Below are 54,161 nucleotides of genomic sequence, written 5' to 3'. Positions count from 1 at the left end.
CTCCAGATCATGATCGTGCGGGTGGAAAAACGCACGCGCAGACGGCCGATGACGAGAATATAGCCCGCATAGAAAATGGCCGCGACAGCCGCCGTTGCATCGCCTGCAAGCTTGCCATCGCCCAGCGCTGCCGGACCACCTTTTAGCACGACAACGCCGATGAGCGCGGTCGCAAGGCCGATGAGAAAAATCCTGCTGACATGGGCGCGGAAAATTGCCCAACTGCCGAGCGTAACAAAGATCGGCGCGAGATTGGCCAGAAGTGTTGCATTGGCAACGGAGGTCATATGCAACGCGAGGTGCCAGGCAGCAAGATCAGCGGCCAGAAAGATGCCGGGCATGGAGAGCCAGAAATAATCGGCAAGGCTTTCGGGGCGGGCATTGCGTTTGACATCCGGCATGGCTTTTGACCAGACCAGAAGCGGAATGAAAGCCAGCGCAACGCGCCAGAAAGCGGTTGTCATCGGCCCGACCTCGGACAGGCGCACGAAAATCGGTGAGCCGCCGATAGCAATACCTCCGAGCAGCAACGCAGCAAGAGCTAATCGATTGGCGTTGACGGTCTGTATGCTCTGGGCGGTCATGAAAGGATTTCCGGTGTTTGCGATGTGTCTATACGAAATCGCCCATAGAGCAAATTCGAATGATTGACGTTTACAGTGAAGGGAACTTCATGTTCACGGAACCAAAGCGCCAGCCGATGGTTTGAAGTGAAGTATGGGAATAAACAGCTATCTCGTTCTGATCGCTTTGTTCGGGCTGGTCGTCTTGATGACCTCCTGGTTGCCCATGTTATTGAAGGGATTTCCGCTTTCCCTGCCCATTGTCTGCATTGCTTTCGGCACCCTGTTTGTCTGGACGCCGCTGTCGGCAATGATCGGCGACAATCCCCTCGACAGCCGCTTTCTCACGGAAAAAATAACCGAGTTTGTCGTCATCATTGCCCTCATGGGTGCCGGTCTGAAGATCGACCGGATATTGGGCTGGCGTAGCTGGATGACAACGTGGCGGCTGCTGGCCATATCGATGCCCCTGACTATCGGTGCCATCGCATTGCTCGGCTGGAGTTTTCTCGGGCTTGGAGTTGCTTCGGCCTTGCTGCTCGGGTCAGCGCTGGCGCCCACAGATCCCGTGCTTGCCAGCGATGTTCAGGTGGGGCCGCCGCAATCGGGGGAGAAGAGCGAGGTACGTTTTGCCCTGACTTCCGAGGCGGGGCTGAATGACGGGCTGAGTTTTCCATTCGTGCATCTGGCAATCGCGCTCGCGGCTTCAAATACAACGGGTGCTCCGTGGTTTTTCGACTGGCTAACGACCGATGTCATATGGCGGCTTGCTGCGGGCACGGGGCTTGGCTGGGCTACCGGCAAGCTGCTTGGCTATCTGACCTTCCGGCTCCCGAACAGGGCGGGGCTTGCCCATACGGGCGACGGTTTCGTGGTGCTGGGGATCACATGCCTGAGCTATGGGCTTATAGAGATGGCGCATGGCTATGGGTTTGTCGGCGTGTTTGTCACTGCGCTGACGCTTCGCCATGCGGAGCGCAACAGTGGCTATCACGAAAATCTGCATAGTTTTGCCGAACAGATCGAACGTCTGATGATGATGGTCGTGCTTGTCTGCTTTGGCGCCGCCATTGCGGAAGGCAGCGTATTTCATCCGCTGGACTGGCGGATCGTGGTGGCATCGCTGATCATCCTTCTTCTTATCCGCCCGATTGCCGGTTGGGTGGGGCTGCTGGGAAGCCCCATCGAAAAAAGGGAAAAGGCCGTTATCGCTGTTTTCGGTATTCGCGGCCTCGGCTCATTCTATTATTTGGCCTATGCGCTTGGTCACGCGCCGTTTTCAAATGCCAATATTCTATGGGTAACAGTGTCACTCGTCGTGCTTATATCTGTCGTGTTGCATGGCATCACGGTTACGCCAGTCATGCGTTGGCTGGAGCGGAAGAATGATGAGATGGAAGCGGGTAAAATGCCGGACTAAGTCCCCAGGTCATGTCCTGTCAGGAAAAACAGCGCATAGGCAAGACATGGGACAAACCAGAGCAAAGCCCATGTGCCGAAACGGCGGCGCGTATTCCAGGCGAGAATCGGGCCCAGAACTGCACTGACCGGCCAGACGCTGAGAATGTAAAAATACTTCTTTGGAAAGGCACCAGTGAAGGCCAATGACATCATGGCCGGCGGAAAAGAGAGAACGCAGAGAATTGTGCAAATGATAAAAATTGCGAAAACTGGCTTACGCATGAGTCACTGATCCGGATTGCTGGCATGGAAAAACGCGTCATCCACAAAGTGCTACTGTGCACCATATGCGTTGTTTTGTTTTTTAGTTTCGGCTGGTCCGTATTGTATGTCCGTCACTTCGTAAACAATGCAATGGAAGGTAAAGGCCATGTGACAAATCTGGTCAAGAGCCACTCAACTAAGTCCAATGTCTATAAGCCGGTTGTTGAGTTTCAAACAGTTGAGGGTGCCACTGTCGAGTTTACTTCGTGGCTGGGCACATCGCCGCCGCGCTTTAGCGTGGGGGAAAGCGTGAGCGTGTATTACGATCCGCGAAATCCGCAATCAGCCATTATCAATGACTGGCTTTCGCTCTGGGGCGGGTCTGCCATCCTTGGCGGTCTGACAATGATTTTCGCTGTGATAGCCTATATGATGTACTTCCGTGTCAGCTTTGCAAAACCACGCAAACAGCACAACTCTGCGAAAGTTTAGTGGCTGCTGCGATTGCGGTTGATCCATTCAAAATCAGACTCAAGGGCCGTATCGACTTTTGCTTGCATGTTTCGATAGCGGCGCAAAAGTTCTTCGCCGAATTCCGTGACGACAGCGCCGCCGCCCTGCGCGCCGCCGCGCTGCGAATCGACCACTGGCGCTGCGAACATTGTGTTCATGGCGCTGACCAGCAACCATGCGCGGCGATAGGACATATCCATGGCGCGGCCTGCCGCAGAAATGGAGCCGGTTTCGCGAATATGTTCAAGCAGCTGCATTTTCCCCGGCCCCAACCGTTCCTTGTCAGGAAAGTCGATGCGCACATAAGTTTGCAGGTCGCCTTTGGCGTTTGAACTCATTGTAATTGCACCTGTGGAAATCGGTTCCTATCTATAGCAGGGCCCGAGGGAGTGTACATTGCCGGATCGGGTTTCGTTTGCTTGACAAGGCAGGTGCATCGGCAGAAATGTGGCCACGTGTTACGCAGGCTATAAGGGAAGGATTTTTCATGTTTGCTGCAAAAGCGATCACAGAAGGCGACAAGCCACAGTTCTACAGGGAACTGGGCGATCAACTGGAAGCGCTGCTTGCGGACGAGAATGATCCAACTGCCAACGCGGCCAATAGTTCGGCGCTGATCTTCCAGATGCTGCCGGACATCAACTGGGCCGGGTTCTATTTCCTGCGCTCACAAAGTGAGCTTGTGGTCGGGCCATTTCAAGGCAAACCGGCATGCGTGCGCATTCCCGTGGGGCGCGGCGTGTGTGGAAGCGCAGTTCTGCAAGCATCCTCTATCCTCGTTGACGATGTGCACGATTTTCCGGGCCATATTGCCTGTGATGCGGCCTCCCGCTCCGAGCTGGTGGTGCCCTTGATCCATGATGGACGGGTTTTTGGCGTGCTTGATCTCGATAGTCCTATACCATCGCGTTTTGACAAGGATGATCAGGCAGGGGTGGAAAGATTGGCAGCAATCTACACGGCCGCATGCGTCTGGGAAGAACAGGCGGATTGATTTCCATGCTTGATCGATCAAGCCAGGCGATCGAAAAATTTGACGCAAAAATAATCTGCGGCGCATGGCAGGTAAAACGCAAGGTGATCGATCATCGCGCCGGAGCGATATATGGATTTACCGGGCGCGCCATCATAACCACCGAGCTTTTTGAAGAGCGCGGCGAAATGTCTGTCGGAGCAAATGTGCTGCAGGCAGTCCGGACCTATCGGCTTGCCTTTGAAGATGGGGCAGTGCGGGTGCTCTACCCGAGCGGCAATGAATTTGTCAGCCTGCGATATGGCCCATCACAACGTGTGTCGCATCTATGCGGCAGTGATCTCTATAATGGACGGTTTTTGTTTGAGAACAGCAATGCTTGGGTGGAGGCGTGGCGTGTTCATGGCCCGCAAAAGCGATATTCAAGCATGAGCTGGTATGTGCGTGCGGTTTGAGGTTGTTTTGCCATGCCGTCGAACCACGCACAACGACATAGCAATCAAAGAGAATGAGTTACCCACACAGCCCCTCCAATATTTCCGATGCTTTGCTGCTGTGCCGTTGTTTGTGCCGCAACATGCGAAAGCGGCGGACCGGCAGCTTGAAGGCGGCCTCGACGACAAGCCCTTCGCGTAGATAGGCGCGGGCAGCAGCGCTGGAAATGACGGCGGCACAATTTCCGGCGCAAACAGCGGAAAGAACCGCCTCGTTGGAGGGGAGAACCAGCGCGATCTTCAGATCGTCATGGGAGACTTTGAGATTATCGATGGCATGTTCAAACTCCGAACGCGTGCCCGAACCCTGTTCCCGCATGACCCATGAAGTGCCGCCGACGATATCCTCAGCCTTCAACGGACGTTTATCCGCCCAAGGATGGCATGGCGCGACAACGATAATCAGAGCATCTTCCGCCACGACTTTCGAGACGAGAAGCGGTGCATCAATCTCCCCCTCGACAAAGCCGAGCTCTGCCCCGCCTTCCGTGACCGCTTCGGCCACCGTCCTTGTATTGCCGATGGTCAGGTCAATCTCAATGCCGGGATAATCCTGTTTAAAGCGCATCAGGAAAGGCGGCAGCCAATAGCTGGCGATTGTCTGGCTGGCATAAAGGCTAAGCTTGCCGCGCCGCAGACCGCCAAGCTCTGATAGCATCAACTCAGATGAGCGTACCCGCGCCAAAGTTGCCTTGGCCTCACCAAGAAAAACGCGGCCAATCTGCGTCAGTTCGATACGTCGTCCAACACGGTGGAACAGCTCGACGCCGTAAAAAACCTCGAGGTTTTTAATGGCGCTGCTGACCGCCGACGGCGTGAGGTTAATTGCTGCCGCGGCTTGAGTGAGATGCTCGCGTTCTGCCACGGCAACGAAAATGGCGAGTTGTTCAAAGGTCATCAGAAAACCATTCGATTTTATCGAACAAAATATGACAGAATATTCGATAGAAGTCGATAATATTGCATGAGATAAGTCTGCCATGATTGAAATTTCTAAAATGGCAAGCTTATGACCATTCCTCATCGCCTCCTTCCTGTTCTCCCTGGGCTTGCCCTTTGCTGCGCCGTTGCTTTTGCAGCGGTGGCTGGCGAATATATCCAGAGCGCGGTTTTTGGCGTGAGATGGGTGGAAAGCCTGGTTTTGGCCATAGCAATTGGCATTGCCATCCGATCATTGCGTCAACCGGGCCAATCGCTGCTCGTTGGTATTGATTTCAGCGCGAAACTCCTGCTGGAATTGGCAATCGTTATGCTTGGCGCATCTATCAGCCTGACAGCGATGAAAGGGGCAGGCGCCACACTGATTGCCGGAATAGCGGGCGTTGTCATTTTGTCGATCAGCATCAGCTACGGCATTGGCAGGCTCTTCGGATTGCCACCAAAACTTGCGACCTTGATTGCCTGCGGCAATTCGATTTGCGGAAACTCCGCCATTGTTGCGGTCGCGCCAGTGATAGAGGCAGACCGCAAGGAAATTGCCGCCGCGCTGACCTTTACGGCGGTGCTGGGCATAGCAGCCGTGTTCTTCCTGCCGCTGCTCTATTTCCGCACCGGAATGAGCGTACCGCAATATGGGACGCTGCGGGCCTGACCGTCTATGCCGTGCCGCAGGTCATTGCTGCGACGGCTCCCGCAGGATTGCTGGGTGTACAAACCGGAACTTTGGTCAAGCTGGTGCGCGTGCTTATGCTTGGCCCTGTGCTTCTCGTACTTGGTGCGATCATGAAGGCCGATTTGCGCCATGAAACCATTGGAGGGCGCGAAGTCCCGCAAGATGATTTCCGCTTTTACGCCAATCCAAGCGGGAAGCGGATTGCCCTGGTGCCGTGGTTCATCAGCGGATTTGGCATAATGATGATGCTGCGCTCGACCGGACTGATACCTGAGGCGGCAATTGCGCCAATGGGGCAGCTTTCCAGCGTGCTGACGATTATTGCCATGGCCGCGCTTGGATTATCGGTTGATATTCGCTCTGTTGCTCATGCTGGCGGGCGAGTGATGGCGGTGGCAACCCTCTCCCTCGCATCGCTTGTTACAATCAGCTTCGGGCTAATAGCTTTGCTGCAGTTGTAACAATGGTTTTTACGTGCGTTACTTTTAAATGATGGCGCAGAAATTTAATATATCGAAACTACTTTAAGTAGTGTGAGGATGTAATAGGAAGCCTGAAATAACATTCCTTGTAATCCATTGGTATGGTTGTAACCTTCGAAGATTATACTATATTTACGCTTCCCCGGTTTCGGGTTGATAGACTTATTTTGTACGAAGCCAGATCATGCAGTCGAGCTGATCGAAAGTATTGTTCTGTAATAATAATAAGTATTTTATACGATTGTTTTGTTTTTCATCAGTATTTTAATTATATAGGTACATATCTTTTCAGAAAGCCATAAACGTGAACAAGCCAGATATTCTATACGCAGGCTTGCGGTCAAGAAAATCGACAAGAGGCCGCTTGAAAGTGCACCTTTGGTGCATGGCTCTGCTTGTTATGATATTCACTTTGATAATGGCAGGCATGTCTATTTATAATTCTATTCAGGCATTTAACAGAGCCGTGACTAATCTGGCGGATATACAGGGTTTTTCTTTTGTTTTCATGGCTGCAAGTTTTATTTCAGCGGAACGGGGCCCTGCCAATATTTTGATGAGCGTGGACGATGCTTCCCGCGACCAAGCCTATGAAAACTGGCAGATCGCCCTGCAAAAGACTGACGCTGCGCTCAGCAAACTGGACACAAGCAGTGTTCCCAGAAATCTCCTCAAGGATGTGCGCGAGCAGTTGCGGCTTGGACGCATGAAAGTCGAGGCGGCACAATTCACAAATCCAGGCACATTACGCTATGGCGAGATCCATGAGGCCATTGTTCACCTGTTCCAGGCCCGAGAGAGTTACGACAAAATTGTTCAACAGCAAGGAACCGAGCTGCTACGCCATGATGAGGATTTGGCCGCCGTTGTATTCAGGGTGACGATGCTCAGCAATTTGCGGGAATATGCTGGTAGGTTGGGATCATATTTGATTGCGCCAATGGCCGTAAGAAAACCAATTCCTGCCGAGAATGTGATCCATATGCGGATTATCGGGGGGCGGATCCGTGAAATCTGGCATTTGCTAGAACTCGGCAGAAAACCCGACGTTGAAGCCTCATCAGATGATCAAAAACACGAAGAAGCAAATTCACGCTACATGATTGGAGGGCTTGCGCTGATTGATCATCAGATTCGCACTGCTCAGCAGAATGGAGTTCCGGCTCTTGATGCGGTTACGTTTACTAAGCAATATTCCGCTGCAATGAAGCCATTGGCAGAATTGCGGGATATTTATTTTGCTGCATCCGTCGCCAAATTTGAAAAGCGCGAACGGATTGCGCGCCAAGCGCTCTATTATACAAGTGCGATGGCGTTTGTGATCCTCGGGCTGGTCGTCGGTCTGGTGGTGGTGGTGCAGAATTATATATTCAAGCCGCTTTTCCGCGGAGCCGAAGCAATCGTGTCGCTTGCCGATGACCTGCCGACGGATCTGCACCGGGAGACGAGGCATGTTGCCGAAATCCAGACGCTTTATTCTGCGCTTGAGGTCATTGCCATCAAGCTGAAAGAACGATCTTTTCTGGTCGCCCGGCTTGAACATCTGGCACATACGGATGGGCTCACGGGGCTTCTCAACCGGCGGGCGCTGGATATTTTGGGCAATTCAGCAACAGAAAACTACACCGATCTGGAGTCGATACCTTTCCTGATGCTTGTGGATATCGATAATTTCAAAACCATCAATGACAAATATGGGCACGTTGTGGGGGATGAGGTCTTGAGAGAAATCGCACAGCTGATGCAAAACAATATTTGCGACAGCGATTACGTGGCCCGTTTTGGCGGGGAGGAATTTGCAATATTGCTGAATGACAGTTCGTGCATGGATGCAGCCATCATTGCCCAGAAATTGCGACTGGCGGTCGAGCGCCTTGCCATGACGACTTCGGATGGGAGCGTTTTGAAAATCACGGCGAGCTTCGGCGTTGCGCAAGTCGGAGATCAGTCCTGGAGCGAAACAGTCAATCAGGCTGATCTGGCGCTTTATCAGGCTAAAAAGGCTGGGCGTAATCGCGTGCGTTTTGCCGATCAGGTTGCCGACGCCTTGGAGCAGTATAGTGGGGCCGAAATCGAGGCGGTGAGGCACTCCTAGCGTTGTTCCGCTATCTGTCTGCGCGAGCTTTAAATTTTTTGGTGATCCCGACTGGATTCGAACCAGTGGCCTACAGATTAGGAAACTTATATTCCAATAGTAATATCAATCACTTGTAGCTCCATGTCGCATTTGTGTCGCAATTATCCCAAAAGAGTGAGCTCTGAAGCGGCCAATTCTTCGGCATCGTCATTGCGTGGGGACAGATGGCCATAAGTATCCATTGTCAGGGTGAGAGTGTCCAAGGCGTTCCTGCACCATTTTAGGCGGCAAGCTAAGCCCGCCGTCTTCCCGTCTGTTGATGCACCATGATGCATAGAAAATGCCGCAGCGAATGGAAGCCGGTATATTTCGCCTTCGATATTGGATTGCCGTCTTTGTCTGTCTCTCCGGTCTGAACCGACACGCCAGCTCGTATCTGTGATGGTTGGAATCCGCGCTGCATTATTTTTGACAGAGATTCGACCTTCCCGAGACTGTTTGGAAATATCAATTGCTCCGGCCGGATTTCTTCCGTCAGATGTTTCCATCTACATCCTTCTGCCTGTCCGCGGGAGTGGGCATTCCAGGCCAAGAGCGGAATAGGCACCGTTCGCTCCCCGGCTTCGGATTTAGGTTTGCCAATTTGATTGAAGCGATCGGCCCTCTGGTGAACCCGGACTTCTCGCCCTTCGATATTGACATCTGACCATCGCAGCCCGCGTATCTCCGAAGCGCGTGGGCCTAGTGAATATCCAGTCAATAGCAATGGCCGCCATTTGCCCTCCAGGGCGTCCACAATAGCCTTGATCTTCGCGGGAGAATGTCCCGATCTCAGCTTGCCTTTCCGGCGCGTCTCTTGATGTCGGTCTTTGCCCTTCTGTCGGGCGTGGCTCTTCTCTCGTACGGGATCTCTTATGACCAGACCGCGCTCTTGTGCATCGGCGAGAAGCGAGAACCTTGCGCACCATCGAAGGCGAACGGTCGGCGTCGATCATTTCATCTTCGAAGTTGCGAACCACTGGCACAGCTAGGCGCGAGAGCAACGTTGATCCGAGGAATGGAATTATGTGAAAATCGAGGTGTTGGCGATACTGGACGATTATGCCTCGCTCAAGACCGTTCTGCGCGCTGCCAACAGGTAAACGGCTTTAACAAATTCCGTCGCCTGTCCCCATTCGCGCCTCATCTCAATAGACCAGCCGATTTGAGAGCGTTTTCGATCGTGTTCTTAATCGAATTGCCGCTCTGTTTGTCTGGAGATACTGAGTACAAGCCGGCCGTCGGATTTAAAGCCGGAGCGGTCTCTGTGGATTTGCCGATTAGTCCCCACGATTGAGCAATATGCCAGGTAGATGAAGTCCCTACGTCGAGCATGAAGGGCCGCGCTGACCCGACAGCGTTTTCACCTCTACTGTTTATGGGAGTGCCATGAGCCATACCGTTGATAGCATAAGCCTCCAAAACTGTTCGACCGTCCGCATTTTGCCATTTTCGAACCTGATGTCCGTCAAGAGTGCTTTTTGATGCAGGTCGGTCTAATTCGTGCAGAATTCCCCACTGGCCAATAACCGCTTCCATATTAATCGGGTCTACGGTGGTGTCTGCCGTTCCGTGCCAGACTGATACCTTTGGCCAAGGGCCTTTATGGCTTGAAGCCTGACGAACGTGTGCGGCAAGTGCGGCCCCATCTTCAAGTCCATGACCTCGCATTCGGTCAAATGCTTGGGGAATGGTGGATGCCGTGCCGTGTGCAAGCCCCGCTATGATCGCCCCTGAATTGAATAACTCAGGATAAGTTGCCAGCAACGACGCGGTCATGGCTCCCCCTGCAGAAAGCCCCGTCACATAGACGCGCGTTCGATCAATCCGGTGGTTTTTCAGCAGGGTCTCGATCATTTGGGAAATTGAACAAACTTCACCTTCGCCGCGCGTTGTGTCACTGGTCGAAAACCAGTTGAAGCAGAGATTGGGATTATTCGTTCTTTGCTGCTCTGGGAAAAGCACGCCGAATCCGTAGCGCTCAGCAAGAAGTGACCAGCCCGAACCAACATCATAATCGTCGGCCGACTGCGTGCATCCATGAAGAACCACAACGAGCGGAGCGTCGGGCGGCAGTTTGTCTGAGAGGTAAGTCCAACCTCGCAATTGTCCGGGATTGGAACCAAAATCAGCGAGAGGGGACAATCGCCCTCGGTTGTTTGCAATTCCGTTGGACAGGACGCTCTGCTGTTTATTCAACCGCCTGATTGTGTCGGAAATCGTTCTCATTGCGCGCACCTCGTTGTGAAGAATTTCACATCAACTTTACAGCAATGCTGCAAGTGCGAAATAGTTGCTGCGGTGCACAATAATTGTGAATCTTGCGATATTAATAAATTGATGGACAACCAGTCGCCCCGCAAGGAGCACGAGCGGCCTTGGCTTTCATATGATGCGCAACTTGCGGCAGACCGCGAAGCTCGGATTGCGGCCGACATGAACCTGCAGCGCCAGGTCGATGAGATCAAGCAGGCGCAATCCGGGTTCTTTGGCCAGCGTGATTTGAATATGCAAATGCTGGATCGACCGGAGCGTGTCGAGCGGGAGAGGCGAATAGCGCTGCCTTCCAATTAAGTGTACCAATTCTCAGACAGGGGGATGACGCAGCTAATGAATGACGTGTTTTTTACAGTACTCTATTTGTTTTCTGTCTTTAACGGATTTTATTATTTGTATGGCTTGGCCATCATTCTTGCGTTTGTTGCTGCGATGACGAGAAGTAATGGTTCAGCGAATAAATGGATGGTTGCCGCACTGGTCTGCTTTGCCGTCGGAGCAGTAACCCATTTTGCTGCCACTAATTTGCTTAGTGGCTTTTACGCACGGTGATAAGGTAACACCGCCGCTCTGTCCTTCCGGATGGAGCGGCGATTTTTTGCGTTTGGAAGTGATTCGTTTTCTCGGTATTGTGCTTCCTTTGTAGGAGTGAGTGCCATGAGTCTCGCATCCCCTCGATATAACTACGAAGATGAAAAGCAGCGCGAAGACGAATGCCGGGAAGCGATGAGAGATCGGTTCCTCGACAAGGTTTCTTCGAAGGATATGTACGCTATTCACCAAAAGGCCATCAAAGCGGGTTGGGGCTTGCCAGAAGTGCAGCGAGCTATTGATGCGCTTGTGCTGGAAAAGGCAAAGGAGTTGGGCGAAAACTTGCCCTGTTGAGCCCTACAACTTCTCTGGCTTTCCGGCTAGTAACGGGAGGGACCCTATTGGGCGTTGATTATCCGTCATTCTTTGCCCGAAAATGAGCTACTAATGCGTTGGCGTGGCCGTGCCCCATATTGTACTGCGTTTTAAGCAGTGCAACCATTTCCATATGCTTTTGATCTTTCAAACTTGCCAAAACAGACATCCAATAATCAATTGGCTGAGCATACTTTTTCTCGATGGATGGAAAGTACGAAGCAGGGCCCTTTACTGTTGCGTCTGTGGACATCTCACGTTCTCCCTAGTTGCTATAACCGTAGGACGAACGGCGTAATAGGATTCCTACGCGCTCTCAATCTTTTTTGTTTCAGCGGCGCTTTGTCCTTCGGGACGGGGCAGCGCTTCTTCCCTGCCTCGTGATGCCGGGGCGTTTCTGGCTTCGGTAGCTACACGAACTTCAAGGTATGGGTTTATTTTGAATGTCTTGAAGGTATTTTTCAAACTTCGACCAGAACTGGTGGTCGAATACAGATGCCTTATCCAGTTTTAACTGTAGGGCGAACGTCATACATTCATTGGTGTTTAGTTTTAAGGTCTTTCCCGAACTGATAAGCTCCAAAAACAGACCTTCGAAAGCCATTTCGTACTCTCGATTGTCGAGATAAAGCACAATTGCCTCAATGGATTCAGCATCGAGGTTCGCCTGCGACACGGTGCTTCTTACAAACCGATCGATCAACTGGAAGTTGGCGCTGCTTGATATCGCAATGTTATGCTCAACCCAGCGAGCATGTTTCGACAAACTCACGTCAGCAAACGCTGATGAGGCTGCAGCAAGCAAGACTGCGACAAGAATGCTCGTCCCATGCACTTTACTCCGTCTGATCCATTGCATTGGTGCAGGTCCATCTCACTCCCCTTTAGACAAGCGACTATTGCAACAAATCATGAAGCTGTCTCCCTCAATTTCGCTCGGGATCGCTGCTTTATGCCCTCTGCCGCATCTTTCCCTTGCGCCACTTTTCCAGTTTGTCGTTTGATGGCGGGCGACCAACTGCCTCGACGTAAATGTCGGCTTCCTTTGCTGCATCAATAAAAGCCATGCGACAATGCCGGGAGACAGCGTGCCATCGTAGCATTCCAGCAGCGCATGTTTGGCGATATCAAGCTTTTCGGTATCCGTGCCCGGCCACTCATTCACAATGAACTCCGCCGCCTGCATAATGGAGGTGATTACCTTCATCTTGCCGAGCTGGCGGGTCATTAAGGTTATTTCTTTGAATGGTTTATCTTCCATGAGTCGGTGAACGACTCTTGCAGGGAATCAGTCCCTAGCTAATCCGATCAATCTTCCCATCATGCATTGAAAATACGCCGTCTTGGCCACCCTGCTGATCGAAGTCGCGCTCAAGGTCTGCCCATCTTCCGATGAACTGATTGCAGGTACTGCAGAATATCGGAGTGTTACCCGTGACATTATCCGGAATGGTGAGGTAAATTGTACCGCAATCCTTGCAGTCTAATTTATGGTTGAGTCTTTCCATTCCCCTGTTGCCCCGTTGAAGTAAAACCCATCGTCTTCTGCTTTGATATCATAGTTGCCGGCGGGCGTCCCACGCGTACGCTCAATGTCTACCAAACTCATTTCACGGCTCATAGCCAGCGAACTCAACGTACTGGGACAATGCACGCCTCTGTCAAAGAACGTCATGACGCAACGCGCCAGCCGGTCTTTTTGCACCAGGGGATTGGTCCCAATTTGCTGGAAAGCTAATTCAAAGGCTATCGCCATGATATCCCAATCAAGGGATGAATACTTGTTGACGTAGATTTGACTACGAAAAGGCATAATCGTGCTCTCCCACTAGGCGAAGAGCACATCGTATCTCTCAAACATCGATCGCCGGTCCAATACATACTATCGATGTTGAATTCAGAATACGCCGATGTCGGCCAGAGTCCATAAAATATTTTATAGCAATAAATCTGTGTCGCGGAACTTATTCGGTGACTAATAGGTTGAAGGGTATCGTGCTTGAAAGGCTCCGTCGTGAGTGAAAACGATCCAACAACGAATCGAAGCGATGTGAACAAGTTTCGCGATCAAATGCGTACTCCTGGCTTTAGAGACGCCTTGCGTTCGGCAAAGGCTCCAATACCAACAAACAAGAGATTTGAAGTTCTTCTTGTCCGGTTGGAAGAAGCTGAAAAAAAGCAGAAATAACATTATTCAACTTGCGGTTGGCTTTGCTTCGGTAGGTATGCCTTCCTTCGTTCTTGCTGCTCGAGTCGCTTCGCCACCCGCATATCCTTCTGTTCCCGGATTTCCAATGCCTTCTCGCGATTGATAGCCAAGGTGCTGAGAACCCCTGGGTCCGATATTCCGCGGCGGTACAGATCGACGATTGAACGTGCGAGGCGCTGACTGTGTTCGTGGTCTTTTGGATGGCGCTGAAGGCACGCGGATGCAAGATTGTGCGCTTTTGAAATTACTTGCCAGTCTATATTGGTAGAGCTCCGTCCCGGAGACTTTGAAAAAGGCAATGCCGTTTCCTTGTGCAAGAAGGTTAAGGGCTTGGCATCCGTCATCTTCGCGCGAGGGTGAGGGTGCACCAAGCCAGTTGCCAAGAACTACTCGAACTACATAATCCGCCCGAGAGCATTAGGTTCCGGAATTATTTCTGCGTTCACCTTCACCCTTATGCTCGCCGCAGTACCAGACAATCCCGTATCGTCCCGAGAAACCAAAGCTGCACCACGCCTTGCAGTCTTCGGGCTTGGGCGGTGCTTCAGACATCGGCTAATCAGTCAGCCAATGTAATGATGAAACTGACATTATTCGTACCTCAGAGCTTCAACGGGATCGAGTTTGGCTGCGCGCCAAGCGGGGAAAAGCGTCGCCAGAAAAGACAGGACAAGCGCCATCGATATGACCAATAAGGTTTCGTTGAGCTCCATCCTGGCTGGCAGTGTGCTTAGGAAATATAGCTTCGGATCGAATAGAGTTGTGCCGGACAGCCACGAAAAGAATTGCCGGATGCGCTCGACATTCAGGCAAACAACGATACCTAAGACAACACCTGCAATGGTGCCAGCAACTCCGATAGCAGCCCCAGTCATCAGGAATATGCGCAGGATGGAATTTCGCGTTGCACCCATGGTTCGAAGGATGGCGATATCGCGGCCCTTGTCTTTCACGAGCATGATGAGTCCCGATATGATGTTCAGCGCCGCGACGAGCACGATAAGCGTCAGAATCATGAACATGACGTTACGCTGCACTTGCAGCGCGGAAAAGAATGTCTGGTTGCGTTGTCGCCAATCGGTCAACATGACAGAGCGCTGTGCCGCTTCTTCAATCGGCTTTTTCAGTGCGTCAACATCATCCGGTTTGTCGGCAAATATCTCGATCGATTGAACTTTGTTGTCCTGATTGAAATAGAGCTGCGATTCCTCGAGTGGCATGAGTACGATTGAGGCGTCATATTCTGACATGCCGATCTCAAAAATGGCAGTCACCGGGTAGGATTTGACCCGTGGCGCCATCCCAAGCGGCGTCACATCGCCATCAGGAGAAATCAGCGTCAGCCGGTCACCGAGACCCAAGCCCATATTCTCGGCCATGCGCGTACCTATTGCTACGCCGCCTGCGGTGTTAAAACCCTGAAATGTGCCCTGCCGCACGTTCTTTGCCACAAGTTGCAGCTTGGCGATATCGTCTTCGCGCAAACCGCGGACAAGCGCGCCTGATCCGGCCCCCACATTGCCTTTGGCCAGAACCTGGCCTTCGACGACGGGGATGGCAAAAGATACGCCTGGCACGGCATCGACACGCTTGATAACAGCATCAAAATCATCCAATGGCCGATCCATTGGCTGCATGATGACATGGCCGTTGATGCCGAGAATTCGGGTCAAAAGCTCGGCCCGGAAACCATTCATCACCGCCATGACGATGATAAGCGTCGCCACCCCAAGCATGATACCCGTAAACGAGAACCCGGCGATAACCGAAATAAACGTTTCCTTGCGCCGGGCACGCAGATAGCGCCAGGCAATCATACGCTCAAAGGCTGAAAATGGCTTTGAACCAGAGGGCGCGGTCGCTGCTTTTTCTGTCATAGAATTCAGTCTGATGCTCTTAGATGACGACTACATTGCGGCGATTAGTGAACCCAAATCCTAAAGCAAGAGCGGTTCTTTCTCTATCTTCTTTGTTGCGGTATAACGAACTAAATTGTTGTCGGGCAGCGGCCGTGGCAATTGAAGCGCTTCTTGGTCCGGCTCGTTTCGCGGATCGGTCTAAGCTGTCTTCTCGATATCATAGCCAACCAGCATACGCTTATATCGCGGCGTCCAATTGCCTCTTCTACTCTGTTCTGGCGTTATCCATTCCCCGTCAAGGGCTTTAAGAAGCACTCGGCGTTTCGCTGTTCTGCAAACATATAGACAATGTAGCGATCGGGATGAACATAAACATTCCGGTTCAATCGATAGCAGCCAAGCGTTTTCGACAAGAAACCGACCCTGTCAAAATGCAACCCCACATCCTCACAATGCAGCGCAACCCGAAAAGGATTCCTTCGATCAAAGTGGGTGGCGGCTCGCCTCTGCTTCGGGCCATCTCAATGCCGCGAAAGCTTTGGCTTCCAACCACGGGCATAACCAAAGCCCATGGCATTCATGTTGCATCCATGTTGCATGGATTCACCGTGCTTCAAAGAAAACCGTTGTAAATCAATGGTGGCTGACCTGATACACGCATAAGTCTTTGAAATTATTGGTGATCCCGACTGGATTCGAACCAGTGGCCTACAGATTAGGAATCTGTCGCTCTATCCTACTGAGCTACGGGACCATTCAAGCGGATCGCGAATAGGGGCGATCCGCAGAGACTTAACGTTTTTCAATGCCGCCGCCAAGTCTCAACTTTGGTAGAATGCGCGGCAAAGCCATCAGGTGGATGGCAGGAGCGCGCTTTCGGCAATATTTACCCAATAGCTGATGCCATGCGGGATTGCGTCATCGTTAAAATCATAGGCCGGGTTGTGCAGTGATGCGCTTGCTCCGTTGCCCATGAAAATGAATGCGCCGGGACGCGCTTCAAGCATATAGGAGAAGTCTTCGCCTGCCATCATAGGCGCAACCTCTTCATTTACCGCATTATTTCCGGCAACTTGACGTGCAACCTTGGCGGCGAAATCAGTCTCGCGATCATGATTGAATGTAACCGGGTAATTACGTGCGTAATCGATTGTGACTGTCGCGCCCAAGGCGCCCGTGATGCCCTCGACAATTTCAGTAAGCCGCTTTTGCGCGTAGTCTCGCATTTCCTTGCGAAGCGTGCGGACCGTTCCCGCCAGTTCCGCTTTTTGCGGAATGATATTGTAGGCATCGCCCGCATGAAATTTGGTGACTGAAATAACGACAGAATCAAGCGGATCGGTGCCGCGAGAAACAATTGTCTGCAGTCCATTCACCAGCTGTGCGCCAATAACAACAGGATCAATCGTTGTGTGAGGCTGTGCAGCGTGGCCGCCACGACCTTCAATTGTAATGGTGAATTCGTCGGTTGCGGCCATGATCGGGCCTTTGCGGATCGCAAATTCGCCAATCGGTATGCCCGGAATATTGTGCAGTCCGTAGACTTCGGAAATGGTGAAACGCTCCATCATGCCGTCCTTGACCATTTCGCGGCCGCCGCCGCCACCTTCTTCGGCAGGCTGGAAGATTACGGCTACCGAGCCTTTGAAATTGCGTGTTTCGGCCAGATATTGCGCTGCGCCAAGCAGCATGGAGATATGCCCGTCATGACCACAGGCATGCATTTTGCCGGCATTGGTCGAAGCCCAGGGCTTTCCGGTGATTTCTGTCAGGGGCAGGGCATCCATATCGGAACGTAGGCCGATTGTCGCGCCTTCGCCGTGACGACCGCGGATTATGCCGACAACGCCGGTTTGGCCAATGCCTGTAACCACTTCGTCGCAACCAAAACCGCGCAATTTTTCTTCAATAAATTTTGCAGTCTGGTGCACATCGAACATCAATTCGGGATTTTGGTGCAAATGGCGGCGCCATTGCGATACTTCATCCTGCATTTCGACAGCGCGATTGAGCACGGGCATTTTTACATCAACTCCAATTTACCTGTGACAAGAAAGGCACTTTGCCTTTTGGATGCCACATAAGATAGATAAGGCCATTGCCGCTCCACGTGAAGCGCGGCTTAATGCCTTTTGCCTTCCCAAGGTTTTTATACAGACAGGCTGGATTTCAGGAATGCGGAAAACTGTAGCACTTTTTCTAGTCGGTAGCGCGATGTCAACCGTTGCGATGCTCGGTCTTGGATCAACGGCCCTTGCCGAGGCGAATATCACACTTGATGCTAGCGGTGGCGAGATTCTTTCGCAAAAAAACGCCTTTCAGCGCTGGTATCCAGCGTCCTTGACCAAGCTCATGACCGTCTATGTAGCTTTCCGCATGCTCGAATCAAAGCAGGTAACGCTTGATACGCCCGTTCGAATCACCGCGCTTTCAGCCAAGCAACCACCGAGCAAAATGGGCTACAAGGTTGGCTCGGAATTGACGCTCAGTGACGCGCTGAAGATCATGATGGTCAAATCGGCCAATGATGTTGCCATGGCGGTTGGCGAGACGCTGGGCGGCTCTTCAGAAAAATTTGCGGTGCTTATGAACGAGGAAGCCCAACGTATTGGCATGAAAGGCTCGCATTTCGTTAATCCGAACGGGCTGCATTCAGACGATCATTATACGACAGCGCGGGACATGGCAGTTTTGACCCTGCAACTGCGCCGTGAGTTTCCGCAATTTGCGCATTTCTTCGACATTGAGGCCATCGATTACGGCGGCAAGAAAGTACAGCCGAATTTGAATGCCTTGATTGGACGCTTTCCCGGTGCGGATGGGATGAAGACCGGCTTTGTCTGCCCTTCTGGTTATAATCTGATCGGCTCAGCGACGCGCAATGGCCGGACGGTGATTACGGTCGTTCTTGGCGAACTCAAGCTTTCGACCCGTGCCACCAAAGCTGCTGAACTTCTTGCCAAGGGTTTTGAGACCCATGGCACTAGCATCACGATCGACAATCTGAAATCCAACGGTTCGCCGGAGCTTGATGTTGCTGTGAATATGCGTCCGGAGGTCTGCTCCAAGACGTCGGGTTCCGATACATGGGACGGCAAGGATCTTGAAGGTCATATCATTGCCGGATCGCCTTATATGAACCGCATGGACCGCGAGCCGGTGGCTGAAAAAGTCGCCTTGCTGCCGTCAAAGCTCAATGCGCTCGGCATGGAACTTAATCGCCTGCCAGTGCCAACGCCTCGCCCCGACCGTTCGTCGCTTAGCGATGCGGGCAGTGCTGCGAAGGTGATCAATTAATGGCTGGTCCCATTCCAGTTTCCGTTCTGACGGGCTTTCTCGGCTCCGGCAAGACGACTTTGCTCAATCGCCTGCTGAAAGATCCGGCGCTTACCGATACTGCCGTTATCATCAATGAGTTTGGTGATGTGGGCATCGACCATCTGCTGGTGGAAAAGGCGAGCGAAGGCATTATCGAACTTTCGGATGGCTGTTTATGCTGCACAGTGCGTGGCGAACTCGTTGATACGCTTGCTGATCTGATCGATCGTTTGCAGACCGGAAAATTGCAGCGGCTAAAGCGCGTCATCATCGAAACCACGGGTCTCGCCGATCCCGCGCCGGTGCTTCATGCGATTATGGGACACCCCGTTTTGCTGCAAGCATTTCGTGTGGACGGCGTGATCACGACCGTTGATGCGGTTCACGGCATGGCGACGCTGGATGCACATGAAGAGGCAGTAAAGCAAGCGGCTGTGGCTGATCGCATCGTCATCACCAAGACGGATCTGCGTCAGTCGGTGGGCTTGGTCGATCCACTGCGCGCGCGTTTGCAGGCGCTTAATCCTGGTGCCGATATTATTGATGTCAGCGATGAACGGACGGGCTTTGCGGCACTGTTTGAATGTGGTGTCTATAATCCGGAAACCAAGACGGTCGATGTGCAGCGCTGGCTGAAAAGCGAAGCCTGGCGAGACCGTGAGCACGAGCGCCACGAGCTTGAGCATCATGGACACCACCATCATCATGATCATCATGACCACGACAGTCATGACCATCACCATGATGTGAACCGCCATGATGCGGCCATCCGGTCATTCTCCCTGACCCATGACAAGCCTGTGCCGCTATCGAGCTTCGATATGTTTATCGATCTGCTACGCTCGGCCCATGGGGAAAAGCTGTTGCGTGTCAAAGGCATTGTTCTCTTGGAGGATGACCCCGAGCGGCCGCTGGTCATTCATGGCGTCCAGCAGATTTTTCACCCCCCCGTACGGCTCGCCGCATGGCCGGAAGGTGTGCGCGAAACGAGACTGGTCATGATCGTCAAGGATCTGCCGGAGAGCTATGTACAGCAGCTTTTCAACGCGTTTCTCAACAGGCCGCAGATCGATATGCCTGACCGCGCCGCATTGTTTGATAATCCACTGGCTATACCGGGTGTGAAGCTGGTTTAAGTTTTGCTGCAGGGCAGTTGTGCGTGGTTCGACAAGCTCATCATGAGGGAGAGAGTTGATTGCAGGGAGCCATGTTCTGGAGCGATGAAGATTATCTTTGCAGTTCGCCAACTTCCTCATGATGAGCTTGTCGAACCACGCAATCGGGTAATGCAGCCTATCTTTAGCCGCGCTCGATGTGAAAGCGGTGGCCGCCTTCGACGCTGATTGTTTCAATCAGACGGTGGCCCTCGGTCAGGCAGAAATTGGGCATGTCGATAACGGCCAGCGGGTCGGTGGTCTCTACCCATAAGCGCGTTCCAGCTGCGGCTTCAGCCAGTTTTTTACGGGTTTTAAGCACGGGAAGCGGGCAATTCAGGCCGCGAAGATCGTAGACTTCGGCTTCCATGATGCGTTTTGAATCCTGCTCATCCGCGAAGAAATTAAACGTGCTTAATTGCCGCCGATTTTCCACCACGCCTTTTTGGCGGGCGCGGGTGCTGCAACCGGTGCGGCGGCTTCAGGCGCTGCAATGGCGGCTGTTGTCATCGGAGCAGGTGCCGGCGTCTGTTGTGGAACAGGCGTAGCTGCAACGGCAGGCGTGTGCATGCGCGAGCGCTTGGAAGCTTCGCGCTCTTCCTTCGCCTTGTCGGCTGCCACAGCAGAGGCGAGCCGGACCATGATCTGTGGCTTGTTCGCCGCATCGGCATCTTGTGGTGACAAGGATGGCGGTTCTTGCGTTACGCGTTCGCCGCGCGCACGGCGCTGGCTCCATTCAGCAATGATCTTAGCCTCGGTCAGACCCTGGATCGAGCGGGCAGGGGCTTGAATCTTGCCCTTGCCAACCATGGATGAGAAAGCGCTCTCATAATTGGTCTGATAGGACTGATAGGCCATTTTCAGCGATTCTGGCTGATCGGAAGGCGGGCAAGTGCTGGTGGCAGCGATAGGCGCATTGGGGTCGGATGTGTGATTGAAGACGTATTTCTTCTCACAAACATCAACCTTCGGCGGCACTTTGGTGATTTCAAAATGGTCGTAGCCTTCCTTCAGATTTTTCCAGAAAGCGTAATTGGGATCATCCTTGTAGCGCGCCATATTGGCGGCAGTCATGCGGAACGGATAGGCTTGTAGCTGGATCGATTCCTGCCCGCCCTTGAAGGCATCGCGGGCGAAAGCATAAATCTGTGCAACCTGACCATCGGTCATCGAATAGCAGCCGGAAGACGAGCAGGCGCCGTGAACCATCAGATTTGCGCCCGTCCGGCCAAGCGCGCGGTCAAGCGCGTTGGGAAAGCCAGTATTGAATGACAGATAGTAACTGGATTTCGGATTCATGTGAGCGGGGCGGACGGCATAATAGCCTTCCGGCGCCTGACGATCACCTTCAATGAATTTTGGGCCAAGTTTCCCGGACCATTTGCAAATCTGGTAACTGGTGACGATATCGTAGCGGCCATTGTCCTTGCGCTTCCAGACTTCAAGAACGTTTTCTTCCTTGAAGATGCGGAACATGATCGGCGAGGTGGCAGTCATGCCTTTCGTCTTCATGCTCTGGACAAGTTTGGCGGGCAGTTGCGTGTTCGCGCCATTGGGAACGAGATCGTTCACCGTCCCGCCCTGACATCCGGCAAGGAAAAGCGTGAGCATCAAAGGAGCAAGAATGTGTGTCTTTATCTTCATTGCAGCAGCAGTTGCCAGTTCATCAATTGTTTGCCGAGGTCGGATTCGCCGCGAATATAACATTCGCACCATTATAGATGCACCCGTTATAGTTGATAAAGTCTTGACGCAACCGCATAAAATTGCCCCGATCACGCAGATGTCACCTTTCACGCACTGACGGCGGATTTATGGCAAACAATCATGAAGCACACATAATTGCTTCGAAGTGCCGCAAAACAAAAAAGGCGGCGCAAATTGCACCGCCTTTTTTAAGTCTAGTCCGAAAGATCAGCCGTTAAGGGCGTCCTTCAGAGCCTTTGCAGGCTGGAAAGCAACTTTCTTGGAAGCTGCGATCTTAATTGTTGCGCCGGTTGCAGGGTTGCGGCCTTCGCGAGCGGCGCGAGCCTGTACCTTGAACTTGCCGAAGCCTGGCAGCGAAACTTCATCGCCAGCTACGACTGAATCGGTGATGCCTTTAAGGATGCTATCAACAATCGCCTTGGACTGAACTTTTGTAAGACCCTGATCAGCGACGAGCTTATCAATGAGATCGGACGTATTCATTTGGCGGTTTCCTCAGTATATTCGTTGATCGGAGGGGTCTGTATGGCACGCGTTACGCACTCTGTCATCAGGAACTACAGGCAAAAAGCGGGTTTATACCCAGTGTTTACGGGGTTTTTTTCGAATTAAGCCCTGATTTGCCGGATGGGGATGCCGGTTGAGCCAAAAATCGCGCCAAGTGATTCGGCTTGTGCGGGCCCTTAATCAGCTATCGACAGGGCGATAAGCTTCGTTGATTTGCCAGATTGGCGGGCTGCCAATATGTCTTGCAATATGATCGACAAAGGCGCGCACCTTCGCAGAGACATGGCGCGTGGGAGGGTAGACGGCATATATATTGTAGGGTAGCGGCTTTGCTTGCGGCAAAACGGGGATGAGTCTTCCTGCCCGCAACGGTTCGGCGGCGATGAACATCGGCAGGAGTACAAGCCCAAGGCCGGCAATCGCCATATCGCGCATCGCCTCGCCATTATTGGCAACGATGCGGCCATGCATCGGCACTGCAATCGGTTCGCCATCCTTGTCCGGATTTTCAAATTGCCAGAGCTGGCTGGTATTGACGTTGGAATAGTCGATGCAGGAAAAGCGATCCAGCGCGCCCAGCGTTTCCGGCAGGCCATGCGTATTGGCGAAATCCGGGCTGCAACAGATGACACGGGGATCGGTGCATAATTTGCGCGCGATCAGGCTGGAATCGCGCAATATACCAATGCGTATGCCGACATCATAACCGCCGCGCACCAGATCGATCATGCGGTCTTCAAACTCCACGGCGATTTCCAGATCGGGATATTGCCGGGCAAAATCCGCAATCATCCGCCCCAGATACATTGTGCCGAAGGTCATGGGCGCAGCGATGCGCAATGTGCCGCGAATGGCGCTATTGCGTGTCGCGGCCGTATCAGCCGCCTCCATGATGTCGCGGACAAGCGGGCGGATGCGCTCGACGAAATCCAGCGCATTTGCCGATGCCACCAGCTTGCGCGGCGTTCGCTGAAACAATTCAATGCCAAGCCCACCCTCCAGATCGGAGATGCGCTTGCTGACAACGGATTTTGACAGGTTAAGCCGCGCGGCTGTGGCCGTGATGCTGCCGGTTTCAATCACGTCGAGAAACGTCAATAAATCTTCGAAACGCCACTTCATGGTTTGCTTATACGAGACATGATTGCCGTTGAACAGAAGTTTGATGGCGTTATAGTTCTGTTTTATCGAACATGAGTTGCATCTTTATGGTCTTTATTGCCGGAACAACTGCGCAGATATTCACCCCAACGGCGATTTCGCCACTCAATCACGCAGGAGGCTTTGATGAGCTTACAACTGACAGGCATTCACCATCTGACGGCAATTACCGCCAATGCGCCAGAAAATGTGCGTTTCTACACAAAGACGCTTGGTTTGCGGCTGGTCAAAAAGACCGTCAATCAGGACGATACGAGCGCCTACCATCTTTTTTATGCCGATGGTGAAGCAACGCCCGGTACGGATTTGACATTCTTCGACTGGCCAACTGCACCGGAGCGCCGCGGCACCCATAGTATTTCGCGCACTGGTTTGCGGGTTGGCAGCAAGGCCAGCCTCGACTGGTGGAAAGTCCGGTTTACCGAATTGGGTGTCAAGTCCGGTGAGGTGACAGAGATAGGCGGTCATGCTTCGCTGGATTTCGAGGATGGCGAAGGACAGCGCTTTCGGTTGATTGATGATGGCGGTGCTGGCGACTCCCACCCTTGGGACAAGAGCCCTGTGCCTGCCGAACATCAGATCCGCGGGCTTGGCCCAATCACCATCAGCGTGCCGGACATCACCAATACGGAAGCAATTCTGTTGCACGTGATGAACATGCAAAAGGTCCGCGATTATGCCGATCCCGATGGCATCGGGCATGTGCATGTTTTTGCAATGGGCGAGGGCGGTCCTGCCGCTGAGTTGCACGTAGCCGTTCAACCTGATCTTCCCGCCGCACGGCAGGGTGCAGGGGCGGTGCATCACGTGGCTTTCCGCGCCCCGGATGTCAATGCCTTGCATGAATGGACAGAGCGTTTGAAAAGTTTCCGCATGCCATCCAGCGGTGAAGTCGAGCGTTACTATTTCCGTTCGCTCTATTTCCGCGAACCAAATGGTATTCTGTTTGAGATCGCAACCGACGGTCCGGGCTTCACAGTGGACGAGCCGTTGGAAACGTTGGGCGAAGAGCTTTCCTTGCCGCCATTCCTTGAAAGCAAGCGTGCCGCCATTGAGGCCGGGCTGAAGCCGCTCGTCTGATTATGAAAAAGCAGCAAACAGGCCGGATCAATTCCGGCCTGTTTCCATTTCTGTCAGCCAGCTTCTGGCGGCGTCAATATCATGCTGATTGGTCTCGTGACCGGCAGGAACGCTGAGGGCAGTCAAATTGGCTCCAGCCTGCCGCAGATCGGCTTCGAGTGCGGGGGCATGTGCGCCAAAGAGGTCGTGATCGCCGGTCAGGCTGAGAATATGCGTGCCGCTCAGATCAGCTTCAGGTGTATCGTCAAGCACTTTGGTCGCGCGCAGCAAAATGGCATTGCGCACAAGTCCAGGATGCAATTGCATCATGGCGGCCAGAAGATTGGCGCCGTTGGAATATCCCATGAAAATCGTTGATTGCAGGTCGAGACCATAGGCTTCGACAGCGCCTTCAATGAATGCGGCGAAGGCTTCCGCTTCCGAGCGGATGTCGTTTTGATCGAAGCTCAAGGGGCCAAAGCGGCGGAACCAGCGCGCAGTTCCTTCTTCCGTGCTGCGACCACGCAGACCAAACAGCGTTGCACCGGGTGCGATACTGGCCGCCAAGGGCATGAGGCTTGTTTCACTGCCATCAGAACCATGAAGAAGGATAAATGTCTGGCCGGTTGCCGGTTCGGGCGTATAGACGCGATGGACGAATGGCAGATCGCGATAAATGAAACGCGGTTCCTTCGGTAGACCGAATTGCGGCAAGATGATTTTTACATTCGCCGTTTCATCGGCAAAATGCGGGGGGACGAACAGCTCTGTGCCCAAAGCCTCCAATGGTTCGTCAATCAGCACGCCGGGACCATCCGTCGCCATTTCGAGTAGAGTACCGCCCGGCTCGCGCACATAGATGGAATGGAAATATTTGCGGTCGTGCAGGGCAGTTGCATCGGCACCTTCAGCAATCATCTGCTCATAAGTCGCGTTCACTTCGGCAATATCTGCGGCGCGAAAGGCAATATGATCCACGGTGCCGGTGCCGGGGGCGGAGCTCCAAAAGCCGGTTGCATCGCGAACGTCAATGCAATCTCCTGACGAGGAAACCATTCGCGTTATTGTGTCGCTCTGCCCCGCACTTTCATATGAAAAGTATCTGCTGAGAAAGTCAGCAGTCTCAGCAGGTTTTTCCGTGAGGATCGTTGCGCCGCGTAAGCGCATGATCGCATCCGTTTGCGATATGCCATCGCTTTCCCACGGGTCCCCGGGGCTGACGGCGTCTGTTCCGACCAGTTTGATGATCGCCCCGTCAGGATCGTGCAATCGCAGGACGGTTTCGCCGAATTCCTGCGCGGGTCCTGTAACCGCGATGTTGAATTGCAGCGCACGGGTCAGCCAGAAACCAATAGTTTCAGTTGGAATAGCGAAAGATACCTCGCTGGGCTGGCCGTAGCCGACGCGGCCAAGCGAGCCATCTTCCCAGACCAGAAATGTAATCAGGGAGCCGGGAGTGCCAGAGGCATCGCCATAAATCAGATGGAGTTGTGTTGCGTCTTCAAAGCCCCCGGTGCGCTTGACCAGCCGAAGCCCGAGAAACCCGACATAGAAATCGACATTCGCCTGAACCTTGCGGGTGATCAGTGTGATGTGATGAATGCCGCCTGTCATGTCCGAGGTCCCTCTTTTCATGAGGCGCTTGATAAGGGGAAAGCAGGAAAGGCGCAATCGCAGATGACAGCACAAAAGAGAACACCCACCGCTGGGAGGAGCGATGGGTGTTACTTGTAAAGAACGGCTCTGGGAGGAACGCTGTTCTTTAAGCGGCCGTGGCTGGGAGGAGGAGTGCCACGGACGTGGGAGGTCTGTTTAATTAGAATGCCGAAGCGGCCTTCTTCGCAACGAAAGCGATGTCACCGCGGGAGATGCCGAGGTCGTTCAGTTCACGTGCGGACAGGCGGTTCAATTCCGTGACTGTGTCACGATAGCGGCGCCAGTTGTTGTACGAGCGGATCAAGTTCATTTCACTCACCTAAAGTTCTTTTGTTTGTTGGATCGTTATCGATCGGTGAGCTGGATATAGTGCAGTGCACTCAGAACTTGGAGTCACAAGTTTGCATAGCTGGTTTGCAGGAAAATGGGCCTCTAAACCACTGAAACTGAAGGTTTCCGCCATTAATTTGTCATTATCGATCTGAAATTTGAGAAAAATGGTGGATTCGGCTGTAAAACTGCCCAAGTCGGCCATATTCGTTAACGGTGAAAACTGCTTAGGCGTGCGCTTTCGCGCGGGGTGGCTTTCTGGCCGCTTCGCGCGGTGCAGCTTTACTCTTTTTCTTTGCAGCGGTGCGGCTCTTAAGTTCCTCGTCGGCCTTCTTCGCTGCTTCTTCGCATTGTTTGCGAAACTTCTCGACTTCAGCCTCGGTCAGATGCTCGATGCCGATAAAAGCATTCTTTCCGTTACTGACGCGCACGAGCTCGTCCAGCTTGGCCTGAATGGCTACGCTATCGCGGTTTTGCGTGTTCTGGATGAGAAACACCATGAGGAAGGTCACGATTGTCGTGCCGGTATTGATGATGAGCTGCCACGTATCGCTGAAGCCGAATATCGGTCCGCTAAATGCCCATATGACTACGATTGCCACGCAAAGGATGAAGGTTACGGGTTTGCCTGCAGCCAGAGCCACAGTGTTGGCGACCTTGGTGAAGATCTGATCGAACATGCGTAATCCTCTTTGTGACCGGCGATAATGAGTCTGGCACTCAATAACTTTTGAACGAGGCTGTTGGTTCCCCGACAGGAAACCAACATGCATCTGCGTTTCAGGGTGGTCAAAAAACGTCCGGGAGCGTATGCTTAACCATGCAGGTTGAGGTCCATAGTGACCCGTCCATGGTCACCGAGCTCCTTTTCCGCCCTGAACTTATGGGAGGTTTGAGATGGCGAGTTTCCATGTGATTGCCGGTGCTGATTCAGGCATTGCCCATCCTGATGTGCGCAAAATTGTCGTCAGGGATGTTTTCACGGCGCTGCGCAAAGGTCTTGACGATTTCTGGGAGAAGCCGTCGCATTATGTGTTTCTCTGCCTGATTTATCCCATTGCCGGTCTGGTGCTGATCCGATGGTCGTCCGGTGCTAACACCCTGCCGCTGATTTTCCCACTAATGTCAGGTTTTGCACTGATCGGACCTCTGGCAGCCATCGGGCTTTATGAAATCAGCCGCAGACGCGAGCGGGGTATGGACACATCCTGGTGGCATGCAAGGCAGGTGGTGCATTCACCCGCCGTTCCATCCATTCTTGCGATAGGGGCCATGCTTGTCGCCGTTTTCGTGGCATGGTTGCTGATCGCCCAGGCGCTTTATGTGAACCTCTTCGGCGATACGCCCCCGGCTTCGGTCGCGGTATTCATGGATCAGGTTTTCAACACGCCTCAAGGCTGGCGAATGATCATACTCGGCAATGCAATCGGTTTTGTCTTCGCGGCCTTTGTGCTTTGCACGACGGTGATCGCCTTTCCCTTCCTGCTCGACCGCGATGGCGGCGCTTATGCGGCGATAGCCACGTCAGCGCGCGTGGTGGCAAAAAATCCGCTACCCATGATCGTTTGGGGCTTGATTGTCGCCGCACTGCTGTTTGTGGGCTTCGCAACATTGTTCGTGGGTCTGGCGATTTTCATACCCGTTCTCGGACATGCCACCTGGCACCTTTACCGTGCAGTTGTTCCGGCGCACGAAATGTAAAAGCAATATCTGCCTCGTATGGTGGAATACGGGGCAGATGGTCAAATTTCCCGGTAAAACTAGCATTTGACGTAAACGGCTATTATCCTTCCAGAATCGCCAACCTTGCGAAGGGAATACCGACATGGGTAGCTATTCGAAGCTGATTGGATCGATTATCGGAGGTATTGCGGGCTGGCTTGCCTCACGCTACGCCCTGCCGCCGGAGCTGACATCCCCCGAAATCCAAGGGGCAGCAACAGTTATTCTCAGCGCTGCGGCCACATACCTGTTCCCCGCAAATACGGTGCCGACACAGACAACGACCGAGCCGGAGCCAAAGGTCACCACTCCTCAATAGTCTGTTTGATTTGTAGCTCCGGTCGGTGCATTTGTGCACCCGTCGGAATGGCGCGGTATCCCGCCGTCCGTAAGAGGGCGTAGTCAAAGCTGAAATCAGCCCTCTACTAGTGTGTACTGGACGAGGCGATTAATCCTCAAAGCGGGTCGTGGCGTCGCGATCATGCTCGTATTTATGCTTGGTCGGGAAGGTCGGTAACCAGGATTCGCGGCGGATGACCCAGCTTTCATAAGTCGGTGTCAGCTGGTCAATATCGTCCAGCGAGCCAATGTTCACTTCGATTTCGTCGTCGGTGCGGGCAAAAACCGACGATCCGCAACGGGGGCAGAAATGACGCCCAGCATAGTCGCCCGTTTCTCCCTCGATGGACACAGCAGCTTCAGGAAATATTGCTGAAGCGTGAAAAAGAGCGCCATGATGTTTGCGGCAGTCGAAACAGTGACAAATGCCGACCCGATAAGGCCGTCCCGTTGCAACGATTCGGACATCTCCGCAGCTGCACCCGCCCGTGAACCGGTCCATCTTGCGCCTCCTCAATAATCACGTGAGTTGGAATATTTACAATGAACAAGACAGCCATTGCAAATAGATGACTGAGGTGCTGTTCATGCTTGATAATGGAATGTCGATTGCCAAGGTATTTATCCTTGAACGGCTGCGATTGGTGGAAAGCTGATCATTCCCTTTAGCGATTCGCTCGCGTAATGAGCACACGGCGCGCCGCGCCGCATCAGTTGATGATTTCGCCTCGTTCGTGCGAAGGCAACGCGATCAGACGTTCTCTCCATAGCTGTAGTGCTTCGGGGGTCAATCTGGTCCAATCCGTGATTTCCCCAATGATCTTGAGCGGTGCGCTGCTGCGATACGACCGCGTTGGATTGCCAGGAAACTTCTTGTCGGTCACGTTCGGGTCGTTCTCGAATGCCCCTGTGGGCTCTACGATGTAAACACGCGGGGCTGCGCCGCCTTTGGTGAGTTCAGCCGCAATTTCAGCGGCAAGCCCGGCACCATCCACAAGAGAAGTGAAGTAGATATGGTTCATCACCACTTCAGGACGATAGTTCGACCTGTATCCTGCGGTGAGGAAATCACCCACGCGCAAATCCGCGATTGTGCCATGAAAGAAGGGGCCTTTATCCAGCGCTTCGGTCATCTTGATCGTCCTGTCCTGTAGGTCTGCTTGTCGTCAGTGAGCTGAGCGGTGCCAACGGAGATAAGGTCGAAAGAGGCTATTTCCACCCGTTGCAAGCTCAAATAGTCGAGACGCAAACGTTGATCTGCCCTGTCGCAGTTTTCGAAAAATTATTACACTTGGGTGTGTGGGAAAAAATGGCGCGCCCGAAAGGATTCGAACCTCTGACCCCCAGATTCGTAGTCTGGTGCTCTATCCAGCTGAGCTACGGGCGCGTGCCACAAATGCGCGTTCGTCTGCGCAGGCCGGTTCCTAATTGGTTGGCTGCGTAAATGCAAGCCGGTTTCCAAAAAAACCGCAACTATTTATTCCTAAAGATTGCGGCCGATGGCCAGATACTTCTCGCGGCGGTCCTGACGCAAAGCATCGCGATCCATATTGCTCATGGATTTCAGCGCGACATTGATGATGTTTCCAGTCGCTTCTATTGCTGCATCCCGGCCGCGATGAGCGCCGCCGAGAGGCTCCGGAATAATGCCGTCAATGATCTTCAATTCGTAAAGATCCTGCGCGGTGATGCGCATTGATGTGGCCGCATCCTTGGCTCTGGTCGAATCATGCCAGAGAATAGACGCGGCACCTTCGGGCGAAATAACCGAATAGATGGAATGTTCGAGCATGTAGACGCGGTTGGCCGTGGCAATCGCGATAGCGCCGCCGGAGCCGCCTTCACCGATGATGACGGAAACGATTGGCACCTTCACATTGAGGCAGGCGGCAGTTGAGCGGGCAATGGCCTCGGCCTGGCCACGTTCCTCGGCGGCGATGCCTGGAAATGCGCCCGCCGTATCAACAAGCGTCAGCACGGGCAGGTTGAACCGGTCTGCAAGTTCCATGATGCGCACGGCCTTGCGATAGCCTTCGGGCATGGCCATGCCAAAATTGTGCTTGAGGCGCGTTTTGGTATCGCTGCCTTTTTCCTGTCCAATGACTGCAACGGCCTGACCATTAAAGCGGGCAAGACCAGCCTGAACCGCATCATCATCGGCATAGTTGCGATCACCTGCCAGCGGTGTGAAATCGGTAAAGAGCCTCGCAATATAATCCACGCAATGGGGCCGGTCCGGATGACGTGCGATCTGCGCCTTCTGCCAAGGCGTCAATTTGCGATAAAGATCGCGCAATGCATCGCCGGAGCGTCTTTCAAGCCGCGCGATCTCGTCATTGGTGTCGAGCGCGCCGCCTTCTTCTGCAAGCTTTTTCAGCTCAAGAATCTTGCCATCGAGATCGGCAACCGGCTTTTCAAAATCAAGATAGTTGTACATGGACTGAATATCTGCCTGCAAAAAGGTGGATTTTTCAAAGCCTAACTGGCTGTTGCGAGCGCGCATGTCAAGGAACCATGCCTCAGATGAGGCATAAGCCACGCAACTTATACGGTGAATTCCGGCAAAGGTGTGGTGTTAATCGGCCAATGGATGGTGCTTGGTGACAAGCTGGTGCAGCCGCTCTTCCATGACATGCGTATAAATCTGCGTGGTAGAAATATCCGAATGGCCAAGCAATTGCTGTACCGCGCGTAGATCAGCACCGTTCTGCAGCAAGTGACTGGCGAATGCGTGACGCAGGACATGGGGTGAAATCGCGGAGGTCTTCAGGCCAGCGCGAGCTGCAAGCCCTTTGAGGTCGCGTCCGAAGACCTGACGCGCCAGAAAGCCGCTTTCCGAGACTGCCGGGAAGAGCCACGGACTGTCGCAAAGGCCGGGCAGGGCGTCGCGCAGTTCAAGATATTTCATCATGGCGATGCGGGCTTTGCCGGAAAGCGGGACCATACGGTCCTTTGATCCCTTACCCCGCACCATCAAAAAGCGATTGTCGGAGCGCGCAACAGTGACAGGCAGGCCGACAAGTTCAGAAACGCGCAAGCCGGTTGCATAAAGTATTTCAAGCAGCGCATGGAGGCGCAAAGCCTGGAAATGTACCGTGTTTGAAGCCTTTGCATCGAGCGTTTCCACTTCCGCCCGGGCAAGCAGCTTTTCCACATCGGCTTCGCTCATGATTTTCGGCAGGGAACGATCCTTCTTCGGGGCGTCAAATGTGCTGGTGGGATCGTCCGCACGAATGTTCTCCATGTAAAGAAACCGGAAGAATTGACGAAGCGCCGAAAGCCTGCGGGCCTGCGAGGTGGCGGCAAAGCCGCGATTGGCAATATCGTCAAGATAGGTGCGAATGGTGACCGGCTCCGCCAGGGGCAGCTGTGTGCCGGTGCCAGCGCTGAAGGATGCGGCATCCTCAAGGTCTCGCCTGTAGGAGTCGAGCGTGTTCTGCGCAGCTCCTCTTTCGGCGCTCATCATTTCAAGAAAATTCTCGATGGCTGCTGAAGCGCGCATGATTTTTACTTTGGTTGCTGGGGTTTCGGATTGAGCTTTTCGCTCGGCACGCGAATGGTCATCTCGGTCTGGGTGGGGTGAACAAAGGTCACAAGCGCGACCATCCCGGCATAGACAAGCCCCGCAAGGATGGCGAGGACAATTATAAGTCGCGTGAGTGTCGGCATTTTCTCTATCGAACAGGCTGCATTGGTCGGTTCCATAATCTTGGACGCAAACTCTTAATAATTTGGTGAATGGCTGAGTTGCTGCACTGACGTTCTGCGTGGTTCGACAAGCTCACCATGAGGCGAGATTGCGATTTGCAACCAAAATGATCGCCACAGGCGAGTGTAGGCCTGTCGAGGCCACGCACGCTATTGATGTAAAATGAAACATCGATGGTCCTTAAAGCCATAGTCTGCTTGACTGGACCAAGGTTTTACTGTCGAAACGCAATCATGAATACGACGGAAGAAACACCTCTGCCAGATGAAACATCTGAGCTGGCAAAATCCATCCGCGAGCGGCTTGGCGCGCGTTCAATCGTGCTTGTCGGCCTCATGGGTGCAGGTAAGTCGACAGTGGGAAAGAAACTGGCCTCGCTGGTGGAACTGCCCTTTTTCGACGCGGATCACGAGATTGAAAAGGTCTCGACAATGTCGATCCCCGAGCTTTTCGAAGCCTATGGCGAGGCCGAATTTCGCGATCTTGAACGGCGGGTCATTGCACGCATGCTGGAAGAGGGGCCGATTGTCCTGGCAACAGGAGGCGGTGCCTATATGAACGAGCAGACGCGAAGCGCCATAGCATCCACCGGTATCTCCGTATGGCTTAAAGCAGAGCTTGATGTCTTGATGTCGCGTGTCGTGCGCAAGCAGAACCGTCCATTGCTGAAGAACAGCGATCCGCGCGGTGTGATGGAGCGGCTGATGGGCGAGCGCTATCCAATCTATGCATTTGCCGATCTCACGATCAATTCGCGCGAAGAAAAGAAAGAAATTATCGCTTTCGAAGCGATGCAGGCCATTGCAGGGCATCTGGGCGGGCAAGCCCTTTCCAACGAGACAAAAACGGATGAGGAGGCCGGGTCATGACGGATCAAGCGACAAGCACAATCGTTCCCGTCAAGCTCGGCGATCGCTCCTATGACATATTGATTGGTGGCGGTTTGATTGAGCGTGCAGGACAAGAGATCGTCTCACGGGCAGGCAAGACAATGCGGGCGGCCATCATCAGCGACGAGACAGTCGCCGGGCTGCATCTGGAGCGGTTGCAAGCCGGGCTCACTGCCGCAGGAATAGAATCGACGCCGGTGGTGGTTGCCCCGGGCGAGCAATCAAAATGTTTTGCGACGCTGGAGACTGTTACCAACGCCATTCTAGCGGCGCGGCTCGAACGCGGCGATATTGTCATTGCTTTCGGTGGCGGTGTCATTGGTGACCTTGCCGGTTTTGCGGCTGGCATTGCGCGGCGCGGCATGGGTTTTGTGCAGATACCAACCTCATTGCTGGCGCAGGTGGATAGTTCCGTGGGCGGCAAGACCGGAATTAACACGGCGCATGGCAAGAACCTTGTCGGCGTGTTCTATCAACCCCAGCTGGTTCTGGCCGACACGGATGTGCTCAACACGCTCTCTCTACGTGAATTTCGTGCAGGTTATGCGGAAGTTGCCAAATATGGTCTGATCGACCGTCCGGATTTTTTCGCTTGGCTGGAGGCCAACTGGCGCGGGATTTTCGATGGAGGGCCGGAACGGACCCAGGCGATTGCCATAGCGTGCCAGTCAAAAGCCGATGTCGTTGAACGCGACGAGTTCGAGATGGGAGACAGGGCGCTGCTCAATCTTGGCCACACATTCGGCCATGCGCTGGAGACAGCAACCAAATATGATTCCTCACGCCTTGTTCATGGTGAGGGCGTTTCCATCGGAATGGTTCTGGCGCATCAGTTTTCGGCCAAAATGAATCTGGCCAGCCCGGATGATGCTTTGCGGGTGGAAAAGCATCTGCGCGATGTCGGCCTGCCGGTATCTATCAACGAGATACAAGGCCAGCTTCCGCCAGCGGAAAAATTGATGGAATATATTGCGCAGGATAAAAAGGTGACGCGTGGTACGCTGACCTTTATTCTCACGCGCGGTATCGGTCAGTCATTCATCGCCAAAGATGTTCCACCATCGGCGGTCTTGAGCTTCCTGAAGGAGAAACATCCAGCATGACCTTGGAACTCTGGATTTTCTGCGGGGTTATTTTGGGTTTGATCCTGATGTCCGCTCTCTTTTCAGGGTCCGAAACGGCATTGACTGCGGTGTCGCGGGCACGCATGCATCGGCTGGCGAACCGCGGTGACGGGCGTGCAAGCATTGTCGAAAATCTCATCGAGAAACGCGACAGGCTGATCGGCGTCATGCTGATCGGCAATAATCTCATCAATATTCTCGCATCGTCGCTGATGACCAGCATGTTGCTTGATATTTTCGGGCAGGCTGGTGTGGCCTATGCGACAGCCATCATGACCGTCCTTCTGGTGATCTTTGCGGAAGTTCTGCCAAAATCCTGGGCAATATCGAGTCCCGAACGCAATTCGCTTTCGCTGGTGCGGTTTGCGCAGCTTGCAGTCTGGATATTCGGTCCTCTTTCCGATCTGGTGAACTGGATCGTGCGCAATATACTTGCGATTTTCGGGATCAATCTTGCTGCGGGAATTTCAATGTTTTCGGCGCAGGAAGAGCTGCGCGGTGCGGTCGACCTGCTCCACAAGGAAGGTTCCGTGGTGAAGGGCGACAGGGACCAGATTGGTGGCTTGCTCGATCTGCGCGAGCTTGAAGTCTACGACGTCATGATCCACCGCACCGATATGGATTCGGTCAATGCCGATGATCCAATCGAGACGATCATCACCGAAATCCTTGCCAGCCATCATACGCGTATTCCTGTGTGGAGAGGCACGAACGATAATTTCGTCGGGGTTGTCCACGCCAAAGACCTTGTACGGGCGATCAGGGATGCCAATCGCGACTTCTCGAAGATCAATATTATGAAGGTTGCGACAAAGCCCTGGTTCGTGCCGGATACGACCACGCTCCAGGACCAGCTCAATGCGTTTTTGCGGCGCAAGGCACATATTGCCATTGTCGTCGATGAGTATGGCGACGTGCAGGGGCTGATCACGCTGGAAGATATTCTTGAGGAGATCGTTGGCGATATTGCCGACGAGCATGACATTGACGTGCAGGGTGTTCGCCCGCAGCCGGATGGCTCAATCCTTGTCGACGGGTCCGTGCCGATACGCGACCTTAACCGCGCGCTCGACTGGAATCTGCCCGATACGGAGGCGACAACCATTGCAGGGTTTGTGATCCATCAGACGCAGAGCATTCCAAAGGAAAAACAGGCTTATACGTTCCATGGCAAGCGGTTTACGATCATCAAGCGGGAAAAAAATAGAATAACGCGACTGCGCATCCGGCCGATTGAAGGTGAGGACAATCCGAAGGCGCGGTAGTTCACGAGGCATTCAGGTTCATATAACTGGGATTAAAATGCATATTCTCATTGCGATTATCGGTTTGGCGGCTGTTGTTTTATTCTGGACGCTGCGAGCCCATTCGACTGTCAAGGCAGTACGCGATCTTGATCGCGACACGAAAGGCCTGCAACGGAAGGCAAAGTTCAGTTTTCAGAATCTGATCGGCTCACCCTACAGCCGTATAAAAGACCCGCGTCTGGCCGCTGCGATCTTGATGATTCAGCTTGTGCGGACGGGCGCCCCGGTGACCGCAGACGAAAAGATGAAGATTCTGGAACTGATTAGCGAAACGCTTCAGATCGAAGATCCAGACGCATTGTTTCGAAAGGCCTGGACTTATACCAAGCAGCGGGGATTTTTTTCGCCCATGGCTGATGAAATGGCACCCATGCTGCGCGAACGCCTGACGAGAAGAGAACGGCTGCAATTGATCGACATGCTGCAACAGACCGCATCAGCCTACGGTGAGCCGAGTGAATTGCAAGTTGGAATGATTGCGCGATTGAAGCGGCAACTGGTGCAGGACTGAATATTAGTTGCATACATCCAGTGCGTGGTTCGACGCACTGGATGTATGCAGTTTCCTGTCGCAATGCTTTTCAGGAATTGCCAGTCACACTTTAGTTGAGCTTTTTACCGCCGTGTTGCTTCGCCGGGCGCTGCTGGTTCAAGCGCCAAGGCATGGACGCTTCCCTTCAATTCTGCTTCGAGAACTTCATTGATTGCGCGGTGGCGTTCGACACGCGACATGCCGGAAAAAGCCTCCGCGACAATCCGCACGCGAAAATGCGTTTCGCCTGAACCGTCAAATGTGCCATGATGCTCGCTGTCAGAATGATGGTGGCCTGCGTGAAGGTGGCTTTCATTGATGACAGCCAATGAAACGGGATGGAAAGCCTGTGTCAGTTTGTTTTCGATCGCGGACTGAGTGGACATTTCATTCTCCTGCGCCCATATGGTAGTTTCATTTGGCAAATCCGAACATGTTCATAAATTTACCGCCATTTCAGGCGTTAGGTCATAAATCATGTCCGAATGTCAATTCACGCCAAGCCAAGATAAACGTATTCGATGACGACAAGTTCTAAATATTTCGACAGCATCCGTATCCGCCCGAAAAAGGCGGAAGAGGAGAAATCGCGCACGCCCATATGCCAGTGGGACGGCTGCGAGAAACCTGGTCCGCACCGCGCTCCCGTGGGCCGCGAAAAGGAAGGCGAGTTCTTCCATTTCTGCATCGACCATGTGCGCGAGTATAATAAGGGCTATAATTATTTCTCCGGCCTGTCTGATGCAGAGGTTGCGCGCTACCAGAAGGAAGCGCTGACGGGCGATCGCCCGACATGGACTGTTGCAGGATTGCCGGGCAGCGGGGCAGGGCCAAGCGCCAGCACCCGTGCGCAGGCCAGTGCAAGCGCCAAGACATCGCCGGATTTTTCCAAATTGCGATCGGGGCGTGCTGCCTACCAAAACAGGTTCCGGGATCCCAATAGTGTTTTCAATAATGCACGTGTCCATGTGCGCAAATTGAAGCCGCTGGAGTCAAAAGCGCTGGATACGCTTGGACTAGGTGCAAAAGCCACTGGCGAAGATATAAAGTCGCGCTATAAAGAACTGGTGAAGCGCCACCACCCCGATGCAAACGGCGGTGATCGGGCTTCCGAGGATCGTTTCCGTGACGTAATCCAGGCCTATCAATTGCTCAAGACGGCTGGTTTCTGCTAACCACCATGGGCTGAATTCAGAATCTCGTTGCGGGGTTCGCTATTTTTATGCGTCTGCGCATGCAGTCGCGCTGGAGGCATGATGAATAAGGTTGATCGCGATATTGCGAATTTGCCGGATACAACGGTTTCTGTAGAAAAGCTTTTCGGATTCCAATCCGACATGATGGTCCCGGCCTATAAGGCCGGGGATGCCTATGTTCCGGAAATCGACACGGACTATTTGTTCGACAAGGCAACGACGCTGGCTATTCTGGCAGGTTTTGCCTTCAACCGGCGCGTTATGGTTTCCGGCTATCACGGAACGGGTAAATCCACGCATATTGAACAGGTTGCTGCGCGCCTCAACTGGCCCTGCGTTCGCGTCAATCTCGACAGTCACGTCAGCCGTATCGATCTGGTCGGCAAGGATGCAATTGTGGTGAAAGAGGGCATGCAGGTTACGGAATTCCGCGACGGCATTCTGCCTTGGGCCTACCAGCACAATGTTGCTCTGGTTTTTGACGAATATGATGCCGGTCGTCCGGATGTTATGTTCGTTATCCAGCGCGTGCTGGAATCATCCGGCCGCTTGACGCTTCTGGATCAAAGCCGCGTTATCCGTCCGCACCCTGCCTTCCGCCTGTTCGCTACGGCCAATACGGTCGGTCTCGGCGATACGACCGGTCTTTACCACGGCACGCAGCAGATCAATCAGGCGCAGATGGATCGCTGGTCGATCGTGACGACGCTCAACTATCTGCCGCATGACAATGAGGTGGCAATCGTTGCTGCCAAGGCCAAGCATTATCAGAACAAGGAAGGCATGGAGATCGTCTCCAAGATGGTCCGCGTTGCCGATATGACCCGTGCAGCATTCATCAATGGCGATCTTTCGACAGTGATGAGTCCGCGTACGGTGATCACCTGGGCTGAAAATGCCGATATTTTCAAGGATGTCGGTTTTGCATTCCGCCTGACCTTCCTGAACAAGTGCGATGAATTGGAGCGTCCAATCGTTGCCGAGTTCTATCAGCGTGCCTTTGGCAAGGAACTGCCTGAATCCACAGCCAATGTGGTTATGAGCTAAGAGCACAGCAGAAGATGGCAGGTCCGGGAGACAATTCACGTGCGGTACCGAAAGGTCCGGTTGATAGCGAGCCCTTCAAGCGCGCTGTCACGGCCTGTATGCGTGCAATTGCCGGCGATCATGAGCTGGAAGTCGGCTTCGGCAATGACAAGCCTGCGCTGACCGGCCACCGGGCACGGCTTCCTGATCTGCCCAAACGTCCGAGTGCCAATGACATAGCGGTCACGCGCGGCATTGGCGATTCGATGGCATTGCGTCAGGCATGCCATAATGATCGCATTCACGCGACACTTGCGCCGGAAGGCAAGCAGGCGAGGGCAATCTTCGACGCGGTCGAACAGGCTCGCGTCGAAGCTATCGGCTCTTTGCGCATGGAAGGCGTGGCGGACAATCTGAACTCCATGCTGGCGGACAAATATGCCCGCGCCAATTTTCCTGCGATCACGGACAAGGCAGAAGCTCCGCTTGAAGAAGCTGTCGCCTTGCTGGTGCGTGAAAAGCTGACGGGGCGCAAGGCACCGGAATCAGCGGGAAATGTGCTCGACCTGTGGCGCGACTGGATCGAAGAGAAAGCAGCGACCGATCTTGATCATCTGTCTGACAAGATAAACGACCAGAACGCATTTGCGCGCGTTGTGCGCGAGATGCTCGCTTCGATGGAAATGGCGGAAGAACTGGCGCAGGAAAGCCAGGACGATGACAGCCAGAGCAACGAAGAAGACCAGCCCGAGCCTGAAGAAAACAATGAGGGCGGCTCCGACGAGGACGAAGGCAGCGATTCATCCGAAAATGATGATTCCGAGACATCCAGCGACGATAGTCAGGCGGGCGAGACCGAGGCTGCGGACGCTTCATCCGACGATATGGATGAAGATTCGGACGCTGATGCGGAGATTCCGGGCGAAGCAAGGCGCCCTAACCAGCCTTTCTCCAATCTTGGGGCTGAAAGCGGGTATAAGGTCTATACGCAGGAATTTGACGAGACGACCGACGCGGAAGAGCTTTGTGACGAAGCTGAACTGGAGCGTCTGCGTGCATTCCTCGACAAGCAGCTTGCCAATCTATCCGGCGTTGTCGGGCGTCTGGCCAATAGGCTTCAGCGCCGCCTGATGGCGCAGCAGAACCGTTCCTGGGACTTCGATCTGGAAGAGGGGTATCTCGACAGCGCCCGCCTTGTGCGCGTCGTTATCGATCCCACTCAGCCCCTCTCCTACAAGATGGAGCGCGACACGGATTTCCGCGACACCGTGGTTACGTTGCTGATCGATAATTCCGGCTCCATGCGTGGTCGGCCTATTACTGTTGCTGCGACCTGTGCCGATATTTTGGCACGTACGCTGGAGCGTTGCGGCGTGAAGGTTGAAATCCTCGGCTTTACGACAAAGGCGTGGAAGGGCGGGCAGGCCCGTGAGGCTTGGCTGGAGCGGGGCAAACAGGCCAATCCAGGCCGGCTGAATGATCTGCGCCATATCGTCTACAAGCGCGCTGACGCCCCATGGCGGCGCTCACGGCGCAATCTCGGCCTGATGATGCGCGAGGGGCTGCTGAAGGAAAATATCGATGGTGAGGCGCTGATCTGGGCGCATCAACGTCTGCTGGCGCGTCCTGAACAGCGCCGTATTCTGATGATGATTTCCGATGGTGCTCCCGTTGATGACAGCACCTTATCGGTCAATCCGGGCAATTATCTTGAGCGGCATTTGCGTGCGGTGATTGAAGAGATTGAAACCAAATCGCCAGTCGAGCTTATTGCCATCGGTATTGGTCATGATGTGACGCGCTATTACCGCCGTGCAGTGACGATTGTCGATGCAGAAGAGCTGGCGGGTGCGATGACCGAACAACTCGCTTCCCTGTTTGAAGAGCAAGGACGCGCGGCAGCCAAAAAAGCTGGACGCCGATAAGATGAAATCAGCTGCGCTACGTTGCTGGCGCGTCTGGTTGATCATGATCTTTGCTGCGGCGGCTACCAACACGGCCTTGGCGCAAGAGGGCGTTTCGCCGCTACAAATCAAATCCCGTATCATCTCCAATTTCCAACTGGGTTCGGCTGAAACCCGCTTCGGACCGCTCGAATTTATCGGTGGTTTGGATATGTCATCGACAAATGCCCGCTTTGGCAGCATGTCCGCATTTCATTTCCTTGATGCCGGACATCGCTTTCTTGGTGTTACCGATACCGGCTCCTGGTATGCGGGCAAGATTTTGCGCGATGCCGAGGGCAGGCCGACAATGATCGACGATTATCTGCTGGCGCCAATCCTGGATGAAAACGGTTTGCCTCTCGACGGCAAACGGGATTCTGATGCAGAAGGCATGAATATCTCCGGCCAGAAGGTCACGGTTTCTTTTGAACGCAATCATCGGATCGCCGAATATGAACTTGATCTGGAAAAATTCGCCTCGCGGCCGAAGATTCTGCCGCTGCCCATTCCAAAAGAAGAGCTAAGAACCAATCGCGGCATTGAGACCATTGCCAATTCGCCTCCCGACAGTCCGTTGCGCGGCGCACGCGTGGCCGTGACTGAGATGAGCCTGAACAAGGCGGGCAATGCCTTTGCTGCTGTGCTTGAAGGGCCGCGAAAAGGAATATTCTATGTCCAGCGCAGGGATGGCTTTGATATAAGCGATGGCGACTTTCTGCCGGGTGGCGACCTTTTGCTGCTTGAGCGCAAATACAGCTTCATAACCGGCATAAGCGTACGCCTTCGGCTAATTCCGGGCGATATGATCAAGCCGGATGCGACCGTTGATGGACGGATAATTTTCAATGCCGATCTAAGCTATCAGATCGACAATATGGAGGGGCTGGATGTCTGGCAGGCCGCTGATGGCTCTACCCGCGTCTCGATGATATCGGACGATAATTTCTCAGTTGTGCAAAGAAATCTTTATCTGGAATTTCGGCTAGCCGAGTAGATGGCTGGTGCGAAGATAGCGAGGATCGCGCCGTAGGGCACCAGCATAACCACGGCCATGACGATCTTGACCAAGAGGTCACCGAAGCCCAGCGATGCCCATAGGGGAATTTCCATACCGAAGAACGGCACTGGCATTGCCAGTGACGAATCGGGCTGGCCCGTTATGGCGTCAATCCAGGCAAAGCGTGCGGCAAAAGCGATAGAAAAGAACAGCAAGGTGTCGAGCAATGACCCGAAGATTGCGGAAGCGAAGGGGGCTTTCCACCATGTCAGCTGACGCAGCTTGTTGAAGACAGTTATATCGAGAAGCTGGGCCGTGAGGAACGCCGTGCCGGATGCGATGGCGATACGGGGTGTCGCAAGCCAGATCGACAAAACAACGGCAATGGCAAAACCTGCATAGACAACGCGCCGGGCAAAGACAGGACCAAACCTGCGATTCGAAAGATCATTGACCAGAAAAGCTATCGGATAGGTGAACGCGCCATAGGTGAGAATTTCGCCCAAACCAAAATGATGGAATGGATATTGCACCAGAATATTGGACGCAGCCACGACTGCGCACATGGCCAGAACGGGCAAAACAAAATCAGACAGGGAATAAGCGCGGCTGAGCGGCATTTTTTTATCCTGGGTAATGGAACCAGCAACAATAAGGCCAGCATATGCTGGCCCCGATGATCAAGCAATGAAGAAGCGCTGATTAAGCAGCAGCAACCGGAGCTTCAAGAAGCTTCTTGGCAATCTGGCGCTTGAGAAGACGAGCGCGCTGTGACAGCTCCTTCTCGTCAGCCTTGACCAAGAACGCATCCAGACCACCGCGATGCTCAACGCTGCGAAGCGCATGGGCTGTAACGCGCAGACGATAGCTCTGACCCAAAGCTTCGGAGATCAGCGTTACCTGGCAAAGATTTGGCAAAAAGCGGCGGCGCGTACGATTGTTCGCGTGGCTCACATTGTTGCCGTACTGGACCGACTTTGCGGTCAATTCACATGTGCGGGACATTGGGTCTCACCTTTAAATTTCATTCCCGCCGATCCAAATTCTGTCTGGTGCCATCGCATGTTGCCACGCAGCGGCTCAGCTTTCGGAAAGGCGGCCTATTGGGAAGTTGCGTTTCTATAGTGATATGAGCCCTACGCGTCAAGTGTATATCTACGCTGTTTGCTCCATGCACTGTGCATTTCGTCAGGATCATGGGGTGTTTAACACAACTTTGCCTGCTTTATAAACGAGCAGTTACCATCAGGGACGGTGTTAGATGGGAATACGACAAATGAAAGCCGGGTGGCGTTCCTCCAAGCGAGCACTGGTGGCGGTCAGTCTAGCCGCATGCGCGATCATGATGGCCGGTGCCGCCAATGCTGCGCAGGCCTATAAGTCCGAATACAGGGTTTCGCTCTATGGGCTAACCATTGCGAAAGCCAATTTTTCAACGAATGTCTCCGACAGCCATGCCTATGAGGTCAGCGGCGAATTGATGAGTTCCGGGCTGGGCAGCCTCTTTGACGATACGAGCGGCACGCTTGATGCCAAGGGGCAATATGGCAAGGCCGGGCCGGTTCCAAGCTCCTATGCGGTGAAATACAAGCACGGCAAGCGCAACAAGACGACATCAATTGCGTTCACAGACGGCAATGTGACGGAGACGGTCAATGTGCCCCCAATCAAGAAGAAAGAAAACTGGGTCGAATTGAAACCCGATGATCTGAAATCTGTTGCCGATCCCATTTCCGGCGTCATGGTCGCGGCAGACAATCTCGATCAAGTCTGTTCCAGGACATTGCAAATGTATGACGGTCAGACCCGCATTGATCTCAAGCTTTCGCCGGAGGGCGGATCCAGGCCTTTCGCAACCAACGGTTTCAAGGGTGATGCTATTACCTGTACTGCCAAATTTATCCCGATTTCCGGCTATCAATCGGGCCGGAAAGCCATTGAATATCTGAAAAACTCCAGCAAGATCAGTATGACCTTTGCATCATTGGGCAAGTCCGGTATCTATTCGCCGGTGCAGGCGAAAATCGGCACACAGATCGGCACGGTGACAGTTTACGCGACCCGTTTCGAAAAGACGCAGTAAGCGGCTGAGCGCCGCCTGTTGATGTGGGGGCGGCGTGGCTACATTTGTCGGATTTCTCGCAGTTATCATGTGGGCGATGCTCGCACTGTTCACGGATGTGTCAGGCAAGGTGCCGCCATTCCAGCTGACCGCAATGACATTTGCCATCGGTGCTTGCCTTGGACTGGTCTCATGGTTGTGGCGTCCGGGCACGGCCAGACATTTGCGCCAGCCGCTTAAGGTCTGGATGCTCGGGGTTGTCGGGCTCTTTGGCTATCATTTTCTTTATTTTACCGCGCTGCGTAATGCACCGGCGATCGATGCAAGCCTCATTGCCTATCTGTGGCCTCTGTTCATCGTGGTTGGTTCGGCGCTGATGCCGGGGGAACGTCTGCGCTGGTTTCACATTGTCGGGACGCTGCTTGGCCTGTCCGGCACTGTCCTGATCATCACAAAAGGCGGCGGGCTCGGTTTCGATCCGCAATATAGTTTCGGCTATGCGATGGCGGGCCTTTGCGCGCTCACATGGGCGGCTTATTCGCTGCTCTCACGACGTTTTGCCGAGGTGCCGACCGATGCGGTAACGGGTTTTTGCATCGCAACGTCGATCCTCTCACTGATCTCTCATCTGCTTCTTGAGCAGACCATATGGCCGGAAGGGCTTGTTCAGTGGTTGGCAGTTTTGGGACTCGGGTTTTTTCCGGTCGGCGCTGCGTTCTACGTATGGGATTACGGCGTCAAGCGCGGTAATATTCAGGTGCTGGGAGCATCCAGCTATGCCGCACCTCTGCTATCGACGCTTGTATTGATCATTGCTGGTGTGACCGAGCCAACCACACGGGTATTGCTTGCATGTGCCTTGATCACTTCAGGCGCGGTGCTTGCTGCCAAGGATATGCTGCTCAAGAAAAATCAAGGCTCCCAGCCGGGTTCAGCCAATTCGAATTGAGCAAAGTTGAAGCCCGGAGCGACTGTACAGCCAACCAGCGTCCAGTCGCCAAGGCTTTTCGCCATCTGCCAGTGCCCTGCGGGAACAACCGCCTGTGGGCGTTGCCCATTGGCAAGATCCATTCCGAGTATTTGGGTGGTCACGGGTTCTTTGCCAGAGGTTATGGAAAGTTCCAGCGCCGCGCCGCCATAATAGTGCCAGACTTCCGATGCGTCCTTGACGCGGTGCCATCTGGATATTTCCCCCTTGGAAAGGAGGAAATAAATCGCGGTGGAATATCCGCGCTTGCAGACTTGCGGTTCTGCCTTGTTGTCGCGGAAGGTTTCGATATAGGCGCCCCCTTCCGGATGAGGTTCAAGCCCGAGAATGTCTTTGATCTGTTGTGCGGTAAGATCCATCAGAAATGATCCTTCCGTTTGCGTATTTCGGTAAAGACTGCCTCATCGCTGGCATTTTCCATTTTGAGGTTCTTGCGAATGACGGGATCATGCCAGCGCAGGAACGGATTGGTGGCCATTTCGCGCAATATGGTGGTTGGCAATGTAGGCTGACCTGCTGCGCGAAGCGCTGTAATTTCCCTGGCTCGCTCTTTTAACGCCGAATTATCAGGGTCGATTGACAAGGCAAAACGCGCATTGCTTTCGCTATATTCATGTCCGCAATAGACCTGCGTATCGCCGGGCAAAGCGACGAGCTTTTGCAACGATTCGAACATGGTCGCCGGCGTGCCTTCCAGCAGCCGCCCGCAACCAAGGGAAAATAATGTATCGCCGGCAAAGAGAACCTTCGCGGCAGGGATAAAGAACGAGATTTCCCCGTTTGTATGACCGGGAGTGGAAATCACCTCAATATCAAAACTGCCGAACTGGAAATGGTCGCCGTGGCTCAATGTGCGATCAATACCGGGAATATGCGATTTCTCAGCTTCCGGACCGACGATCTCAACGCCAAAGCGCTTCTTCAAAGCGAGATTTGCTTCGATATGATCATTGTGATGATGAGTGGTCAGAATATGCGTTAGTTTCCAGCCGCGGCGCTTGAGCGCATCGAGAATTGGTTGCTCTTCCGGCGCATCGATAGACGCAGTGAGATTTGTTTCCGGGTCATGGATGAGAACGCCGAAATTATCGCTTCGGGCGTTAAACTGTTCGATCTGCAAATTGGACATATAGCTTCTCTTTATTCCTGTCAGAACCAAGATAAGCCGCTGCCGTGGATGCGCAAGCCACGAGACCGGCATTTTCTTGATGTTATTGATTAGCGTGGTAGTTTGCCCACCATGCATCTCGATATCATCGATCTTCGCACTTTCTACGCATCAACCCTTGGTCATCTGGCGGAGCGTTCGATCACCATGGCGCTTGCTGCCATGTGGCCCAAGCTCCCGGGTGAGCGTCTCGTCGGGCTCGGCTATGCCGCGCCTTACCTTGATCGCTTCAGAAGCGATACGGAGCGCACCTTTGCCTTCATGCCAGCGGGGCAGGGTGCCGCAAGCTGGCCGCCACTTGAGCCTTCATCGACAGCACTGGTTTTCGAGGAAGAGCTTCCCCTGCCGGATTCCGCAGTTGACAGAATGTTGCTTATTCATGCTTTGGAACATGCGGAGGACCCACGCGAGACATTGAAGGAAATGTGGCGTGTGCTAGCTCCCAATGGCCGCCTGGTGATCGTCGTACCCAATCGGCGCGGATTATGGGCTCGCTTCGAGCATACGCCCTTCGGCAGTGGCAGGCCCTATAGCCGAGGCCAGCTCATCCGGCTTTTGCGAGAAACCAATTTTACCCCCGGCCCATGGGGCGAAGCCTTGTTCTTTCCGCCATCATCGCGCCGCGCGATGATGCGGCCCTCCGCATTGTTTGAGAGAATGGGCAGGCGGTTCTGGCCAATGTTTTCAGGCGTGCTGATCGTGGAAGCGCAAAAGCGTGTCTATCAGGGCCTGCCGGTGGCCAAGCGTTCGTCCCGGCGCGTCTTTGTGCCCGTGCTTTCACCGCAAGGCACTGCCATGCGGTGCGATGGTCCGAAAGAAGATTAACGGCGGAGCAGGAACACTGCCTGTTGGCCGAAAAGATTCCAGAAGCCCCACGGCATATTGAAGCCGAGACGCTGACCCAGAGCATTCAGCGCAACGGCTGATTCAACGTGGGCGCCGACTTCTTTTGTCATGTCGACAAAATCATTGATGGTGCAGAAGTGGATGTTTGGTGTGTCATACCAGCTATAGGGCAGCTCTTTGGTAACCGGCATGCGCCCATTAATGGCTAGCGAGGCGCGCATGCGCCAGTGGCCGAAATTGGGAAACGAGACAATTGCCTTTTCGCCGATGCGCAAAAGCTCGGTCAGAACATATTTAGGATTGCGGGTGGCCTGCAAAGTCTGGCTGAGGATCACATAATCAAACCCGCCATCCGGGTAATATTTCAGATCGCTGTCAGCGTCGCCCTGAATGACAGAAAGGCCCCGGGCAACAGATTCGTTGACGCCCTTTTGCGAAAGCTCGACGCCGCGCCCATCCACGCCCTTGGTGGTCTGCAACAGTTCCAGCAATTCACCATCGCCGCAGCCTACGTCCAGCACACGCGAACCAGGCTCGATCAGTGAAGCGATGACGGCAAAATCAACGCGGGGATGACTATTGATACTCATGATGGAAGAAGCCCCTTTGCGCGCGCTGCAGAGCGCAGGAAGCCGTTGACGGCGGAGAACATCTCCGGTTCGTCCAGCAGGAACGAATCATGGCCGCGATCCGATTCGATCTCAACGAATGAAACGGAAGCGCCCGCCGCATTCAACGCATGGGCAACCGTGCGGCTCTCGCTGGTTGGGAACAGCCAATCGCTTGTGAAGGAGACGATGCAGAAACGGGTCTTTGACCCGGCAAAGGCATCGGCAAGTCTGCCCTCATGCTCAGCGGCCAGATCGAAATAATCCATGGCACGCGTCATATAGAGGTATGAGTTGGCGTCGAAACGCTCGACAAATGTATTGCCCTGATGGCGCAGATAGCTCTCGATCTGAAAATCCGCATCAAATCCGAACGTCACATTCTGCCGGTCCTGCAGGTTACGTCCGAACTTGTTGTGCAGGGCGGTTTCCGACAGATAGGTGATGTGGGCCGCCATGCGGGCGACAGAAAGCCCCTTGCGGGGCACCGTGCCAGCTTCGAGATAACGGCCTTCTTTCCATTCTGGATCGGCCATGACGGCCTGACGCCCGACCTCGTGGAAGGCTATGTTCTGCGAAGAATGGCGCGCGCCGGTGGCAAGCGCTACGGCTGCGAAAACCTTGTCGGAATGGCTGGACGCCCATTCCAGAACCTGCATGCCGCCCATGGAACCGCCGACAACGGCAAAAAGCTGCTCAATACCGAAATGCTCGACCAGCATTGCCTGTGCACGCACCATGTCGGCAATTGTAATGATGGGAAGATCAAGCGCATAGGGCTTGCCGGTGGCCGGATTGATCGAAGCGGGACCGGTTGAGCCGAGGCAACCGCCAAGAACATTTGAACAAAGAACGAAATAACGATCTGTATCGATTGGTTTGCCGGGGCCAACGAGCAATTCCCACCAGCCCGATTTGCCGGTGACCGGATGGACATTCGCCACATGCTGATCGCCGGTAAGAGCATGGCAAATCAGGATCGCGTTGGATTTATCCTCATTGAGCGTGCCATAAGACTGGTAGGCAATGCGAAAAGGCGAAAGCGATACACCGCTGTCGAGATTCAAAGGCTTATCCGCGCCAAATTCAACCACTAGACTGTGGGGATTCGTCGCTTCCTGACTTTTCGGTGCTTTATAAGCGGTAGGTCGGGTGGCTTTGGTCATATTGGTGCTGATTGGCGTAGAGTCCTGCTGAAACAGATTGGGGCGTAGCTATGGTCGCGCATGGGCCAAAGTCAAGTTGTTCTCGACATCTCGTCTCCAGACAGTTATGTCCGCGACGGAGATTTTTGCCGCTTAACGGATGAACAATCATGTCAACGACATTGCAAGACCTACGTCCAACACCAAAAACCGGTTTGCTTGATATTGCGGCCTACGTGCCCGGCAAGGAACATGCGCATGGTGTTGCCAAGGTTTATAAGCTGTCATCGAATGAATCTCCGCTTGGCGCGAGCAAACTTGCCATTGAAGCATTTGGGGCTGCGGCAAGAAATCTTGAAATGTATCCCGATGGTCAGGCCAATGCCCTGAAGCAGGCCATCGCGGAAGTACACGGCCTGAATGCCGGAAATATTCTTTGCGGCAATGGCTCCGATGAATTGCTTGGCTTGCTGTGCCAGACCTATCTCGCGCCCGGCGACGAAGCGATTTATACCGAACATGGTTTCATGGTGTATAAAATCTACATCATGGCTGCCGGCGGAACGCCTGTTGTCGCCCGCGAAAAGAACGAGCAGGCTGAAGTTGACGCAATATTGAATGCGGTGACGACGCGCACGAAAATCGTGTTTCTTGCCAATCCGAACAATCCGACCGGCACCTATCTGCCTTTCGAAGAAGTGCGCCGCCTGCATGCGGGACTGCCAAAGAATGTGCTTTTGGTTCTCGATGCGGCCTATGCGGAATATGTTCGCCGCAATGATTACGAATCTGGCGTAGAGCTTGTTTCATCATCTGAAAATGTGGTGATGACACGCACATTCTCGAAAATTCACGGGCTTGCAGCTTTGCGCATCGGCTGGATGTTCGCGCCTGCCCATGTGGTCGATGCCGTTAACCGGATACGTGGGCCATTTAATCTGAATTCCGCCGCCATTCTGGCCGGTGCTGCCGCGATCCGTGATCGGGCGCATGTCGATCAGGCGATTGCGTTCAACGAAAAATGGCTCCCTTGGCTGACGGAGCAGCTGACAGAGCTTGGCCTGCGGGTAACGCCATCGGTGGGAAATTTCCTGCTTGTGCATTTTCCTGACAACGCGGCCAAATCGGCAGAAGCGGCAGACGCCTATCTGACGAGCAAGGGCTATATTTTGCGCCGCGTTGCGGGATACGGATTTCCCAACGCATTGCGCCTTACCATTGGATCCGAAGAAGCCAATCGCGGCGTAGTCGCTGCACTCTCCGAATTCCTGAAGTAAAAAATGTCCAAGCCTCATTTCAATACAATCGCACTGATCGGCATCGGCCTGATCGGATCGTCACTGGCACGCGTGATCAAACGCGAAGGTCTGGCCGACCATGTCATCATTTCCACACGCAGTGAAAGCACACTGGCACGGGCCAAAGAACTTGGTCTCGGCGATGCTTATACGCTTGATAGTGGTGAAGCCGTCAAGAATGCCGACCTCGTCGTGGTTTCCGTCCCGGTTGGCTCCTCCGGCGCCGTTGCAAAGCAGATTGCCGGTTTCTTGAAGCCCGGCGCAATCGTAACCGATGTGGGATCAACCAAAAGCTCTGTCATTGCGCAGATGCAGCCAGAACTGCCTGCAAATGTGCATTTCATTCCAGGGCATCCGCTGGCGGGAACGGAATATTCAGGTCCCGATGCCGGTTTTGCCGACCTGTTTATCAATCGCTGGTGTATTCTGACGCCGCTTGAGGGCACTGATGCGACTGCCATCGAAAGGCTGAAGACATTCTGGGAGGCCTGCGGCTCGCGGCTCGACACGATGGACCCGGCGCATCATGATCGGGTTCTGGCGATTGTTTCCCATCTGCCGCATCTGATCGCCTATAATATCGTCGGTACAGCCAGCGATCTGGAAGAAGTCACCAATTCCGAGGTCATCAAATACTCGGCTTCCGGTTTCCGTGATTTCACCCGTCTTGCCGCATCCGATCCGACGATGTGGCGCGATGTGTGCCTGCACAACAAGGACGCGATCCTCGAAATGCTGGCGCGTTTTTCCGAGGATCTTGCATCCTTGCAGCGTTCCGTGCGCTGGGGTGATGGTGATGCGCTGTTTGATCTTTTCACCCGCACACGCGCCGTGCGGCGCGGTATTATCGATGCAGGGCAGGAAATCGACGCACCGGATTTCGGACGCCAGAAGGCAACGCCGCCCTCATAGAGAGGGCAGACGCCCGATACGGATGAAACCCACCGACATTTTCCCGTTTTTCACGGTAATGGGAAGTGTCGGTGCGCCGTTCGCATCTTTAGGCACGAAAGCCATCGCCTGAAGTACGGATGAGATTGTGTTTTCTTCGCCAGGCAGAATGCCGCGCATTGCCTGGGCGACACCTTCCGGATTGCGCATGGTCACGTTGAAATCGCCGCTGATCCGGCCTTCATTATCGACTGAGAACGGACCGGAAATCGCAATGCCGCTGCCGTCGGCAAAGCCTAGATCGACATTGTTCAACAATCCCGATTGACCACGCAGAATCGTTATATCTCTTTCAGGCTTTGCCAGAAGCGCAAAGCCATTTTCCAGCTCAATATCGGCGGCGCCCGTCAGCTCAGGCAGGGGATGCTCATAAACGATATTGTCTGCGATTTTCAGCTTTTCAAATGACCACGCGATGTTCATTTTTGGCTCAGTGGTTGAAAAGCTAAGCTTTCCACCCTTCATGATGGCAATGGGCGCGCTCCCTGCCGCCGCATTGCGCTGATTGACAACAATATCATTGCCCTGAACCGAAATCTGCTTGGGCAGCGGCTTATCGAGGCGGACGCTGGAGCCAAGATCTTTCCAGGTAATGTCCAAGGGAACCATGCCGGGCGCATCGACAGCGGCTGGTCCTTCAATCTGGCTGACAATGCGCATTGGATCGTAAATCTGTGCAGCGGCGTTGAAACTGCCTGCCACGACGGAAAGCTGTTTCGCCTGATCGGCCCAGCCGACTTTGGTGCACTCAAGGCCAAGCCTGAGCGGATAACCGCTGGCCACAGCATTGTCGCAGGTGGCGTCGATACCCTTCTGCTTGAAGGCGGCAAGGTTTGTTGCCACACGCGATTCAAGCTGGTTGGCCAGATAAAACCATCCGCCCGTATAGATGATCGCCAGCAAGATGATGAAGCCTGCCAGATATTTGAGAAACTTCCCCGACTGGCGGATTTCAGTGGTGCTGCTTGACGGCATGGTGCGGCTCTCGCTATCGGTCAGAAGATGATGTGATTCAAATCCAGCTATTGGGATGGATATGGGCGATTTTTGGGTCTTTGGCTATGGTTCACTCATGTGGAAGCCCGGCTTTGCACATGTAGAGACGCATCATGCCCGTCTTCATGGCTATCGCAGGGCACTGTGCGTGCGCTCCTATGTACATCGCGGGACGCCGGAGCGTCCGGGACTTGTACTCGGCTTGGATCGTGGTGGTTCCTGCCTTGGCATGGCATTTCGCGTGCCGGGCGAGCTTGAAGACGAAGTGGTGGCCTATCTACGTGAGCGCGAGCTTGTCACTCACGTCTATCTTGAGCGCCGTCTTGGCATACGGCTTCCCGATGGCCAGAGGGTCGAAGCCTTGACCTATATTGTTGATCGCAATCACGTTCAGTATGCGGGGTCGCTCTCGGTCGCCGAAGCTGCGGAGGCTGTATGCGGTTCAGTGGGCGTGTCAGGCCGCAATGAGGACTATGTGCATAATACGCTCGACCATATGCGCAAGATGAATATACGCGACCATTGGATGGAAGCGGTGGCCGCTGCGGTGGACCACAACAAGGCTTAGATTTCCACACCCAGTTCTTTGAGGCGCCTGACGGCGGTGGGAGGCATGGGAGGCGGGTTGGCGGAGGTTGCTGCTTCGACCAGTAATTCGTCACAGGCGGCCTCTGTGACTTCCTGAAGCTTCTTCAAAAAGGCGTCATTATCCATTCCGGGTTGGATGGGCGGCAGGATACGGCAGCGGATAATCCCGGGGTGACGCAGAAATCTGCGGCGGGGCCAATAGAGGCCTGCATTGTGCGCGATAGGCAGAACCGGAACGCCAAGTTCGCCGTATATATGTGCAACACCATATTTATAAGCGGGCGGGGCTCCCGGACTGGTGCGTGTGCCTTCGGGATAGATCATCAATTGCCGGCCTCCCGACACGGCAAAATGCGCGCCTTTGACGGCCGTCTTCATCGCCGCAGAGCGTTTGCCACGATCAATAGGCACCATTTTCATTTTCTGGATGTACCAACCAAAAAGCGGAATCCACATCAGCTCGCGCTTGAGAATGTAAACCGGGTCGGCAATATAGGGCAGGAACGCGTAGGCATCCCAGAAGGACTGGTGTTTCGGCGCGCAGATATAGGGGCCATCCGGTATATTCTCCAGGCCCTCAATTTCCATATCTGTTCCGGCGAAAACCTTTTGCAGCCAGAGATTTGACCGCGCCCAATTCTTCGGAATGGCCCAAGCCCGTTTACGCGGGCTGAGAAAATAGTATGGCGTGAAAATGATCATCTGGACGATCAGGTTCAGGTAGAAAAGCACATTGAAGATGATCGACCGGATTATTGTCATGGAGATCTCGTTGGGTTTTGCAGGCTTCGTTATGCGTGGTGAGCCCTCCTGAGTCTGTCGAAGGACGAACCACGCACCATGTATACGCCAGTTTCTGACCTGGAATTGGTTATTCCCTGATCTGATGCAGCAATTTGTCAGTGACACTCGAAAAACTGTCAGGCAATTGGGCGCGGGCAACGGCCCCCAGATATTTGATATATTCCATCAGCAGAACCCGTACTACCTGTCCTCGCGTTATCCAGTCACCCTCCTTGAGATTGGTGTTCGTGATTGGATAGGCAATGAATTCGATTTCCTGCGAGGCGCGGCTGAGTTCGAGCATGGTGCGGGGAATGTGGTAGTTGTTGGTGACAACAATCACGCGCTTATAATGGTTGGCGCTCGCCCATTTAATGCTTTCAACCGCATTCCCGACCGTATCAAGGGCAGACCGGTCGATATCGACACAGCATTCGAACAATGTTGCATCGCCACCAGTGACGCGTTGCAACTCGCTACGCTTGGTCGAGGGATGCACGCCGCTGATGAACAAACGTTCGCCGCGCTTGTTCTTGAGCAATTCCAAAGCGCCCTCAATGCGTGAATAGCCACCTGTCAGGACGACGATACCGTCAGCGGGCTCGGTAATATCGGGTATATCAAGCGTGGTGACGCGATCGCTGAAGACAATAAACCCACCGATGAACAAACCTATCGCAAGAATGGCAAGCAGGAACAGAAAACGCACGAAATATCTGCCCATGGTCGCAGACAATCCACGGGTCCGTGCTACGTCCGCATCGGGGGACTTGTTGCTGTCGTTAAGGCCGTCCATCTTGTGCCGTAAATGCCTTGCTCGAGAGTGCTTCTGCCGCTCATAAACTGGAAGCGATGCGTCTATAAAATAAAATGAATATTTCAGGTGTCGTGATTTTCGCCCGTGCGTCCATCAACTTGTCTTAAATGCGCTATGACTGTCATTCGTGTTGTAATCATGGTCAGAACGCTGACCGCCAATATGATCAAAACTACACCCGTATATCCACCGGATCCAATGGAGAAATTGCCGAAGAGCGCTGTCGCCTGATCGGCTTCGGGTGTTGCCAGATTACGCGATGACCACCATCCGATCATCAGAAAAATGAACATGGCAAGCGCACCGCCAAAAGCTGCACCTTTGAGTGCTGTCCAGAAAAAATGGCGCTCGAACTGGCGGGCGACGAATTTTTGTTCCGCGCCGATAAAATGCAGCACTTCAATAATATGGCCGTTGCCAGCCATTGCTCCGCGCGTGGCGAAAATCACGGTGAGGACGGTTGCTGCAACGACAAGAGAAAGCACGCCGGTGCCGATGAGAACAGTCGAGCGAGCCATGGAAACCAACCGGTCGACCCATGTGCGATGATCGTCGAAACTGG

General features: G+C 53.7%; 62 protein-coding genes, 2 tRNA genes and 1 pseudogene (2 of these 65 cut by a window edge). 28 read left to right on the top strand and 37 right to left on the bottom strand.

The features are described from left to right. A protein-coding gene (locus AC6CHM_RS12530; RefSeq protein ID WP_115054248.1) for a DMT family transporter crosses the window boundary here: on the bottom strand, window positions 1–584 show its 5' portion. Its footprint begins 307 nt before the window's first position; the window shows 584 of its 891 coding nt (coding positions 1–584); the start codon lies at window positions 582–584; the stop codon falls past the left edge of the window. A gap of 133 nt (window positions 585–717) precedes the next feature. Between AC6CHM_RS12530 and AC6CHM_RS12525 the strand changes: the two genes are divergently transcribed. Then, the gene (locus AC6CHM_RS12525) at window positions 718–1,983 is read left to right on the top strand and encodes a cation:proton antiporter (protein ID WP_115054249.1); all 1,266 of its coding nucleotides are present in this window, start codon (window positions 718–720) and stop codon (window positions 1,981–1,983) included. Here AC6CHM_RS12525 and AC6CHM_RS12520 read toward each other — a convergent pair. Then, window positions 1,980–2,246, bottom strand: a complete 267-nt coding sequence (locus AC6CHM_RS12520) for a hypothetical protein (RefSeq protein ID WP_307280578.1) — start codon at window positions 2,244–2,246, stop codon at window positions 1,980–1,982. The two genes, AC6CHM_RS12525 and AC6CHM_RS12520, sit on opposite strands and share 4 nt — an antisense overlap. A gap of 24 nt (window positions 2,247–2,270) precedes the next feature. On the opposite strand from AC6CHM_RS12520, the gene AC6CHM_RS12515 reads away from it, so the two are divergent. Next, a complete protein-coding gene (locus tag AC6CHM_RS12515) occupies window positions 2,271–2,720 on the top strand; it encodes a DUF3592 domain-containing protein (RefSeq protein ID WP_307280573.1) in 450 nt (149 codons plus the stop codon). On the opposite strand, the gene AC6CHM_RS12510 is transcribed toward AC6CHM_RS12515, so the two are convergent. Then, on the bottom strand, window positions 2,717–3,079 hold the full coding sequence (locus tag AC6CHM_RS12510; protein WP_307280570.1) for a winged helix-turn-helix domain-containing protein: 363 nt from the start codon (window positions 3,077–3,079) through the stop codon (window positions 2,717–2,719). The genes AC6CHM_RS12515 and AC6CHM_RS12510 overlap by 4 nt on opposite strands. A 149-nt stretch (window positions 3,080–3,228) precedes the next feature. On the opposite strand from AC6CHM_RS12510, the gene AC6CHM_RS12505 reads away from it, so the two are divergent. Both AC6CHM_RS12505 and AC6CHM_RS12500 read left to right on the top strand, forming a co-directional pair. Next, complete coding sequence (locus AC6CHM_RS12505) at window positions 3,229–3,735, top strand: GAF domain-containing protein (RefSeq protein ID WP_498173390.1); 507 nt, start codon at window positions 3,229–3,231, stop codon at window positions 3,733–3,735. Window positions 3,736–3,740: 5 nt separating this feature from the next. Then, window positions 3,741–4,169, top strand: coding sequence for a DUF6314 family protein (locus AC6CHM_RS12500; protein ID WP_354343459.1), 429 nt, complete (start codon window positions 3,741–3,743; stop codon window positions 4,167–4,169). A 58-nt stretch (window positions 4,170–4,227) separates the two neighbouring features. Here the strand turns inward: AC6CHM_RS12500 and AC6CHM_RS12495 are convergent, their stop codons facing one another. Next, window positions 4,228–5,106, bottom strand: coding sequence for a LysR family transcriptional regulator (locus AC6CHM_RS12495; RefSeq protein ID WP_498173388.1), 879 nt, complete (start codon window positions 5,104–5,106; stop codon window positions 4,228–4,230). A gap of 111 nt (window positions 5,107–5,217) precedes the next feature. On the opposite strand from AC6CHM_RS12495, the pseudogene AC6CHM_RS12490 reads away from it, so the two are divergent. Beyond that, window positions 5,218–6,281, top strand: a pseudogene (locus AC6CHM_RS12490) (YeiH family protein). A 448-nt stretch (window positions 6,282–6,729) separates the two neighbouring features. Next, complete coding sequence (locus AC6CHM_RS12485; protein WP_162802584.1) at window positions 6,730–8,397, top strand: GGDEF domain-containing protein; 1,668 nt, start codon at window positions 6,730–6,732, stop codon at window positions 8,395–8,397. Window positions 8,398–8,671: 274 nt separating this feature from the next. Here AC6CHM_RS12485 and AC6CHM_RS12480 read toward each other — a convergent pair whose 3' ends face one another. After that, a complete protein-coding gene (locus AC6CHM_RS12480) occupies window positions 8,672–9,175 on the bottom strand; it encodes a tyrosine-type recombinase/integrase (protein WP_498173386.1) in 504 nt (167 codons plus the stop codon). 386 nt (window positions 9,176–9,561) lie between these two features. Then, the gene (locus tag AC6CHM_RS12475; protein ID WP_498173384.1) at window positions 9,562–10,647 is read right to left on the bottom strand and encodes an extracellular catalytic domain type 1 short-chain-length polyhydroxyalkanoate depolymerase; all 1,086 of its coding nucleotides are present in this window, start codon (window positions 10,645–10,647) and stop codon (window positions 9,562–9,564) included. Between the two features lie 111 nt (window positions 10,648–10,758). On the opposite strand from AC6CHM_RS12475, the gene AC6CHM_RS12470 reads away from it, so the two are divergent. The 3 genes from AC6CHM_RS12470 to AC6CHM_RS12460 all read left to right on the top strand — a co-directional run bounded on the left by AC6CHM_RS12470 (window position 10,759) and on the right by AC6CHM_RS12460 (window position 11,580). Then, window positions 10,759–10,992, top strand: a complete 234-nt coding sequence (locus tag AC6CHM_RS12470) for a hypothetical protein (RefSeq protein WP_498173382.1) — start codon at window positions 10,759–10,761, stop codon at window positions 10,990–10,992. Window positions 10,993–11,028: 36 nt separating this feature from the next. Next, window positions 11,029–11,247 (top strand): hypothetical protein, encoded by a 219-nt coding sequence (locus AC6CHM_RS12465; protein WP_498173380.1) that lies wholly within the window; start codon window positions 11,029–11,031, stop codon window positions 11,245–11,247. A gap of 105 nt (window positions 11,248–11,352) precedes the next feature. After that, window positions 11,353–11,580: a hypothetical protein gene (locus AC6CHM_RS12460; protein ID WP_498173378.1), complete on the top strand. Its 228-nt coding sequence runs from the start codon at window positions 11,353–11,355 to the stop codon at window positions 11,578–11,580. A gap of 58 nt (window positions 11,581–11,638) precedes the next feature. Here the strand turns inward: AC6CHM_RS12460 and AC6CHM_RS12455 are convergent, their stop codons facing one another. The 7 genes from AC6CHM_RS12455 to AC6CHM_RS12425 form a co-directional block, all read right to left on the bottom strand. After that, entirely contained in the window at window positions 11,639–11,854 is a 216-nt protein-coding gene (locus AC6CHM_RS12455) for a DUF4287 domain-containing protein (RefSeq protein ID WP_498173377.1), read from the bottom strand. 168 nt (window positions 11,855–12,022) lie between these two features. After that, window positions 12,023–12,460 carry a hypothetical protein gene (locus AC6CHM_RS12450; RefSeq protein ID WP_498173375.1) on the bottom strand — a complete coding sequence of 146 codons (438 nt, stop codon included), beginning with the start codon at window positions 12,458–12,460 and terminating at the stop codon, window positions 12,023–12,025. A 15-nt stretch (window positions 12,461–12,475) separates the two neighbouring features. After that, the gene (locus tag AC6CHM_RS12445) at window positions 12,476–12,862 is read right to left on the bottom strand and encodes a DUF982 domain-containing protein (protein WP_498173374.1); all 387 of its coding nucleotides are present in this window, start codon (window positions 12,860–12,862) and stop codon (window positions 12,476–12,478) included. Between the two features lie 222 nt (window positions 12,863–13,084). Next, window positions 13,085–13,414: a hypothetical protein gene (locus tag AC6CHM_RS12440; RefSeq protein WP_115054264.1), complete on the bottom strand. Its 330-nt coding sequence runs from the start codon at window positions 13,412–13,414 to the stop codon at window positions 13,085–13,087. Window positions 13,415–14,400: 986 nt separating this feature from the next. Beyond that, window positions 14,401–15,687: a lipoprotein-releasing ABC transporter permease subunit gene (locus AC6CHM_RS12435; RefSeq protein ID WP_498173372.1), complete on the bottom strand. Its 1,287-nt coding sequence runs from the start codon at window positions 15,685–15,687 to the stop codon at window positions 14,401–14,403. A gap of 659 nt (window positions 15,688–16,346) precedes the next feature. Then, window positions 16,347–16,423 (bottom strand) — tRNA-Arg (locus tag AC6CHM_RS12430). A gap of 97 nt (window positions 16,424–16,520) precedes the next feature. Further along, window positions 16,521–17,690 carry a M20 aminoacylase family protein gene (locus AC6CHM_RS12425; RefSeq protein WP_115055568.1) on the bottom strand — a complete coding sequence of 390 codons (1,170 nt, stop codon included), beginning with the start codon at window positions 17,688–17,690 and terminating at the stop codon, window positions 16,521–16,523. Window positions 17,691–17,844: 154 nt separating this feature from the next. Here AC6CHM_RS12425 and AC6CHM_RS12420 point away from each other — a divergent pair, with 154 nt between their 5' ends. Continuing rightward, entirely contained in the window at window positions 17,845–18,966 is a 1,122-nt protein-coding gene (locus tag AC6CHM_RS12420) for a D-alanyl-D-alanine carboxypeptidase family protein (RefSeq protein WP_498173369.1), read from the top strand. Then, the gene (locus AC6CHM_RS12415; protein ID WP_498173367.1) at window positions 18,966–20,123 is read left to right on the top strand and encodes a CobW family GTP-binding protein; all 1,158 of its coding nucleotides are present in this window, start codon (window positions 18,966–18,968) and stop codon (window positions 20,121–20,123) included. The genes AC6CHM_RS12420 and AC6CHM_RS12415 overlap by 1 nt, the downstream gene beginning before the upstream one ends. Window positions 20,124–20,286: 163 nt before the next feature. On the opposite strand, the gene AC6CHM_RS12410 is transcribed toward AC6CHM_RS12415, so the two are convergent. The 4 genes from AC6CHM_RS12410 to AC6CHM_RS12395 form a co-directional block, all read right to left on the bottom strand. Then, window positions 20,287–20,577 (bottom strand): sulfurtransferase TusA family protein, encoded by a 291-nt coding sequence (locus AC6CHM_RS12410; protein WP_435530250.1) that lies wholly within the window; start codon window positions 20,575–20,577, stop codon window positions 20,287–20,289. Beyond that, on the bottom strand, window positions 20,556–21,785 hold the full coding sequence (locus tag AC6CHM_RS12405; RefSeq protein ID WP_115055562.1) for a L,D-transpeptidase family protein: 1,230 nt from the start codon (window positions 21,783–21,785) through the stop codon (window positions 20,556–20,558). Before AC6CHM_RS12405 ends, AC6CHM_RS12410 begins: the two co-directional genes overlap by 22 nt. 270 nt (window positions 21,786–22,055) lie before the next feature. Beyond that, window positions 22,056–22,331: an HU family DNA-binding protein gene (locus AC6CHM_RS12400; protein ID WP_008127996.1), complete on the bottom strand. Its 276-nt coding sequence runs from the start codon at window positions 22,329–22,331 to the stop codon at window positions 22,056–22,058. A gap of 204 nt (window positions 22,332–22,535) precedes the next feature. Further along, on the bottom strand, window positions 22,536–23,477 hold the full coding sequence (locus AC6CHM_RS12395) for a LysR family transcriptional regulator (protein WP_307280443.1): 942 nt from the start codon (window positions 23,475–23,477) through the stop codon (window positions 22,536–22,538). 165 nt (window positions 23,478–23,642) lie between these two features. Between AC6CHM_RS12395 and AC6CHM_RS12390 the strand changes: the two genes are divergently transcribed. Continuing rightward, window positions 23,643–24,596, top strand: coding sequence for a ring-cleaving dioxygenase (locus tag AC6CHM_RS12390; RefSeq protein ID WP_337354333.1), 954 nt, complete (start codon window positions 23,643–23,645; stop codon window positions 24,594–24,596). A gap of 27 nt (window positions 24,597–24,623) precedes the next feature. On the opposite strand, the gene AC6CHM_RS12385 is transcribed toward AC6CHM_RS12390, so the two are convergent. The 3 genes from AC6CHM_RS12385 to AC6CHM_RS12375 all read right to left on the bottom strand — a co-directional run bounded on the left by AC6CHM_RS12385 (window position 24,624) and on the right by AC6CHM_RS12375 (window position 27,241). Further along, window positions 24,624–26,189 (bottom strand): VOC family protein, encoded by a 1,566-nt coding sequence (locus tag AC6CHM_RS12385; protein WP_498173364.1) that lies wholly within the window; start codon window positions 26,187–26,189, stop codon window positions 24,624–24,626. A 202-nt stretch (window positions 26,190–26,391) separates the two neighbouring features. After that, a complete protein-coding gene (locus AC6CHM_RS12380) occupies window positions 26,392–26,541 on the bottom strand; it encodes a DUF1127 domain-containing protein (protein ID WP_008127986.1) in 150 nt (49 codons plus the stop codon). 247 nt (window positions 26,542–26,788) lie between these two features. Next, a complete protein-coding gene (locus AC6CHM_RS12375; protein WP_337354335.1) occupies window positions 26,789–27,241 on the bottom strand; it encodes a low affinity iron permease family protein in 453 nt (150 codons plus the stop codon). A 217-nt stretch (window positions 27,242–27,458) separates the two neighbouring features. Here AC6CHM_RS12375 and AC6CHM_RS12370 point away from each other — a divergent pair, with 217 nt between their 5' ends. Continuing rightward, the gene (locus tag AC6CHM_RS12370) at window positions 27,459–28,262 is read left to right on the top strand and encodes a DUF2189 domain-containing protein (RefSeq protein ID WP_498173362.1); all 804 of its coding nucleotides are present in this window, start codon (window positions 27,459–27,461) and stop codon (window positions 28,260–28,262) included. Between the two features lie 124 nt (window positions 28,263–28,386). Then, window positions 28,387–28,602 (top strand): hypothetical protein, encoded by a 216-nt coding sequence (locus AC6CHM_RS12365; RefSeq protein ID WP_115055549.1) that lies wholly within the window; start codon window positions 28,387–28,389, stop codon window positions 28,600–28,602. 129 nt (window positions 28,603–28,731) lie between these two features. Here the strand turns inward: AC6CHM_RS12365 and AC6CHM_RS12360 are convergent, their stop codons facing one another. The 6 genes from AC6CHM_RS12360 to AC6CHM_RS12335 all read right to left on the bottom strand — a co-directional run bounded on the left by AC6CHM_RS12360 (window position 28,732) and on the right by AC6CHM_RS12335 (window position 32,291). Next, window positions 28,732–29,124, bottom strand: coding sequence for a GFA family protein (locus AC6CHM_RS12360; protein WP_115055547.1), 393 nt, complete (start codon window positions 29,122–29,124; stop codon window positions 28,732–28,734). A 208-nt stretch (window positions 29,125–29,332) separates the two neighbouring features. Further along, entirely contained in the window at window positions 29,333–29,755 is a 423-nt protein-coding gene (gene arr, locus AC6CHM_RS12355; protein WP_115055545.1) for an NAD(+)--rifampin ADP-ribosyltransferase, read from the bottom strand. A 177-nt stretch (window positions 29,756–29,932) separates the two neighbouring features. Further along, window positions 29,933–30,009: transfer RNA gene (locus tag AC6CHM_RS12350), tRNA-Arg, on the bottom strand. 96 nt (window positions 30,010–30,105) lie between these two features. After that, complete coding sequence (locus AC6CHM_RS12345; RefSeq protein WP_115055591.1) at window positions 30,106–31,059, bottom strand: acetyl-CoA carboxylase carboxyltransferase subunit alpha; 954 nt, start codon at window positions 31,057–31,059, stop codon at window positions 30,106–30,108. 138 nt (window positions 31,060–31,197) lie between these two features. Then, window positions 31,198–32,124: a site-specific tyrosine recombinase XerD gene (locus AC6CHM_RS12340; RefSeq protein WP_440810866.1), complete on the bottom strand. Its 927-nt coding sequence runs from the start codon at window positions 32,122–32,124 to the stop codon at window positions 31,198–31,200. A gap of 5 nt (window positions 32,125–32,129) precedes the next feature. Further along, window positions 32,130–32,291, bottom strand: coding sequence for a histidine kinase (locus tag AC6CHM_RS12335; RefSeq protein ID WP_115055589.1), 162 nt, complete (start codon window positions 32,289–32,291; stop codon window positions 32,130–32,132). A gap of 270 nt (window positions 32,292–32,561) precedes the next feature. Here AC6CHM_RS12335 and AC6CHM_RS12330 point away from each other — a divergent pair, with 270 nt between their 5' ends. Genes AC6CHM_RS12330 through AC6CHM_RS12315 form a run of 4 tightly spaced genes read left to right on the top strand, consistent with a single transcriptional unit; the run spans window position 32,562 to window position 36,163 of the window. Then, window positions 32,562–33,200, top strand: a complete 639-nt coding sequence (locus AC6CHM_RS12330) for a shikimate kinase (protein ID WP_498173670.1) — start codon at window positions 32,562–32,564, stop codon at window positions 33,198–33,200. Beyond that, a complete protein-coding gene (gene aroB / locus AC6CHM_RS12325; protein ID WP_354347297.1) occupies window positions 33,197–34,324 on the top strand; it encodes a 3-dehydroquinate synthase in 1,128 nt (375 codons plus the stop codon). Before AC6CHM_RS12330 ends, aroB begins: the two co-directional genes overlap by 4 nt. After that, window positions 34,321–35,610: an HlyC/CorC family transporter gene (locus AC6CHM_RS12320; RefSeq protein ID WP_115055537.1), complete on the top strand. Its 1,290-nt coding sequence runs from the start codon at window positions 34,321–34,323 to the stop codon at window positions 35,608–35,610. Before aroB ends, AC6CHM_RS12320 begins: the two co-directional genes overlap by 4 nt. 37 nt (window positions 35,611–35,647) lie before the next feature. Then, a complete protein-coding gene (locus tag AC6CHM_RS12315) occupies window positions 35,648–36,163 on the top strand; it encodes a TerB family tellurite resistance protein (protein WP_115055535.1) in 516 nt (171 codons plus the stop codon). A 104-nt stretch (window positions 36,164–36,267) separates the two neighbouring features. Here the strand turns inward: AC6CHM_RS12315 and AC6CHM_RS12310 are convergent, their stop codons facing one another. Next, on the bottom strand, window positions 36,268–36,570 hold the full coding sequence (locus tag AC6CHM_RS12310; RefSeq protein WP_115055533.1) for a BolA family protein: 303 nt from the start codon (window positions 36,568–36,570) through the stop codon (window positions 36,268–36,270). A 135-nt stretch (window positions 36,571–36,705) separates the two neighbouring features. On the opposite strand from AC6CHM_RS12310, the gene AC6CHM_RS12305 reads away from it, so the two are divergent. The 4 genes from AC6CHM_RS12305 to AC6CHM_RS12290 all read left to right on the top strand — a co-directional run bounded on the left by AC6CHM_RS12305 (window position 36,706) and on the right by AC6CHM_RS12290 (window position 41,346). Next, window positions 36,706–37,359, top strand: coding sequence for a J domain-containing protein (locus AC6CHM_RS12305; protein WP_115055531.1), 654 nt, complete (start codon window positions 36,706–36,708; stop codon window positions 37,357–37,359). Window positions 37,360–37,440: 81 nt separating this feature from the next. Next, a complete protein-coding gene (cobS, locus tag AC6CHM_RS12300; protein ID WP_115055529.1) occupies window positions 37,441–38,427 on the top strand; it encodes a cobaltochelatase subunit CobS in 987 nt (328 codons plus the stop codon). A gap of 14 nt (window positions 38,428–38,441) precedes the next feature. Beyond that, window positions 38,442–40,331, top strand: coding sequence for a cobaltochelatase subunit CobT (cobT, locus tag AC6CHM_RS12295; RefSeq protein WP_336442333.1), 1,890 nt, complete (start codon window positions 38,442–38,444; stop codon window positions 40,329–40,331). A gap of 1 nt (window position 40,332) precedes the next feature. Beyond that, window positions 40,333–41,346, top strand: a complete 1,014-nt coding sequence (locus tag AC6CHM_RS12290) for an esterase-like activity of phytase family protein (RefSeq protein ID WP_115055525.1) — start codon at window positions 40,333–40,335, stop codon at window positions 41,344–41,346. On the opposite strand, the gene AC6CHM_RS12285 is transcribed toward AC6CHM_RS12290, so the two are convergent. Next, on the bottom strand, window positions 41,319–41,969 hold the full coding sequence (locus tag AC6CHM_RS12285; RefSeq protein ID WP_336442335.1) for a queuosine precursor transporter: 651 nt from the start codon (window positions 41,967–41,969) through the stop codon (window positions 41,319–41,321). The two genes, AC6CHM_RS12290 and AC6CHM_RS12285, sit on opposite strands and share 28 nt — an antisense overlap. An 82-nt stretch (window positions 41,970–42,051) precedes the next feature. Further along, window positions 42,052–42,354 carry a 50S ribosomal protein L28 gene (gene rpmB / locus AC6CHM_RS12280; RefSeq protein WP_008127961.1) on the bottom strand — a complete coding sequence of 101 codons (303 nt, stop codon included), beginning with the start codon at window positions 42,352–42,354 and terminating at the stop codon, window positions 42,052–42,054. Window positions 42,355–42,610: 256 nt separating this feature from the next. Here rpmB and AC6CHM_RS12275 point away from each other — a divergent pair, with 256 nt between their 5' ends. After that, complete coding sequence (locus AC6CHM_RS12275; RefSeq protein WP_498173356.1) at window positions 42,611–43,432, top strand: DUF3108 domain-containing protein; 822 nt, start codon at window positions 42,611–42,613, stop codon at window positions 43,430–43,432. Between the two features lie 34 nt (window positions 43,433–43,466). Further along, window positions 43,467–44,360: an aromatic amino acid exporter YddG gene (gene yddG, locus AC6CHM_RS12270; protein WP_498173354.1), complete on the top strand. Its 894-nt coding sequence runs from the start codon at window positions 43,467–43,469 to the stop codon at window positions 44,358–44,360. Here yddG and AC6CHM_RS12265 read toward each other — a convergent pair. Next, the gene (locus AC6CHM_RS12265; RefSeq protein WP_115055517.1) at window positions 44,324–44,758 is read right to left on the bottom strand and encodes a cupin domain-containing protein; all 435 of its coding nucleotides are present in this window, start codon (window positions 44,756–44,758) and stop codon (window positions 44,324–44,326) included. The two genes, yddG and AC6CHM_RS12265, sit on opposite strands and share 37 nt — an antisense overlap. Continuing rightward, a complete protein-coding gene (gloB, locus tag AC6CHM_RS12260) occupies window positions 44,758–45,528 on the bottom strand; it encodes a hydroxyacylglutathione hydrolase (protein ID WP_498173352.1) in 771 nt (256 codons plus the stop codon). The genes AC6CHM_RS12265 and gloB overlap by 1 nt, the downstream gene beginning before the upstream one ends. Before the next feature lie 111 nt (window positions 45,529–45,639). Here gloB and AC6CHM_RS12255 point away from each other — a divergent pair, with 111 nt between their 5' ends. Continuing rightward, a complete protein-coding gene (locus tag AC6CHM_RS12255) occupies window positions 45,640–46,392 on the top strand; it encodes a class I SAM-dependent methyltransferase (RefSeq protein ID WP_498173350.1) in 753 nt (250 codons plus the stop codon). Here the strand turns inward: AC6CHM_RS12255 and metW are convergent. Further along, window positions 46,389–47,003, bottom strand: coding sequence for a methionine biosynthesis protein MetW (gene metW / locus AC6CHM_RS12250; protein WP_115055513.1), 615 nt, complete (start codon window positions 47,001–47,003; stop codon window positions 46,389–46,391). The two genes, AC6CHM_RS12255 and metW, sit on opposite strands and share 4 nt — an antisense overlap. Continuing rightward, a complete protein-coding gene (gene metX / locus AC6CHM_RS12245) occupies window positions 47,000–48,187 on the bottom strand; it encodes a homoserine O-acetyltransferase MetX (RefSeq protein WP_498173348.1) in 1,188 nt (395 codons plus the stop codon). The genes metW and metX overlap by 4 nt, the downstream gene beginning before the upstream one ends. Before the next feature lie 149 nt (window positions 48,188–48,336). Here metX and hisC point away from each other — a divergent pair, with 149 nt between their 5' ends. Together hisC and AC6CHM_RS12235 are read left to right on the top strand one after the other, a co-directional pair. Beyond that, window positions 48,337–49,443 (top strand): histidinol-phosphate transaminase, encoded by a 1,107-nt coding sequence (hisC, locus tag AC6CHM_RS12240; RefSeq protein ID WP_115055511.1) that lies wholly within the window; start codon window positions 48,337–48,339, stop codon window positions 49,441–49,443. 3 nt (window positions 49,444–49,446) lie between these two features. After that, on the top strand, window positions 49,447–50,376 hold the full coding sequence (locus AC6CHM_RS12235; RefSeq protein ID WP_115055509.1) for a prephenate/arogenate dehydrogenase family protein: 930 nt from the start codon (window positions 49,447–49,449) through the stop codon (window positions 50,374–50,376). Here AC6CHM_RS12235 and AC6CHM_RS12230 read toward each other — a convergent pair. Then, on the bottom strand, window positions 50,371–51,390 hold the full coding sequence (locus tag AC6CHM_RS12230; protein ID WP_498173345.1) for a DUF2125 domain-containing protein: 1,020 nt from the start codon (window positions 51,388–51,390) through the stop codon (window positions 50,371–50,373). The genes AC6CHM_RS12235 and AC6CHM_RS12230 overlap by 6 nt on opposite strands. 61 nt (window positions 51,391–51,451) lie before the next feature. On the opposite strand from AC6CHM_RS12230, the gene AC6CHM_RS12225 reads away from it, so the two are divergent. Next, window positions 51,452–51,979: a gamma-glutamylcyclotransferase gene (locus AC6CHM_RS12225; protein ID WP_115055583.1), complete on the top strand. Its 528-nt coding sequence runs from the start codon at window positions 51,452–51,454 to the stop codon at window positions 51,977–51,979. Here the strand turns inward: AC6CHM_RS12225 and AC6CHM_RS12220 are convergent. From AC6CHM_RS12220 to AC6CHM_RS12210, 3 genes are all read right to left on the bottom strand, one after another. Continuing rightward, window positions 51,976–52,761, bottom strand: coding sequence for a lysophospholipid acyltransferase family protein (locus tag AC6CHM_RS12220; RefSeq protein WP_337354349.1), 786 nt, complete (start codon window positions 52,759–52,761; stop codon window positions 51,976–51,978). The genes AC6CHM_RS12225 and AC6CHM_RS12220 overlap by 4 nt on opposite strands. 109 nt (window positions 52,762–52,870) lie before the next feature. Then, window positions 52,871–53,506 carry a YdcF family protein gene (locus AC6CHM_RS12215; RefSeq protein ID WP_115055581.1) on the bottom strand — a complete coding sequence of 212 codons (636 nt, stop codon included), beginning with the start codon at window positions 53,504–53,506 and terminating at the stop codon, window positions 52,871–52,873. Between the two features lie 155 nt (window positions 53,507–53,661). Beyond that, window positions 53,662–54,161: the 3' portion of a cell division protein FtsX gene (locus AC6CHM_RS12210; RefSeq protein ID WP_498173342.1), read on the bottom strand. 499 nt of this gene lie beyond the right edge of the window; 500 of the gene's 999 nt are visible here — the last part of the coding sequence; its start codon lies beyond the right edge, outside the window — the gene reads right to left on this strand; its stop codon occupies window positions 53,662–53,664.

The sequence above is a fragment of the Phyllobacterium sp. GQ127 genome, assembly GCF_059758635.1.
Note: the sequence above shows the minus strand (reverse complement) of the source record. Positions and strands in the feature narration are given on the sequence as shown.

Coding starts and splice junctions, on each gene's coding strand:
- AC6CHM_RS12285 (WP_336442335.1), bottom strand. CDS start 41,969: ATGCCGCTCAGCCGCGCTTATTCCCTGTCTGATTTTGTTTTGCCCGTT.
- metW (WP_115055513.1), bottom strand. CDS start 47,003: ATGAGTATCAATAGTCATCCCCGCGTTGATTTTGCCGTCATCGCTTCA.
- AC6CHM_RS12470 (WP_498173382.1), top strand. CDS start 10,759: ATGGACAACCAGTCGCCCCGCAAGGAGCACGAGCGGCCTTGGCTTTCA.
- AC6CHM_RS12520 (WP_307280578.1), bottom strand. CDS start 2,246: ATGCGTAAGCCAGTTTTCGCAATTTTTATCATTTGCACAATTCTCTGC.
- aroB (WP_354347297.1), top strand. CDS start 33,197: ATGACGGATCAAGCGACAAGCACAATCGTTCCCGTCAAGCTCGGCGAT.
- AC6CHM_RS12335 (WP_115055589.1), bottom strand. CDS start 32,291: ATGCCGACACTCACGCGACTTATAATTGTCCTCGCCATCCTTGCGGGG.
- AC6CHM_RS12290 (WP_115055525.1), top strand. CDS start 40,333: ATGAAATCAGCTGCGCTACGTTGCTGGCGCGTCTGGTTGATCATGATC.
- AC6CHM_RS12345 (WP_115055591.1), bottom strand. CDS start 31,059: ATGTACAACTATCTTGATTTTGAAAAGCCGGTTGCCGATCTCGATGGC.
- rpmB (WP_008127961.1), bottom strand. CDS start 42,354: ATGTCCCGCACATGTGAATTGACCGCAAAGTCGGTCCAGTACGGCAAC.
- AC6CHM_RS12505 (WP_498173390.1), top strand. CDS start 3,229: ATGTTTGCTGCAAAAGCGATCACAGAAGGCGACAAGCCACAGTTCTAC.
- AC6CHM_RS12415 (WP_498173367.1), top strand. CDS start 18,966: ATGGCTGGTCCCATTCCAGTTTCCGTTCTGACGGGCTTTCTCGGCTCC.
- AC6CHM_RS12220 (WP_337354349.1), bottom strand. CDS start 52,761: ATGACAATAATCCGGTCGATCATCTTCAATGTGCTTTTCTACCTGAAC.
- AC6CHM_RS12255 (WP_498173350.1), top strand. CDS start 45,640: ATGCATCTCGATATCATCGATCTTCGCACTTTCTACGCATCAACCCTT.
- hisC (WP_115055511.1), top strand. CDS start 48,337: ATGTCAACGACATTGCAAGACCTACGTCCAACACCAAAAACCGGTTTG.
- AC6CHM_RS12515 (WP_307280573.1), top strand. CDS start 2,271: ATGGAAAAACGCGTCATCCACAAAGTGCTACTGTGCACCATATGCGTT.
- AC6CHM_RS12230 (WP_498173345.1), bottom strand. CDS start 51,390: ATGCCGTCAAGCAGCACCACTGAAATCCGCCAGTCGGGGAAGTTTCTC.
- AC6CHM_RS12425 (WP_115055568.1), bottom strand. CDS start 17,690: ATGCCCGTGCTCAATCGCGCTGTCGAAATGCAGGATGAAGTATCGCAA.
- AC6CHM_RS12435 (WP_498173372.1), bottom strand. CDS start 15,687: ATGACAGAAAAAGCAGCGACCGCGCCCTCTGGTTCAAAGCCATTTTCA.
- gloB (WP_498173352.1), bottom strand. CDS start 45,528: ATGTCCAATTTGCAGATCGAACAGTTTAACGCCCGAAGCGATAATTTC.
- AC6CHM_RS12405 (WP_115055562.1), bottom strand. CDS start 21,785: ATGAAGATAAAGACACACATTCTTGCTCCTTTGATGCTCACGCTTTTC.
- AC6CHM_RS12365 (WP_115055549.1), top strand. CDS start 28,387: ATGGGTAGCTATTCGAAGCTGATTGGATCGATTATCGGAGGTATTGCG.
- AC6CHM_RS12495 (WP_498173388.1), bottom strand. CDS start 5,106: ATGACCTTTGAACAACTCGCCATTTTCGTTGCCGTGGCAGAACGCGAG.
- AC6CHM_RS12450 (WP_498173375.1), bottom strand. CDS start 12,460: ATGCAATGGATCAGACGGAGTAAAGTGCATGGGACGAGCATTCTTGTC.
- AC6CHM_RS12375 (WP_337354335.1), bottom strand. CDS start 27,241: ATGTTCGATCAGATCTTCACCAAGGTCGCCAACACTGTGGCTCTGGCT.
- metX (WP_498173348.1), bottom strand. CDS start 48,187: ATGACCAAAGCCACCCGACCTACCGCTTATAAAGCACCGAAAAGTCAG.
- AC6CHM_RS12395 (WP_307280443.1), bottom strand. CDS start 23,477: ATGAAGTGGCGTTTCGAAGATTTATTGACGTTTCTCGACGTGATTGAA.
- arr (WP_115055545.1), bottom strand. CDS start 29,755: ATGACCGAAGCGCTGGATAAAGGCCCCTTCTTTCATGGCACAATCGCG.
- AC6CHM_RS12320 (WP_115055537.1), top strand. CDS start 34,321: ATGACCTTGGAACTCTGGATTTTCTGCGGGGTTATTTTGGGTTTGATC.
- AC6CHM_RS12500 (WP_354343459.1), top strand. CDS start 3,741: ATGCTTGATCGATCAAGCCAGGCGATCGAAAAATTTGACGCAAAAATA.
- AC6CHM_RS12485 (WP_162802584.1), top strand. CDS start 6,730: ATGTCTATTTATAATTCTATTCAGGCATTTAACAGAGCCGTGACTAAT.
- AC6CHM_RS12460 (WP_498173378.1), top strand. CDS start 11,353: ATGAGTCTCGCATCCCCTCGATATAACTACGAAGATGAAAAGCAGCGC.
- AC6CHM_RS12385 (WP_498173364.1), bottom strand. CDS start 26,189: ATGACAGGCGGCATTCATCACATCACACTGATCACCCGCAAGGTTCAG.
- AC6CHM_RS12380 (WP_008127986.1), bottom strand. CDS start 26,541: ATGAACTTGATCCGCTCGTACAACAACTGGCGCCGCTATCGTGACACA.
- AC6CHM_RS12445 (WP_498173374.1), bottom strand. CDS start 12,862: ATGGAAGATAAACCATTCAAAGAAATAACCTTAATGACCCGCCAGCTC.
- AC6CHM_RS12310 (WP_115055533.1), bottom strand. CDS start 36,570: ATGTCCACTCAGTCCGCGATCGAAAACAAACTGACACAGGCTTTCCAT.
- AC6CHM_RS12275 (WP_498173356.1), top strand. CDS start 42,611: ATGGGAATACGACAAATGAAAGCCGGGTGGCGTTCCTCCAAGCGAGCA.
- AC6CHM_RS12370 (WP_498173362.1), top strand. CDS start 27,459: ATGGCGAGTTTCCATGTGATTGCCGGTGCTGATTCAGGCATTGCCCAT.
- AC6CHM_RS12225 (WP_115055583.1), top strand. CDS start 51,452: ATGGGCGATTTTTGGGTCTTTGGCTATGGTTCACTCATGTGGAAGCCC.
- AC6CHM_RS12455 (WP_498173377.1), bottom strand. CDS start 11,854: ATGTCCACAGACGCAACAGTAAAGGGCCCTGCTTCGTACTTTCCATCC.
- AC6CHM_RS12235 (WP_115055509.1), top strand. CDS start 49,447: ATGTCCAAGCCTCATTTCAATACAATCGCACTGATCGGCATCGGCCTG.
- AC6CHM_RS12465 (WP_498173380.1), top strand. CDS start 11,029: ATGAATGACGTGTTTTTTACAGTACTCTATTTGTTTTCTGTCTTTAAC.
- AC6CHM_RS12315 (WP_115055535.1), top strand. CDS start 35,648: ATGCATATTCTCATTGCGATTATCGGTTTGGCGGCTGTTGTTTTATTC.
- AC6CHM_RS12340 (WP_440810866.1), bottom strand. CDS start 32,124: ATGCGCGCTTCAGCAGCCATCGAGAATTTTCTTGAAATGATGAGCGCC.
- AC6CHM_RS12400 (WP_008127996.1), bottom strand. CDS start 22,331: ATGAATACGTCCGATCTCATTGATAAGCTCGTCGCTGATCAGGGTCTT.
- cobT (WP_336442333.1), top strand. CDS start 38,442: ATGGCAGGTCCGGGAGACAATTCACGTGCGGTACCGAAAGGTCCGGTT.
- AC6CHM_RS12390 (WP_337354333.1), top strand. CDS start 23,643: ATGAGCTTACAACTGACAGGCATTCACCATCTGACGGCAATTACCGCC.
- AC6CHM_RS12525 (WP_115054249.1), top strand. CDS start 718: ATGGGAATAAACAGCTATCTCGTTCTGATCGCTTTGTTCGGGCTGGTC.
- AC6CHM_RS12475 (WP_498173384.1), bottom strand. CDS start 10,647: ATGAGAACGATTTCCGACACAATCAGGCGGTTGAATAAACAGCAGAGC.
- AC6CHM_RS12510 (WP_307280570.1), bottom strand. CDS start 3,079: ATGAGTTCAAACGCCAAAGGCGACCTGCAAACTTATGTGCGCATCGAC.
- AC6CHM_RS12440 (WP_115054264.1), bottom strand. CDS start 13,414: ATGCCTTTTCGTAGTCAAATCTACGTCAACAAGTATTCATCCCTTGAT.
- AC6CHM_RS12305 (WP_115055531.1), top strand. CDS start 36,706: ATGACGACAAGTTCTAAATATTTCGACAGCATCCGTATCCGCCCGAAA.
- cobS (WP_115055529.1), top strand. CDS start 37,441: ATGAATAAGGTTGATCGCGATATTGCGAATTTGCCGGATACAACGGTT.
- AC6CHM_RS12360 (WP_115055547.1), bottom strand. CDS start 29,124: ATGGACCGGTTCACGGGCGGGTGCAGCTGCGGAGATGTCCGAATCGTT.
- AC6CHM_RS12265 (WP_115055517.1), bottom strand. CDS start 44,758: ATGGATCTTACCGCACAACAGATCAAAGACATTCTCGGGCTTGAACCT.
- AC6CHM_RS12215 (WP_115055581.1), bottom strand. CDS start 53,506: ATGGGCAGATATTTCGTGCGTTTTCTGTTCCTGCTTGCCATTCTTGCG.
- AC6CHM_RS12420 (WP_498173369.1), top strand. CDS start 17,845: ATGCGGAAAACTGTAGCACTTTTTCTAGTCGGTAGCGCGATGTCAACC.